The organism is Pseudomonas fluorescens (assembly GCF_900636825.1).
Taxonomy (GTDB): Bacteria; Pseudomonadota; Gammaproteobacteria; order Pseudomonadales; family Pseudomonadaceae; genus Aquipseudomonas; species Aquipseudomonas fluorescens_BG.
In genome coordinates, this window is record NZ_LR134318.1 from 1,233,853 (window position 1) to 1,291,523 (window position 57,671).

Sequence of the window (57,671 nt, forward strand, 5' to 3'; positions counted from 1 at the left end):
GCTGATAGGGCACAGGCGCCAGTTTCGGGAACACCGTCTGGTCATCGCCGAACACCAGTTTGTGCGCCGTAGCGCTGTGCTGGAAGTGGAAGTGAATGCCTTCCTCTTCGCATAGGCGCTGGATGAAATGCAGATCCGACTCGTCGTATTGCACGCAATAAATGCGCTCGGGATAGATCGAGCCGGTCTTGAATTCATAAGCGTTGCTTTGAATGCCGTGCTCTTCCAGCACCATGCCGATGATTTTCGGCACGCTGAGGTTCTGGAAGATGCGCTGGTTGATGCGGTGCGCGAGATAAGCCAGTTGCGGACGCAACGTCACCGAATAACGGGTCAGGCGTTTGCCCGAATCGCCTTGCGCGGCGCGGTAGATCTGGCCATGAATGCCGCTGCCGTCGGGCGACAGTTGCAGGAAGGCCGGTTTGTGCAGCAGGGTTTCGAGGTCCAGCGACGGCTGCTCACTGACCAGCTCCACCTCAAACACAAAAGGCTGGCTGATGGCTTCCCGACCGGTGAGGGTAAACACCTGGAAATCGGCGGAAAGACCTTCGATGGTCAGGGCAAAGTGGGTTTCATTGGCCGGCGCGAACATCCCTTGTTCCTCGTGCTGTCACAAAATCTGGAGTTGCGAAAACAACATCGACCAGCAGGGCTGGCCGATGCGTGTAACGATCAGCCGTAATTAAACGACTGGAGCACGCCAGTCATCGGAACCCGAAGTACCGGATACTTCGTGGGTCCAGGTGATTTTGCGGTAGGTGAACTGCACTTCTTCCAGATGGGTGAAGTGCGCGTTGCCTGGATCCTGGCAGTTGTGCATTTTGTTGTTGATGGCGACGATGATCGCGTCTTCCAGTTTGGTGGTGTAGTAGTGCTCTTGGGTGCCTTGGGCCGAAGTGCGGTACCACTGGATAACGATTTCGCTCATGCGCTCGCCGGAAGTCAGTGCTGCTTGCAGCAGTGGCGAAGCCTTGTCGTAGACCTTGGTGATCACAACTGGCTTGTGTACGCGCTGACCGGTTGGCTGACCGGATTGCGGGTCACGCGGGATGATCACGTCGTGGGTGAAAGCCTGAACCATGACCTGGTCTTCGTGGCCTTCCTGGTAGGTGTTGCCAACGGAGTCGGCGGTGAATGCGCCTGCAGTGATCAGGCCTTGTTTTTCGCCGGTAACCGACATGTACGCTGGTGTTGCCATGGGGTGCTCTCCTTGCGGATAAAGTTAGGGTGCCCGGGAGGCGATATCGCCCGGTGGGTGGCTGACTGTTATCAAGGAGCGTGCCAGGTTTTGTGAAGTGTCCGGTGGCTGGGGGCGAAAGGCTCGTTTGCGGCTATTGGCGGCGATTCTCAGCGCGCCGAACGGAAGAAAGTGCGCAAGAAGTTGCGCAGTGGTGCGCAACTTCTTGCGCACTTGGCTGTGGGCCTTGCACGGCGTGGTCTGCAGAGGATTTGCCCCGTGAAATATTACGGCCTACTGCGCAACTTCTTGCGCAGTTGGGTATTTTTCGCGACCACGGTATCTGCTTCGCGAGCAGGCTCACTCCCACAAGGGATTTGAGTATGGCCGCAGAACTCGCTCCCACGGTGACGCGGCGCGGACGGTTAGAAAGCGTCTTATAAATGAAACACCGCGCTCGGCTATACTCCCCGCATTTCGATCAGGCACCGAGGAATCACTGTGAAGAACTGGACGTTGCGCCAACGCATTTTGGCGAGCTTTGCGGTGATTATCGCCATCATGTTGTTGATGGTCGTCGTTTCGTATTCACGCCTGTTGAAAATTGAGACCAGCGAAAACAGCGTGCGCGACGATGCGATTCCCGGCGTCTATTACAGCTCGATGATTCGTAGCGCGTGGGTCGACAGCTATTTGCACACCCAGGAATTGCTCGGGCTGAAGGAAGGTCAGGGCTTTTCCAGTGAAGACGCGGCGAACTACAAGGCGTTCGAGGCGCGTCTGCAGGAGCAGATGGCCAATTATCGCAAGACCATGGCCACCGAAGAGGACCGCACCGAGTTTGCTGCGTTCGAGAAGTACCACGACGCGTACCTGCAGATTCAGAACGCGGTGCTGGATCTGCGCGCGCGCAACCTGGACGCTGACGCCGTGCAGATGTTCAACGACAAGCTCACCCCCGCCTGGTTTGCGGGGCGCATGAAGCTCAATGACATCATTGGCGAAAATAAAACAGTCGCTGATCAGGCGATGAGCAATATCGACGATGCCGTAGCGGCCGCGAAGGTCAGCATGTTCATATCCCTGGTGGTCGCCGTCTTCGCCGCCGGGCTGTGCGGTCTGTTGTTGATGCGCGCAATCATGGCACCGATGAATCGCATCGTGCAGATCCTCGACACCATGCGCACCGGCGACCTCAGTTCGCGCTTGAATCTGGAGCGCAAGGACGAATTCGGCGCCGTTGAAACCGGCTTCAACGACATGATGACCGAGCTGACCGCGCTGGTCTCTCAGGCCCAGCGCTCGTCGGTGCAGGTGACCACCTCGGTGACCGAAATCGCCGCCACCTCCAAGCAGCAACAAGCCACCGCCACCGAAACCGCAGCGACCACCACCGAGATCGGCGCGACGTCTCGTGAGATCGCCGCCACTTCGCGCGATCTGGTACGCACCATGACCGAAGTATCCACCGCCGCGGACCAGGCTTCGGTACTCGCCGGCTCCGGCCAGCAAGGCCTGGCGCGTATGGAAGACACCATGCATTCGGTAATGGGCGCGGCGGATCTGGTCAACGCCAAACTGGCAATCCTCAACGAGAAGGCCGGCAACATCAATCAGGTAGTGGTGACCATCGTCAAAGTCGCCGACCAGACCAATCTGCTGTCGCTCAACGCTGCGATCGAGGCCGAGAAGGCCGGTGAGTACGGTCGCGGTTTCGCCGTGGTCGCCACCGAAGTGCGACGTCTGGCGGACCAGACCGCCGTCGCCACCTATGACATTGAACAAATGGTTCGCGAGATCCAATCCGCCGTCTCGGCGGGGGTGATGGGCATGGACAAGTTCTCTGAGGAAGTGCGCCGTGGCATGTCCGAAGTGCAGCAAGTCGGCGAGCAGTTGTCGCAGATCATTCATCAGGTGCAGGCGCTGGCGCCGCGCGTGTTGATGGTCAACGAAGGCATGCAGGCCCAGGCCACTGGCGCCGAGCAGATCAACCACGCACTGGTGCAATTGGGCGATGCCAGCAGTCAGACTGTCGAGTCGTTGCGTCAGGCCAGTTTCGCCATCGACGAATTGAGCCAGGTGGCCGTCGGGCTGCGCAGTGGCGTGTCGCGATTCAAAGTCTGATGAGCGAACTCATCGCCAAACGTGGCGCTGCGCCAGTGGCAAAGCAGGCGTTGTTCCTGTTGTTTCGCATCGGCAGCGAGCGTTACGCCTTGCGCGCCACTGAAGTGGCGGAGGTACTGCCGCGCCTGCCATTGAAACCGGTGGCGCAGACGCCGCAATGGGTGGCCGGGGTGTTCGCCTATCGCGGCGCGGTAGTGCCGGTGATCGATCTCAGCGCGCTGACTTTTGCCCAGCCCGCCGAGGCGCGTACCAGCACGCGCCTGGTGCTGGTCAACTACCATCCCGATGAAACACGGCCGGCGCGATGGCTGGGACTGGTTCTGGAACAGGCCACCGATACGCTGCGCTGCCAACCGCAGGAGTTTCAGCCCTACGGCCTGGATAACCGCGAGGCGCCGTACCTGGGCCCGGTCCGCGAAGATGCCCAAGGCCTGGTGCAATGGGTGCGGGTCAATGACTTGCTCGATGATGCTGTGCGCGCGTTGCTGTTCCCCGATCCGCCGCTGGATCCGGCGCAGCTTGAGGCGCAGCCATGAACGAGCAGCGCTTCTTCGACTTCCTCAAAGAGCGTATCGGCCTCGACGTGACATCAGTCGGTCCGGCGATCATCGAACGCGCCGTGCGTCAGCGCACCACGCTTTCACAAGCGGCCAACGCCGACGAATACTGGCAATTGCTGCAAGGCTCGCGGGATGAACAACAAGCGCTGATCGAAGCGGTGATCGTTCCCGAGACATGGTTTTTTCGCTACCCGGAGTCGTTCGCCACGCTTGGCAAACTCGCCAAAAATCGCCTCACAGAATTGAACAACATGCGCGCACTGCGAATTCTCAGTCTGCCGTGTTCCACCGGAGAGGAACCCTATTCGATTGCGATGGCCTTGTTCGATGCCGGTCTCAAGCCGCATCAGTTCAAGGTTGATGGCATGGATGTCAGCCCGCTGTCGGTGGAGAAAGCGCGGCGTGCAGTCTATGGCAAGAATTCGTTTCGTGGCGCTGATCAGGCTTATCGCGAACGGCATTTCACGCCGGACGAGGACGGGCATCGGCTCAATGACGCGGTGCGTGAACAGGTGCGCTTGCAAGTGGGTAATGTCCTGGACCCGATGCTGCTGGCCAATGAGCCGGCGTTCGATTTTGTGTTCTGCCGCAATCTGCTGATTTACTTCGATCAGCCGACCCAGAAACTGGTCTTCGAAGTGCTCAAGCGTCTGACCCATTTTGACGGCGTGCTGTTTATCGGCCCCGCCGAGGGCAGTCTGCTCGGGCGTCTTGGCATGCGCTCGATCGGCATTGCGCAGTCGTTTGCATTCAGCCGACACAGCGCGCCGCATCCCGAACCGCTGCCGACCGCGCAACCTGTGTCCGTGGCAATCAGCCCAGCGCCACGCGGCCTTCCGCCAGCGCCGGTGCGCAATCGCCCGTTTGCCTCAGTGACGCCGCTGCGCGATGCCAGCGAAACCGCCAGCAGAGCCACGCCCGATCACGCCACGGCCAGCAAAACCGGGGACGCCGCGACACTGCTGGCGCACATCGCCACGCTGGCCAACGAAGGCAGAAGCACCGAGGCTCGCGCGGCATGTGAACAGTATTTGCGCAGCCACGAACCGGTGGCGCAGGTGTTCTATTGGCTCGGCCTGCTCAGCGATGTCGCTGGCTTGAGCCTCGAAGCCCAGGGGTTCTATCGCAAGGCGTTGTACCTCGAACCGCAACACCCCGAAGCGTTGATGCACCTCGCCGCATTGTTGCAGGCGCAGGGCGACAGCGCCGGCGCCAGACGATTGCAGGAGCGCGCCGCCCGCAGCGGCCGCACCGCCGACAGTGAGCGTAAGCGATGATCCCGTCCGACACGTTGAACGTCACCCACGAAGATGCGCGGGCCATCGATGATTGCTGGAACCGCATCGGCATTCACGGCGACAAGTCCTGTCCGTTACTGGAAGAGCACATCCACTGCCGCAATTGCTCGGTGTATTCCGCCGCAGCGACACGGCTGCTCGACCGCTATTCGTTGCAGCAGGACCAGCGCGATGCGCTGGCGGCAACGGTCGAAACGGATGTCAAAACCCGTTCGCTGTTGCTGTTCCGGCTCGGCGAGGAATGGCTGGGGCTGGCGACACGCAGTCTGGTAGAAGTAGCGCCGATGCAGACGATTCATTCGCTGCCGCACCAGCGCTCTCGCGCCTTGCTTGGCGTGGCCAACGTCCGCGGCGCACTGGTGGCGTGTCTGTCGCTGGTTGAGTTGCTTGATCTGGACGGCAGTGTTGCGCCAGTCGCCAGTGGCAGAATCATGCCGCGCATGTTGATCATCGCAGCCCAAGGCGGGCCGGTGGTGGTGCCGGTGGACGAGGTTCACGGCATCCATGCGATCGACGAACGAATTCTTGCTGCCGCCTCGCAATCCGGGGCGCAGGCCAGTGCCCGATACACCCGTGGCGTGCTGAAACTTCAGGGGCGCAGTTTGCGCTGGCTGGATGAGGAACAATTGCTGTCCGCCGTGACCCGGAGCCTGACATGACCCCCGAGCAAATGCGCGACGCCTCGCTGCTCGAGCTGTTCAGCCTCGAAGCCGAAGCCCAGACCCAGGTGCTCAGCGCCGGCCTGTTGGCGCTGGAGCGTAATCCGACCCAGGCCGATCAACTCGAGTCGTGCATGCGGGCGGCGCACTCGCTCAAAGGTGCGGCGCGGATCGTCGGCGTCGACAGCGGCGTCAGCGTGGCCCATGTGATGGAAGATTGCCTGGTCAGCGCGCAGGAAGGGCGCTTGCTGCTGCGGCCCGAACACATCGATGCGTTGTTGCAGGGCACCGATCTGCTGATGCGCATTGCAACGCCGGCGAATGCGCCGCAACCCACGGACATTGAAGCCTATGTGGAGTTGATGGGGCGCTTGCTCGATCCGTCGGCGCCAGCCGCTGTGGTTACCACGCCGCCGATGGCCGAGTTGCAGATGGAGCCCGCGCCAATAGCGTCAGCGCCCATGGTTGACGAGCCTGCCGAGGCTGCACCGCGTAAAAACAAACGCACCACCGAAGGCGGCGAGCGCGTTTTGCGGGTTACCGCTGAACGTTTGAATAGCTTGCTCGATTTGTCGAGCAAGTCGCTGGTCGAAACCCAGCGTCTCAAGCCGCATCTGGCGGCCATGCAGCGCCTCAAGCGCATGCAGAACAACGGTCTGCGTGCGCTGGAAAACCTCAACGTCCACCTCAAGGGGCACGCGCTGAGCCTTGAGGCTTTGGAAGCCCTGGAAGATGCTCGCCGCCTGCTCGCCGAATCACAGCAGTTGCTCAGTGAGAAAAACGCCGAACTCGACGAATTCGCCTGGCTGGCCAGCCAGCGTGCGCAAGTGCTTTACGACACCGCGCTCGCTTGCCGCATGCGACCGTTCGCCGATGTGCTGACCGGCCAGGTGCGCATGGTTCGGGATCTGGGCCGCAGCCTCGGTAAACAGGTGCGCCTGGAAATCGAAGGGGAAAAAACCCAGGTCGATCGCGATGTGCTGGAAAAGCTCGAGGCGCCGCTGACGCATTTGCTGCGCAATGCGGTCGATCACGGCATCGAAACGCCAGAACAACGTTTGCTCAAGGGTAAGCCCGAAGAAGGCCTGATCCGCCTGCGCGCCTCGCATCAGGCCGGTCTGCTGGTGCTGGAGTTGAGCGATGACGGCAATGGCGTCGATCTGGAAAAAGTCCGCCGCAGCATCGTTCAACGACAGTTATCCCCAGCCGAAACGGCGGCGCAATTGAGCGAAGAAGAACTGCTGACGTTTCTCTTTCTGCCGGGATTCAGCCTGCGCGACACGGTTACCGAAGTGTCCGGACGCGGTGTCGGCCTTGATGCCGTTCAGCACATGGTGCGGCAGTTGCACGGGGCCGTGGCACTGGAGCAGACGGCGGGCGAGGGCAGTCGTTTCCATCTTGAGGTGCCGCTGACGTTGTCGGTGGTGCGCAGTCTGGTCGTGGAAGTCGGTGAAGAAGCCTATGCCTTTCCGCTGGCGCACATCGAACGCATGTGCGATCTGTCGCGCGAGGACATTGTGCAGGTCGAGGGGCGCCAGCATTTCTGGCACGAAGGTCAGCATGTCGGGCTGGTTGCCGCGAGCCAGTTGCTAAACCGTCCGGCCAGCCAGAACAGCGGTAAAACCCTGAAAGTCGTGGTGGTCCGCGAACGTGATGCGATCTATGGCATCGCTGTGGAGCGCTTCATTGGTGAGCGGACGCTGGTGGTGTTGCCACTCGATGAGCGTCTGGGCAAAGTCCAGGATATTTCCGCCGGGGCTTTGCTCGACGATGGCTCGGTGGTGCTGATCGTTGACGTCGAAGACATGCTGCGCTCAGTGGACAAATTGCTCAATACCGGCCGCCTGGAGCGCATCGCCCGTCATGGCAATCAGCCCGCCGAGGTTGCGCGCAAGCGCGTGCTGGTGGTCGACGATTCGCTGACGGTACGCGAGTTGCAACGCAAACTGCTGCTCAATCGCGGCTATGACGTGGCGGTTGCAGTGGATGGCATGGATGGTTGGAACGCCCTGCGTTCGGAGAACTTCGATTTGCTGATTACCGATATCGATATGCCGCGCATGGACGGCATCGAACTGGTCACCCTGTTGCGTCGCGACAACCGTCTGCAATCGCTGCCGGTGATGGTCGTCTCGTACAAGGATCGCGAAGAAGACCGCCGCCGTGGACTGGACGCTGGCGCTGACTATTATCTAGCCAAAGCCAGTTTTCATGATGACGCCCTGCTTGACGCAGTGGTCGAGCTCATCGGAGGAGCGCGGGCATGAAGATCGCAATCGTCAACGACATGCCCATGGCGGTGGAGGCGCTGCGCCGCGCGTTGGCCTTTGAGCCGGCGCACCAGATTGTCTGGGTGGCCAATAACGGCGCCGAGGCGGTGCAACGCTGCGCCGAATACACGCCAGACCTGATTCTGATGGACCTGATCATGCCGATCATGGATGGCGTCGAAGCCACGCGCCGGATCATGGCCGCGACGCCGTGTGCCATCGTCATCGTCACGGTCGACCGCCAGCAGAACGTGCATCGCGTCTTCGAAGCGATGGGCCACGGCGCGCTCGACGTGGTCGACACGCCAGCGGTGGGAGCCGGCAATGCCCAGGAGGCGGCGGCGCCGTTGCTGCGCAAAATCCTCAATATCGGCTGGCTGATCGGCGAGAAGCCGCCACGATCGCGGCCGGTCCCGACCGCCCAGCGCAGTTCGGCTTCGCGCCAGCGGCTGGTCGCCATTGGTTCTTCAGCGGGCGGGCCGGCAGCGCTCGAAGTGCTGCTCAAAGGTCTGCCCAGAGACTTCTCTGCGGCGATTGTGCTGGTGCAACATGTCGATCAGGTATTTGCCGCCGGCATGGCCGAATGGCTGGCCAGCGCCAGCGGCCTCGATGTGCGTCTGGCCCGCGAAGGCGAGCCGCCGCAAAGTGGCGCGGTGCTGCTGGCCGGGACCAATCATCATATTCGCTTGCTCAAGAATGGCACGCTGGCTTACACCGCCGAACCGGTCAACGAGATCTACCGACCCTCCATCGATGTGTTTTTCGAGAGCGTGGCCAATTACTGGAATGGTGACGCCGTCGGGGTTTTATTGACCGGGATGGGACGCGACGGCGCGCAAGGGCTTAAGCTCATGCGCCAACAGGGTTATTTGACCATCGCGCAAGATCAGCACAGCAGTGCGGTGTACGGCATGCCCAAGGCTGCCGCGGCCATTGATGCCGCCGTGGAAATCCGTCCACTGGAAAGAATAGCGCCACGATTGCTGGAGATTTTCCCCAAATGAACAGATGCCTCCGCAATCCTGGCCCACGCAGCACTCAGGTGACCGCCCATGAATGATTTACAGATCGACGACATCAAAACCGACGAAAACGCCGCCATGGTGTTGTTGGTGGACGATCAGGCGATGATCGGCGAAGCGGTGCGCCGTGGGCTGTCGAACCAGGAAAACATCGACTTCCATTTCTGCTCCGATCCACAGCAGGCCATCGCCCAGGCGGTGCGCATCAAACCGACGGTGATCCTGCAGGATCTGGTGATGCCCGGGCTCGACGGCTTGAGCCTGGTGCGCGAATACCGCAATCACCCGGCAACCAGGGACATCCCGATCATTGTCCTGTCGACCAAAGAGGATCCGCTGATCAAGAGCGCGGCGTTCTCCGCCGGGGCCAACGATTATCTGGTGAAACTGCCGGACACCATCGAACTGGTGGCGCGCATCCGTTATCACTCGCGCTCCTACATGACCCTGTTGCAGCGTGACGCGGCTTATCGCGCCTTGCGCGTCAGCCAGCAGCAATTGCTCGACACCAATCTGGTGCTGCAACGGCTGATGAATTCCGACGGCCTGACCGGGTTGTCCAATCGGCGGCACTTCGACGAATACCTGGAACTGGAATGGCGCCGTTCGTTGCGCGAACAGACGCAGCTGTCGTTGCTGATGATCGATGTCGATTACTTCAAATCCTACAACGACAGTTTTGGCCACGTTGAAGGTGATGAAGCGCTGCGCAAGGTTGCCGCGGCCATCCGCGATGCCAGCTCGCGACCATCGGATCTTCCGGCGCGTTATGGCGGTGAAGAGTTTGTGCTGGTATTGCCGAACACCTCACCGGGCGGCGCGCGGCTGGTGGCGGAGAAGCTGCGCCAGACGGTCGCAGCGCTGAAGATTGCACATAACACACCGGCCGAAGGGTCGAGCCTGACCATCAGCATCGGCCTGGCGACCATGGTGCCGCAGCCTGGCACCGATTGCCGGTTGCTCATATCGGCGGCGGATCGTGGCCTGTACCTGGCCAAGAACAATGGCCGGAATCAGGTCGGCATCGAATAACCACCGCCGTCCCCTGTAGGAGCTGCAGAAGGCTGCGATCTTTTGATCTGTTTTTAAAATCAAAGTCAAAAGATCGCAGCCTTCGGCAGCTCCTACAGGGGAATGTGCATAGTATCCCCACACCCGCCAGACGGGCTGCCGCGACAGCCTGTTTACGTTATACTCGCCGGCTTTCAAAAGTTCGCCAACGAGTGCTGCCCGTCATGGAAATCAATCCGATCCTGAACACCATCAAGGACCTGTCCGAGCGCTCCGAAACTATTCGGGGGTATCTTTGACTACGATCAAAAGCATGAGCGTCTGACCGAAGTCAATCGCGAGCTTGAAGATCCGAGCGTCTGGAACAAACCTGAATACGCCCAGGAACTGGGCCGCGAGCGTGCCGCGCTGGCGCAGATCGTCGATACCCTCGACGAACTGAACGGCGGTCTGGCCGATTGCCGCGACCTGCTGGACATGGCCGTCGAAGAAAACGACGACGGCGCAGTGGGCGATGTCGTCGCCGAACTGGCCCGTCTCGAGGAAAATCTGGCCAAGCTGGAATTCCGCCGCATGTTCAGCCACGAAATGGACCCGAACAACGCCTACCTGGACATCCAGGCCGGTTCCGGCGGCACCGAAGCGCAGGACTGGGCCAACATCCTGTTGCGCATGTACCTGCGCTGGGCCGACAAACGCGGTTTCGACGCGACCATCATGGAACTGTCCGCCGGCGAAGTCGCCGGGATCAAGGGCGCGACCGTGCACATCAAGGGCGAATACGCTTTTGGCTGGCTGCGTACCGAGATCGGCGTGCACCGGCTGGTGCGCAAAAGCCCGTTCGACTCCGGCAACCGTCGTCACACCTCGTTCTCCGCGGTTTTCGTATCGCCCGAGATCGATGACAAGGTCGAAATCGAAATCAACCCGGCAGACCTGCGGATCGACACCTATCGTTCCTCCGGTGCCGGTGGTCAGCACGTAAACACCACCGACTCGGCCGTACGTATTACCCACGTACCGACCAACACCGTGGTCAGCTGCCAGAACGAACGTTCCCAGCACGCCAACAAGGACACCGCCATGAAAATGCTGCGGGCCAAGTTGTACGAGCAGGAAATGCAGAAACGCAACGCCGCGTCGCAAGCGCTGGAAGACACCAAGTCCGACATCGGCTGGGGTCACCAGATCCGCTCTTACGTGCTCGATGCGTCGCGGATCAAGGATCTGCGCACCAACATCGAACGTAGCGATTGCGACAAGGTACTCGACGGCGACATCGACGAATACCTCGAAGCCAGCCTGAAATCGGGCCTGTAACAGACGCCAACACAGGATCGACCGTTTCCGCTCGATCCCTGTAGGAGCCAGCCCTGCTGGCGATCCCCGGGCCGCAAGGTCCGGGGGCAACGAACCTGATGGAATATCTAAAGACATGAGCGACCAACAACTCGACCCGCAAGCCCTGCAACAGGAAGAAAACTCCCTGATCGCCTTGCGCAAGGAAAAGCTTGCTGCCGAGCGCGCCAAGGGCAACGCCTTCCCGAACGACTTCCGCCGCGACAACTACTGCGATGCCTTGCAGAAACAGTACGCGGACAAGACCAAGGAAGAGCTGGCCGAGGCTGCAATCCCGGTCAAGGTTGCCGGTCGCATCATGCTCAACCGTGGCTCGTTCATGGTGATCCAGGACATGACCGGGCGCATCCAGGTCTACGTCAACCGCAAGACCCTGTCGGAAGAAACCCTGGCCGCGGTGAAAACCTGGGACATGGGCGACATCATTGCCGCCGAAGGCACCCTGGCGCGTTCCGGCAAGGGCGACCTGTACGTTGAAATGACCAACGTGCGTCTGCTGACCAAATCGCTGCGTCCGCTGCCGGACAAGCACCACGGCCTGACCGACACCGAACAGCGCTACCGCCAGCGCTACGTCGACCTGATCGTCAACGAAGACGTGCGCCAGACCTTCCGCGTGCGTTCGCAAGTGATCGCGCACATCCGCAGCTTCCTGATGAAGCGCGACTTCCTTGAAGTCGAAACGCCGATGCTGCAGACCATTCCGGGCGGCGCTGCGGCCAAGCCGTTCGAAACCCACCACAACGCGCTGGACATGGAAATGTTCCTGCGTATCGCGCCTGAGCTGTACCTCAAGCGTCTCGTGGTTGGCGGTTTCGAGAAGGTGTTCGAAATCAACCGCAACTTCCGTAATGAAGGCGTCTCGACCCGTCACAACCCTGAATTCACCATGTTGGAGTTCTATCAGGCGTACGCCGATTACGAAGACAACATGGACCTGACCGAAGAACTGTTCCGCGAACTGGCGCAGCTGGTGCTGGGCAGCACCGACGTGCCGTATGGCGATAAGGTGTTCCACTTCGGCGAGCCGTTCGTGCGCCTGTCGGTGTTTGACTCGATCCTCAAGTACAACCCTGAGCTGACCGCCGATGATCTGAACGACATCGACAAGGCTCGCGCCATCGCCAAGAAGGCCGGCGCCAAGGTGCTGGGCTTTGAAGGTCTGGGCAAGCTGCAGGTGATGATTTTCGAAGAGCTGGTCGAGCACAAGCTGGAGCAGCCGCATTTCATCACTCAGTACCCGTTTGAAGTGTCGCCGCTGGCCCGTCGCAACGATGAGAACCCGAACGTCACCGACCGTTTCGAGCTGTTCATCGGTGGCCGTGAAATCGCCAACGCCTATTCCGAGTTGAACGACGCGGAAGATCAGGCCGAGCGCTTCATGGCCCAGGTGGCCGACAAGGACGCCGGCGATGACGAAGCCATGCACTACGACGCCGACTTCGTTCGCGCGCTGGAGTACGGCATGCCGCCAACGGCGGGTGAAGGTATCGGCATCGACCGTCTGGTGATGTTGCTGACCAACTCGCCGTCGATCCGCGATGTGATCCTGTTCCCGCACATGCGACCGCAAGCGTAAACGTTTCAGTTAAAAAGCCGCCTAAAACAGGCGGCTTTTTATTGCCTGTCTGGTACAAATGTATCAATCGGTTAATTTGCAAATAGCAGAGGAAGTGCTGTCGTGATGGGTGCAATAGCTCAAGAAGGTGCAGCGGGTATCGCCACTGCGGTCGCTGAAAGTGTTCAGTACCAGGGCCGCAAGGCCAGCCGACAGGGCAGTGAGCAGCGTCGACAGGACATTCTCGACGCGGCGATGCGCATTGTCGTGCGCGACGGCGTGCGTGCCGTGCGCCACCGCGCGGTGGCGGCCGAGGCCGGGGTGCCACTGTCGGCGACGACGTATTACTTCAAGGACATCGATGACCTGCTCACAGATACCTTTGCCCAATACGTTGAACGCAGCGCGGCCTACATGGCCAAGTTATGGATCAACAACGAAGGTCTGTTGCGCGAGATGGTTGTCAGCGCGGACGGTAGCCCCGAGTCGCGCTCGCAACTGGCCGACGACATTGCGCGGTTGATGGCCGACTATGTGCACCGGCAACTGGTGAACCGTCGCGAACATCTGATGGCCGAGCAGGCGTTCCGTCAGGAAGCGCTGCTCAACCCGCGCCTGGCGATTCTGGTGCGCTCGCATCAGCAGATTTTGTTGCAGGGCACCTGCCAGTTGTTTCAGGTCTTGGGCTCGCGCGAACCGCAGCAGGATGCCAAGGTGTTGACGGCGATTATCGGACGGATGGAATATCAGGGCCTGCTCAATGATGCCGAGCCGATGGCCGAAGAGGACATGCTCGGGATTCTGACGCGGTATATGCATCTGGTATTGGCGTCGGCGTAACGCAGAGTCGTCCGTCTGACGCCGATCCCCCTGTAGGAGCTGCCGAAGGCTGCGATCTTTTGATCTTGAAAAACAAAATCAAAAGATCGCAGCCTTCGGCAGCTCCTACAGGGAGCCCGCGGCCAATCATTCAAAGCGTCACGTTATCTACAGGAGTTTCGGGTGGACGATTACCAGCAGACGATACGCATGTTGTCCGATCGCATTGTGCTGGCGCAAACACCGATCCGCGTACTCGATGCGGTCAAGTGGGACGACAACGTGCGCAAGGGCTTCCTCAAGGCCAAAGGCAAGGAAATGCCGGCGGTGGATCGCGACTATTACCTCAATCGGCCACTGAGTTTCGATTCGAGCAAGGTCAAACTGGAATTCCAGAACATCGAACGCGACATCACCCGCCAGCTCGGCCAGTTCAACCCGGTCGGGCAGATCATGCGGCGCATGTGCAAGGAATACCGCATGGTCGTGCGCATGCTGGAAGCGCGCGGCACCGAGGATTTCGGCCTGATCTCCCAGGAACTGTACGGCGCCGCGTCCGATGCGTTCCACGCCGGTGACCCGACCCTGGCGGACCTTGGCGTGATGATGTCCGATTACCTGAACAACATCGATGGCCGCGGCGACCTCAAGGACGAACCGAAAACCCTCACCGCCAAAGATGCCGTGCACCTGCTGCAAACCCGTCTGAACAAGGTGTTCGGTGAGGCCGAGGAAACCATTCGCGTATTCGAGTCCGACGGCATCGTTGCCGACGCGGCGGCGGGCGCCGATTACATCAAGATCCGCACCGACGCGCTGTTCAACGAGCGCGACGTGCGTGCGCTGGAAGTCCACGAAGGTCTGGTGCACGTCGGCACCACGCTCAATGGTCTGAACCAGCCGATTTGTACCTTCCTGTCCAAAGGCCCGCCATCGTCGACGGTGACTCAGGAAGGCCTGGCGATCCTGATGGAAATCATCACCTTCGCCTCCTACCCGAGCCGTCTGCGCAAGCTGACCAACCGCACCCGCGCGATTCATATGGTCGAGGAGGGCGCGGACTTTCTGCAGATCTACGAATTCTTCCGCGAGCAAGGTTTCGAGATGGCGGAAAGTTACGGCAACGCCAGCCGCGTTTTTCGAGGCTCCACGCCGACCGGTCTGCCATTCACCAAAGACTTGTCCTACCTCAAGGGCTTTATCATGGTTTACAACTACATTCAGTTGGCCGTGCGCAAGGGCAAGCTTGAGCAGATTCCGCTGTTGTTCTGTGGCAAGACCACGCTGGAGGACATGCGTACGTTGCGCCAGTTGGTGGATGAAGGGCTTGTGGTGCCGCCGAAATACCTTCCGGACCAGTTTCGTGATCTGAATGCGTTGTCGGCGTGGATGTGCTTCTCCAACTTCCTCAACCATTTGAGCCTGGACCGGATCGAAGCGGATTACTCCAATATCCTCTAGACCACACACACAATCCCCTGTGGGAGCTGGCTTGCCAGCGATTGCATTCTGTCAGTCAATATTGATGTTGGCTGAGCCACCGCCATCGCTGGCAAGCCAGCTCCCACAGGGTTATTTGTTTTTCTCTGAATCGATTGTTTGCCAATTTCTTGCGAGGTTTCACCGGATGAGAATCCTCGGCATTCTTTGCCTGCTTCTGACCCTCGGCGGTTGCAGTTCGCTGCTGTTCTATCCCGAGCCGGGCCAGATCTTCACCCCGGACAAAGCCAAGCTCGAATACCGCACTGTCACCCTGACCACCGCCGACGGCCTCAAGCTCAATGCCTGGTGGCTGCCGGCCAAACCCGGCGTCGAGGTCAAAGGCACCGTTCTGCACTTGCACGGCAACGGCGGCAATTTGCCGATGCATTTGGGCGGCACGTGGTGGCTGCCGAAGAACGGCTATCAGGTGCTGCTGGTCGACTATCGCGGATATGGCCTGTCCGAGGGCAAGCCGAGTTTGCCAGCGATCTACCGGGACATTGACGCCGCGTTCGCCTGGCTCGACCAGGCGCCCGAGGTCAAAGGGAAACCGCTGATATTGCTTGGCCAGAGCCTCGGCGGTTCGATGGCCGTGCATTGGCTGGCGCAGCATCCAGAGCGGCAGAAACAACTCAAGGCTTTGATTCTGGATGGCGTGCCCGCCAGTTATCGCAGCGTTGGCCAATACGCGATGAGCACCTCGTGGCTGACCTGGCCGTTGCAGGTGCCGTTGTCGTGGCTGGTGCCCGACGGCGACAGTGCGATCAATTCGATGGCGCAGCTCAATGGCGTGCCGAAGCTGATTTTCCACAGCATCGACGATCCGCTGGTGCCGATGGCCAACGGCATCCGCCTCTATCAGGCGGCGCCGCCACCGCGCGTGTTGCAGCTGACCCGCGGCGGTCATGTGCAAACCTTTGGTGACCCGGTGTGGCGCCAGGTCATGCTGCGCTATCTCGACGATCCCGAGCATTTCAACGGCCTGCGCCGCCTTGGCGAAATCCCCAATTATCCGACACCCCCGAATGCTGAAGATGAGAGCCGCAATGACTGAAGAACGTAACGCCATCCCGGTGATCATCACCGGAATCTGCAGCATCCTCGGCACGGTCGCGGCGCTCTGGTACTACGGCTACCTGCACTTCGCCAAACCCGAGGATGCGTTGCTGCTCAACGAGTTCACCATGCTCAAAACGGTGCCGGGCGAAGACTATAAGATCTCGCTCCAGCCGGCGCCGCAGGTGGCGCAGTGCATCGATGGCGTGCTGGTGTTGTTCGATACCGAGCAGAAAGGCCTGACCGGCGTGTTAGTCGATGCGCAGAAGAAAGCCGTGCGCTGCATGGGCGAAGAAACCCCGCAGAAGCTGCAAGAGTGATCCTGCAGGCCCAGCCCTCACCCTAACCCTCTCCCAGAGGGAGAGGGGACTGACCGAGTTGTTTTTTCGCTATCGATCGACCTGAAAGACCGGGTCGATTATGGATTCACTACAAAATTTCCCGCCGGCCGATATCCACAGCATCCCCCAATCGGCTCCCTCTCCCTCGGGAGAGGGCTGGGGTGAGGGGCTACGATGTCTGCTCCCACAAAAAAGCCCCACCTGATCAACTCAGGCGGGGCTTTTGCGTTTCGCGATGAAGCTTAGTTCGAGCTCACCGAAGAACGCGGTGCTACTGGCTGGTTGTCGTTGGAAATGGTTACTTCCACACGACGGTTCATTGCGCGGCCGGAGACGCTGCCGTTATCGGCTACCGGGTATTCCTTGCCATAACCCTGAGCGACGATGCGCGAAGGATCGACGCCCATCTTGATCAGTGCCATCTGCACGGAGGTTGCGCGACGCTCGGACAGCGACTGGTTGTAGCTCGCTGCGCCGGTGCTGTCGGTGTAACCCTCGACGATCACTTTGCGGTCAGGGTTTTCCTGAAGGAACTGCGCCAGTTTGTTGATGTTGACCAGACCGCTGGATTTCAGATCGGCCTTGTTGGTGGCGAACAACACATCACCGAAAGTCACCAGCGTACCGCGATCGGTCTGCTTGGCGTTGAGGCTGTCCTGCAGCTGTTTGATCTGCTGGTCGCGAGCATCAAGACGCGCCTGAGCGCGCTGGGCGGCGGCGTTCTTCAGGTTGTTTTCAGCGGTGCGCAGGGCGATGGTCTGCTTGGCCACTTCTACGCGCTGGTTGGTCAGGTAGGCCAGTTGGTCAACCTTGGCCGCGTCTTCTTTATCCAGATAAGCCTTGTCGGCTTTGTCCAGATAGTCGCTGGCGTCTTTGGTTTCCAGTGCCGCAACTTTGCTCGCCTGCGGGTTGGCCTGCAGGCCGGAGTAGTTGGTGCGGGCTTGTTCCAGGTTCGGGTTTGGCGGGGTGGAGCATGCCGCCAGGGCAACGCTTGCGGCCAGAAGAGCTGGGATCATCAGTTGCTTACGCATAATTTTTCGTCCTTTCTATCGATAAAAGTTTCAGCGTTGCGATCGGGATGCGCGCTTACTGCACGGTGCGCTGACTTTCCTGACGCAGTTCCTGAACACCTTTCTGGGAATCCTTCACAGCCTGTTCGGCCTTGGCGGCCTGTGCCTTGCGCTCTGCAACGCGAGCGTCCCACTCAGCCTGTTCGGACAGGCGACGGGCTTCGTCATACTTCTTGTCGTGCATGGCGATTTCAGCTTGTTTCAGCTTGTCCTGCGCCTGCTTCATTTCCACTGCAGCGAATTCCGTACCGCCGGCGCTGACCGCGCTGTTGACGGCCGATTGGGTCACTGCGTATTGCTCGGTCGGCGGGTTACCCGCGCAGCCAGCGAGAACGAAGCTGGTGCCGATCGCCAGAGCAGCCAGTTTCAGACCGCGCAATTGGGAAAACGAGGTTTGGGTTTTCATGGTCTTCAACTCCATTAGGCATCTCCTGAAAGTACAACTGAATCCATCCTGGAAGAGGAGGCGAAAGCATCGCTTGTTCACGCGAATTGAAACGCTCGTTCCAGGCGGGTTACCAGTTCCGACCGAACGGATTTTTGAAAAGTTCAGAAAAGATGGCCTATCGCCAAAAATTAAATTGACCGTTTGGACAAGGCTCTAGAACGGGAACTTTGGCGGTTTGAAGCGGTACGCGCGGGTGAGTTTTAAGCTAACTTTCAGGGACGATCAGGACCCTGTGGGAGCTGGCTTGCCAGCGATGAGGCCATCATGCTCAGCACATTTTTGACTGAACTGACGCCATCGCGGGCAAGCCCGCTCCCACATGTTTCTCGGTGTCAGGAATCAGTGATTTTGCTTGGTTTCGGACGACGACAAGTCATGCAAATGCCGCCGCGACAACGCCAGAAAACGTGGTGTCGGCCCGACATCTTCGTACAGCGGATCACCTTCCTCATCCGTCGCCACCACGGTTGAACCCTTCACATACGGCAGGCTCGCTTCGAACTCCTCGAGCGCCGCGCCGATCAGTTCGCCGAGCAGTTCTTCGGGATGGCGCTTGGGGTACATCTCGGCAATTGCCGCCAGGCGCGCGGCGGACTCCACATCCAGGTGAATTGTGTAGCCAGTATCGGTCAGGCGACCCTTGGCGTTTTCTTCCCAATGCTGGGCGAGTTCACGAATTTTCATGATGACCTCATTTTGCGCCTGCTGATGGCAGGCCAGGGTGAGTGTCCGGCAGCGCCGGCGGCGAGCCGTTGTACGGCTTATTGTTGAGACTAGCTTTCGCCCACAAGGTTTAACGTCCCTTCGTCGCCTGCTTGTAAGAAGCGGCGCAGAGCGGCACTCTCTGGCAAAGCATTCGTTTCTGCGCCGTCGCGATTACCGTTGGAGAACTGCTGATGACCGATATTGATGCACGCTTGCGCGAAGATGTTCACCTGCTCGGAGAGCTGTTGGGCAACACCATTCGAGACCAGTACGGCGAAGCGTTCCTCGCCAAGATCGAGCAGATCCGCAAGGGCGCCAAAGCCGATCGACGCGGCTCGATGGACGCCGAACTGAGCGCCAGCCTCAATCAATTGAGCGAAGACGAATTGCTCCCGGTCGCGCGGGCCTTCAACCAGTTTCTCAACCTGGCGAACATCGCCGAGCAGTACCAACTGATCCATCGCCGCGAAGAGTCGCAGCCTGCGCCGTTCGAGTCGCGGGTATTGCCGGAACTGCTTGCGCGCCTGCGCAGCGAAGGCCACAGCGGCGAATCCCTCGCCCGGCAACTGGCGCGACTGGAAATCGAACTGGTGCTGACCGCGCACCCGACCGAAGTGGCGCGGCGCACCCTGATTCAAAAGTACGATGCGATCGCCGCGCAACTCGCCGCACAGGATCATCGCGACCTGACCAGCGCCGAACGCGAGCAGATCCACACCACGTTGCAACGGCTGATTGCCGAAGCGTGGCACACCGAAGAAATCCGCCGCACCCGACCGACGCCGGTCGACGAAGCCAAATGGGGCTTTGCAGTCATCGAGCATTCGTTGTGGCAAGCGATCCCCAATCACATGCGCAAGGCTGATCAGGCGCTGTTCGCCGCCACAGGCCTGCGCTTGCCACTGGAAGCGGCGCCGATCCGCTTTGCCTCGTGGATGGGCGGCGATCGCGACGGCAACCCCAACGTCACCGCCGCCGTAACCCGGGAAGTGTTGCTGCTGGCGCGCTGGATGGCTGCCGACTTGTATCTGCGCGATGTCGATCACCTCGCCGCCGAACTGTCGATGCAGCAGGCCAGCGACGCCCTGAAAGCCAAGGCCGGCGACAGTGCCGAGCCCTATCGCGCGGTGCTCAAGCAATTGCGCGAACGCCTGCGCGCCACACGCAACTGGGCGCATGCCGCATTGACGACGGCAACGCCGGCACCAGTCGATGTGCTGCGCGACAATCGCGATCTGCTCGATCCACTGGAGCTGTGTTTCAACTCATTGCACGACTGTGGCATGGGCGTGATCGCCGACGGCCCGCTGCTCGATTGTTTGCGTCGGGCGGTGACGTTCGGCCTGTTCCTGGTGCGTCTGGATGTACGTCAGGATTCGACGCGGCACAGTTCGGCAATGACCGAAATCACCGATTATCTGGGCCTCGGTCGCTACGAAGAATGGGATGAAGAACAGCGCATCGCCTTCCTCACCCGGGAACTGAACAACCGTCGGCCCTTGCTGCCGGCGCATTTCAAACCCTCGGCCGACACCGCCGAAGTACTCAATACCTGCAAGGAAATCGCCGCCGCCCCAGCTGCTTCGCTGGGCTCCTACGTGATTTCCATGGCTGGCGCTGCTTCCGATGTGCTCGCCGTGCAACTGCTGCTCAAAGAATCCGGCGTGCTGCGGCCGATGCGCGTAGTGCCATTGTTCGAAACCCTCGCCGATCTCGACAACGCTGGGCCGGTGATGGAGCGGCTGTTGCTGCTGCCGGGCTACCGCGCGCGGTTGCATGGTCCGCAGGAAGTGATGATCGGTTACTCCGACTCTGCCAAGGATGCCGGCACCACCGCAGCGGCGTGGGCGCAATATCGCGCGCAGGAACGCTTGGTGGAGATCTGCCGCGAGCAGCAAGTCGAACTGCTGTTGTTCCATGGTCGCGGCGGCACCGTGGGGCGTGGCGGCGGTCCGGCGCACGCGGCGATTCTGTCGCAGCCACCGGGCTCCGTGGCCGGGCGTTTCCGTACCACCGAGCAGGGCGAAATGATCCGTTTCAAATTCGGCCTGCCGGACATTGCCGAGCAGAATCTCAATCTTTATCTGGCCGCCGTGCTCGAAGCAACTTTGTTGCCGCCGCCACCGCCAACCCCTGAATGGCGCCATCTCATGGATGAATTGGCCGCTGACGGTGTAAGCGCTTACCGTCAGGTGGTGCGGGAAAATCCGCAATTCGTTGAGTACTTCCGCCAGTCCACCCCGGAGCAGGAGCTGGGACGTTTGCCCCTCGGCAGTCGTCCGGCGAAACGTCGTGCGGGCGGGATCGAGAGTCTGCGAGCAATTCCGTGGATCTTCGGCTGGACCCAGACGCGGCTGATGTTGCCGGCGTGGCTCGGCTGGGAATCGGCGCTGAGCAAGGCACTGGAACGCGGCGAGGGCGAGTTGCTCGGGCAGATGCGCGAGCAGTGGCCGTTCTTCCGCACGCGCATCGACATGCTGGAAATGGTGCTGGCCAAGGCTGATGCCGATATCGCGCAGTCCTACGACGAGCGTCTGGTCGAGCCGGAGCTGCTGCCGTTGGGCGCGCAGTTACGCGACCTATTGTCGCAGGCGTGCGCCGTGGTACTTGGCCTGACCGGGCAGTCGCAGCTGTTGGCGCACAGCCCGGACACCCTTGAATTCATTCGATTGCGCAACACCTACCTCGACCCGCTTCATCTATTGCAGGCGGAACTGCTGGCCCGTTCGCGGCAGCAGAATGTGGAGCAGGGCAGCCCGGTGGAACAGGCGTTGCTGGTGTCTGTGGCGGGGATCGCCGCCGGTTTGCGAAATACCGGGTAACGGTTTCGGCGGTGCACGCGGCATCGGCAACCCGCGCCGAATGCCGCGTTGCCTGACGGCAGAAAGTGCCGCCAGGCGACAGTTAATGATGGGGTTGCGACTTGGGTTACCGCGTCACAACGTCGCGCGACGCTTGGGTTTCTCCGACTTTTGGCGTCTTGTGTGGGCGCAGCCTGCTGTGTATCTTGATCAGCCTTTGGCCGTTTGTGCGGCCACGACCCGTATTTTTCAGGATTCGTCCCAAGAGGCGAATCCTTTGTTTGTAAAAGCTTTTTATAAAAAAATTGAGGAGCACATCTAATGCGCGTCATTCTGCTGGGAGCTCCCGGGGCCGGTAAAGGTACTCAGGCTAAGTTCATCACCGAAAAATTCGGCATTCCGCAAATTTCCACCGGCGATATGCTGCGTGCGGCGGTCAAGGCCGGCACTCCGCTGGGCGTTCAAGCCAAGAGCATCATGGATGCCGGCGGCCTGGTGTCGGATGACCTGATCATCGCCCTGGTCAAGGATCGCATCGCTCAGCCAGACTGCGCCAACGGCTTCCTGTTCGACGGCTTCCCGCGCACCATTCCGCAGGCTGAAGCGCTGGTCACTGCCGGCGTCGAGCTGGATGCAGTGGTTGAAATCGCTGTTGAAGACGAAGAGATCGTGCAACGCATCGCCGGTCGTCGTGTTCACGAAGCCAGCGGCCGTGTTTATCACCTCGTCTACAACCCGCCGAAACTGGCTGGTAAAGACGACATCACTGGCGACGAGCTGGTGCAGCGCAAGGACGACACCGAAGAAACCGTGCGTCATCGCCTGTCGGTCTACCATTCGCAGACCAAGCCGCTGGTGGAGTTCTATCAGAACCTGTCGGCCGGCAATGGTGGCAAGCCGAAGTACAGCCACATTCCGGGCGTCGGTTCGGTTGAGGCGATCACTGCCAAGGTCCTTGAAGCGCTGAGCTGAAAGTCTGACCCGCTGCATCATCCACGGCCCGCTTGCGGGCCGTAGTTGTTTATACTGACGCACCTTTTTCCCACCCCTGTTTTGGAAACATCGATGAGCACCTTGCTGGCCCTGGACACCGCGACTGAAGCTTGCTCCGTTGCCTTGCTGCATGACGGCAAGGTCACGAGCCATTACGAGGTGATCCCGCGCCTGCACGCGCAGAAGCTGCTGCCGATGATTCAGCAACTGCTGGCTGATGCCGGCACCACGTTGCAGGCGGTGGATGCGATTGCCTTCGGGCGCGGGCCAGGCGCATTTACCGGCGTGCGGATTGCCATCGGCGTGGTGCAGGGTCTTGCGTTCGCACTGGAGCGCCCGGTGTTGCCGGTGTCCAACCTTGCCGTGCTGGCGCAGCGTGCCTTTCGTGAGCATGGCGTGAATCAGGTGGCCGCCGCGATCGATGCACGGATGGATGAAGTGTATTGGGGTTGCTACCGCGAGACGGCAGGGGAGATGCGTCTGGTCGGCGCCGAAGCGGTGTTGCCGCCGGAAGTCGCCGCGCTGCCGGCCGATGCCAGTGGCGAATGGTTCGGTGCTGGCACTGGCTGGGGTTACGGCGAGCGCATCGCAGTCAATCTTAGTGGCGCCGATGCCGGCATGCTGCCCCACGCCGAAGATTTGCTGACCCTGGCGCGCTTCGCTTGGGAGCGCGGCGAATCGATCCCTGCGGACGACGCGCAACCGGTCTACCTGCGCGATAAAGTCGCCACCCCCAAGGCTCGTTGAGTCTTTAAAAGATCGCAGCCTTCGGCAGCTCCTACAGTTGGAATGTGATCCCTATAGGAGCTGCCGAAGGCTGCGATCTTTTGATCTTCCAATAGCCAATCGTCAGTTTATCTCGCCTGCCTTAAAACCTTTTGCGCTTTCTGTGTTCTAGTTATCACTCGGCAGTTTGCTAAGTCGGTCAAGTGCCGCTAAATTGCCATCATTGATACCGAGCATGAAATTATGCGTATAGACGGCGTTTCCACTCAGTCCTATCCCATCAAGCGCAAGCCGCGCAAAGGCAATGCGGCGCTGGATGAGTCCGTCGATATCATCGACGGCGAGCTGGAGTTGCCGACCGAAGCGCAATCGGCCGCGCGTGCCGCACAAGCCGCTGCGCAACGCCTGAGCAATCTGCCTGCCCGTCAGCAAGATATGATCTACCACCGCACGATGAAGAAAAGCGTAGCCATGGCCCTGGCCAGTTACCTTAGCACCGCCGGTTTCGTTGATTGGGATGCAGACGTGTTGGGCCTCGATCTGTATATCTGATGGCATTGCCTTACTACCTCGGATGCCCGTCCTGGAGCGAAAACGCCTGGCGCGAGTATTTATATCCGGTAGATGCGAAAACTTCCGACTTCCTCGGTCTCTATTCCCAAGTATTCAACGCCGTTGAAGGCAACACGACCTTCTACGCCAGCCCATCGCCGGCTACCGTTCAGCGTTGGGCCGATGTCATGCCGGCGCACTTTCGTTTCACCGCCAAATTTCCCGGCGACATCAGCCACAGTGGCGATTTGCGAGAGCAACTGACCGCCGCCGAAACCTTCCTGCAACTACTTGCGCCGCTCGGCGAGCGCGTTTCGCCGTTGTGGCTGCAATTGTCGAAAAGCTTCACGCCCCAGCGCCTGCCGGAGCTGGCGGGGTTTATCGATGCGCTGGATTGCCCGTTGGCCGTGGAAGTGCGCAATGAGCAGTTTTTCGTCAAAGGCGAGAGCGAACGCTTGCTCAACCGTCTGCTGCTTGATCGCGGCGTCGAACGTATTTGCCTCGATCCGCGCGCGCTGTTCAGTTGCCTGTCGACCGAGTCCTCGGTGATTCACGCCCAATCGAAAAAGCCGCGCGTGCCGACGCGTCCGGCAGCGTTCACACAATTTCCGCAGGTGCGTTTCATCGGGCATCCTGAGCTTGAAGCCAACGATCCGTTTCTTGTGCCGTGGGTGGCGAAGATCGCCGAGTGGATCGAAGAGGGGCGCACGCCGTACATCTTCCTGCATACCGCCGACAACTTGCTGGCCGCGAAACTGGCGCAACGTTTTCACGCACAATTGATGCAACGTTTGCCTGGCCTGCCATCGCTGCCTGAGCTATACAGAGAACCCGCCGCCGAGCAACTTGGTCTGCTCTGAGGCGGTTTTTTTTCGCCCGGGAGCCTGCCGATGGACGTCCAGACCAGTCAACAACACCTCCTCAAAGCCCAAGCTTTCAAAGCCCTGCATGAACGCCAGGGGATCTTCGTCATTCCCAATCCGTGGGATGCGGGATCGGCGAAAATGCTCGCCAGCCTCGGCTATCAGGCCCTGGCGACGACCAGCGCCGGCTATGCTTTTTCCCAAGGCAAGGCTGATGGCGCATTGAGCCTCGATGAAACCCTGGCCAATGTGCGCGCGATTGTCGCTGCGACCGATCTGCCGGTGAGTGTGGACCTGGAAAACGGCTTTGCCGATGATCCAGTGGAGTCCGCGCAGAGCCTGTTGCGTGCCGCCGAGGCGGGCGCCGTGGGCGGTTCGATCGAAGATGCCACGGGACGCCCGGAGGCGCCGATCTATTGCTTCGAACACGCCGTGGCGCGAATTGAAGCCGCCGTCGCGGCAGTGCGCACGCTGCCGTTTCCCTTCATCCTCACCGCTCGCGCGGAAAACTATCTGCACGGCAACCCCGACCTTGACGACACTATTCGCCGCTTGCAGGCATTTGCCGAGGCGGGGGCCGACGTGTTGTACGCGCCGGGTTTGCGCAGTGCCGAAGAAGTGCTGGCGGTGGTGCGCGCGGTCGCGCCGAAACCGGTCAATGTGTTGATGTCCGGCGGTTTGAACCTGACCGTGCAGCAACTTGCGCAGATGGGCGTGCGGCGCATCAGCACCGGTTCGGCGCTGGCACTGGCGGCGCTTGGTGAATTCTTCCGCGCTGCTGAAGAAATCCGGCAATCCGGCACCTTCGGTTTTACGTCGCAGTCGATGCCGTACGCCAAGGCCAATCAGTTATTCAAAGGCTGAACATGGCGCGCTGGATATTCTGGCTGGTACTGCTCGCCCTCGGCGCCACGGCGGTGAGTGTCTGGCGCGGTTGGCTGGAGGTTCCGCCGCAGTGGAATCCCTGGGCCGCGCTGGACGTCAAGGCCCCGCGCAATTGGCTGACCGCATACAAACTCATGCGCTTGCGCAGCGATCCGCAACTCTGTGCCCAGGCACTGAGCAGCTCGGAACTGCGCATCAGCCGTCAGTCGGACAGCCCCGGCGCCAAGTGTCCGCTGATTGGCGCCGTGCGCGTGCAGGGCGGTGAGGTGGCGCTCAGCAGCAGTTTCCTCGCCAGTTGCCCGCTGGCAGTGGCCTACGCGATGTTCGAACATCACACCCTGCAACCCGCCGCGCAAGGCGTTTACGGTGAGAAAGTCACGCGTGTCGATCATCTCGGCAGTTTCGCCTGCCGCAATGTCTACAACCGCGACAGCGGCGCGCTGAGTCGGCATGCCACTGCCGATGCGCTGGACATCGCCGGATTTCGGCTGGCGGACGGACGCACCATCAGCGTGCTCAAGGACTGGCAGAAGCAAAACCAGGACGCGGAGTTTCTGCGTCAGCTGCGCGATGGCGCGTGTGAGTCGTTCAGTGTGGTGTTGAGCCCGGATTACAACGCCGCTCATCGCAATCACTTTCATGTCGATATCGGACGATGGAGCGTCTGTCGCTGATGATCAGGCGGCGAGGCGCAGGTTCTGCAGAACGATCGGGCGCGCCCAGCCGTTATCGAAGTCCAGTGCCTTTTGTTGCTCGACGATTTCTTCCGGCGGGAACGGCGGGTATGGCTTCTGCAGCAGATCCAGATCGAATTCGGCAATAGGCAGATAAAGTGGACGCTTCTGCGGGGCAGGGCCCGGCTCCGGCAGCGGCTGACCGTTGTTGATCACGACCGGGCGAACCCAGCTGCTTTCGAAGTCCTGTTGCTCTTGCTGAGCCTTGAGTTCCTCAGGCGGGAACGGCGGGAACGGCTTGTCCAGCAGATCCATTTCGAATTCGGCGATCGGCAGGAACAGTGGCTCTGGCGGGCGTACGACGGTTTCGACCACATCGCATTCGCGCTGGCTGACAATATGCGCGTGCAACTCGCTGCCAATGGTCGGTTCTTCGGGGCTGTTCAGGTCAACCGGGGGAAATGTGCCACAGGCAGGCACCACTGCACTCGTCTGCTCGGCCAGAGCCTGGGCAAAAAAATCCTGCCACAGGTGACTGACGCCGCTCAGTGCTTGAGTGTTTTGACGGCTGAAGTCGCCATGGGGCGAGATGTAGCCAATCGATGTGGGAAGAATGGCTGACATTTTTTTCGGTTGACGCTCAGCTCTGGCAAAATGCGCGTTGAATGGTTTATCGGCGGTTTTTGTCGATCCTTAACTTTTTTTGAGCGTTTTTTCATGATTGATTCACCCGCGGCCTGCCGCATCCATGTCGAGGCCCTTGGCCCGACGTTCCAAGCGCAAGCCGAGCAATGGGCCGAGCGTCTCGGGCTGCCGCTTGAGGTGGCTGACGGCGAGTTCGCTGTGCAGGTCGGCGAGCAGGGTTTGCAGCTGCAACAGCTTGGGCCGGATGCTCCGGGGCCGGTGCGGGTCGACTTCGTTGAAGGCGGCGCGGCGCATCGGCGTCTGTATGGCGGCGGCAGTGGCCAGATGATCGCCAAGGCAGTTGGTGTCGCTCAAGGCGTACGGCCGCGCGTGCTGGATGCGACGGCGGGCTTGGGCAAGGATGCGTTTGTGTTGGCCAGCCTCGGCTGTGAAATGAGCCTGATCGAGCGTCAGCCATTGATCGGCGCATTGCTGGAAGACGGTCTGGCGCGGGCGGCGGAAGATTTCGAGGTGGCGCCGATTGTCGCGCGAATGACATTGCTCAAGGGCAACTCCATCGAAGTCATGCAGAACTGGGAAGGAGAGCCGCCGCAGGTGATCTATCTCGACCCGATGTTTCCCCATCGTGAGAAGACGGCGCTGGTGAAAAAGGAAATGCGTCTGTTCCGGCCGCTGGTGGGCGATGATCCCGACGCGCCTGCACTGTTGCAGGCGGCGCTGGCCTTGGCGACGCACCGGGTGGTGGTCAAGCGGCCGCGCAAAGCGCCGTGCATCGAAGGGCCGAAGCCGAGTCATGCGCTGGATGGCAAATCGAGTCGGTACGACATCTACCCGAAGAAAGCTCTCAAGCTTTAAGACCGAGTCGCCCGAATCGCTGGCAAGCCAGCTCCCACAGGTTTTTGCGGCGTGCACATGAGTTGTGACCACCCAGATCCATGTGGGAGCTGGCTTGCCAGCGATGGCATCAGTGCTGTCAACTTTGAAGTCAGGGTTTGTAAGCCCGCATAAACAACCCCACCACCTCACGCACATGCCGCTCCGCTGCATCACCGGTCAGCGGCTCGCCACAGCCATACAGCAGCCGAAAATTCCCCGCACCCTTGATCAGGCAGAAGAAGTGTTCGGCGGCATTTCGTGGCTGATCGATGCTGAGCTCGCCAGTGGCATGAATTTGCGTCAGTAAACCCTCCATTCCATTAACCACGCGCTCGGGCCCGGCTTCGAAGAAAATCAGCGACAGCTTCGGATCCTGGCTACCCAGCGCCATGATGAGACGATGCAGGTTGACCGATTCATCGCTGTTGATCAGTTGATGGAAGCCTCGGGCAATGTTCAGCAACACATTTTCCACGGGTGCGCCTTCCGGCAATTCGAAGAACAGCGGCGGCAATTGCTCTTCGCATTTCGCCACCACGGCGGCGGAGAACAGCGTTTCCTTGTCATTGAAATGGCTGTAGACCGTCAGCTTCGATACGCCGGCTTCGCTGGCAACCGCGTCCATGCTGGTGTTCGCGTAGCCATGACAGAGAAACAGGGTTTTCGCCGCGTCGAGGATCGCTTGGCGTTTCGCCAGATCCTTGGGGCGGCCCGGGCCGTTTGAAGCGGAGAGATTGTTCGACATTTTTCGCTTTTAATACTGGACTGGTGAGTTTGCTATTAATACCATACCCGCCAGTATAAATATTCCAAGCCTCATTAGCGAAAGGTCCTTCACCATGTTCCGCCATGCGTTGTCCTTTGCCGTGCCAGTCAGTCTGGCGTTCCTTTTATCGGCATGCGGTCAGGAAGAGGTGACCAAAGTCACCGTGCGACCGGCCATGGTGGTGCAACCCGAGCCCTCGACGCAGGCAATGGAAAGTTACCCGGGCGAGGTTCGCGCCCGTTATGAGCCTGATCTGGCCTTCCGCATCGGTGGCAAAGTCAGTCGACGACTGGTCGACGAGGGGCAGCGGGTCAAGGCCGATCAGCCACTGGCCGAACTCGATCCGCAGGACGTGCGCCTGCAACTGGAAGCCACCCGCGCGCAGGTCGCCGCCGCCGAGGCCAATCTGAACCTGGTGCGTGCCGAGCGTGATCGCTATAAGACCCTGATGGAGCGGCAGATGGTCAGCCGCTCGGCCTACGATAACGCCGAAAATCTATACCGCTCCGGCGAAGCTCGCGTTAAACAAATCAAAGCCGAATTCAACGTATCGACCAATCAGGCCAGTTACGCGGTGTTGCGTGCGCCGCAGGATGGCGTTGTGGCCAAACGTTCGGTGGAAGTGGGTCAGGTGGTCGCTGCCGGGCAAACCGTGTTCACCCTTGCCACCGACGGCGAGCGTGAAGTGCTGATCAGCCTGCCGGAGCAAAGCTTTGGCCGCTTCAAGGTGGGCCAGCCGGTTTCCGTGGAATTATGGGCTCAGCAGAACCAGCGCTTCGCCGGGCAGATCCGCGAACTGTCGCCGTCCGCCGATCCGCGCTCACGCACCTTCGCCGCAAGGATCTCCTTCACCAGCGGCAAAGTCCCCGCCGAGCTGGGGCAAAGCGCGCGCGTCTTCGTGCAATCCGCCGACAATGTTTCGCTGTCGATACCGCTTTCCGCGCTGACCGCTGAAAACGGAGCGACCTACGTCTGGGTGGTTGATGGCAACAATACGTTGAAGAAAACCCCGGTGCGCGTCGGTCCGTTCGGCGAGAAAAGCGTGTCGGTACTCGAAGGGCTGAACGCCAGCGACTGGGTGGTGGCTGCCGGTGTTCACGTGTTGCTCGATGGTCAGCAGGTGCGACCTGTGGATCGCAGCAATCGTGTGGTCAATCTGGCGAACAAGGAGTAAGCCCCGATGCGCTTCAACCTCTCCGAATGGGCGTTGCGTAATCGCCAGATCGTACTGTTCCTGATGCTTTTGCTGGCCATCGTTGGCGCCTTGTCCTACACCAAACTTGGCCAGAGTGAAGATCCGCCGTTTACCTTCAAAGCCATGGTCATCCAGACCCGCTGGCCCGGTGCGACGGCGCAGGAAGTTTCGCGCCAGGTGACTGAGCGCATCGAAAAGAAGCTGATGGAAACCGGTGTGTACGAACGCATCATGTCGTTCTCCCGCCCCGGTGAGTCTCAGGTGACTTTCATCGCTCGCGATTCGATGCACTCCAAGGAAATTCCTGACCTCTGGTACCAGTTGCGCAAGAAGGTCGGCGATATTCGCCAGACTTTGCCGCCGGATATCCAGGGGCCGTTCTTCAACGATGAATTCGGCACCACGTTCGGCAACATCTATGCACTGACCGGCGACGGTTTCGACTATGCGGTGCTCAAGGATTATGCCGACCGCATTCAGATCCAGCTGCAACGGGTCAAGGATGTCGGCAAGGTCGAGCTGCTCGGGTTACAGGACGAGAAGATCTGGGTCGAGTTGTCCAACGTCAAACTCGCCACGCTCGGTTTGCCACTGGCTGCGGTGCAACAAGCGCTGCAAGAGCAAAATACGGTATCAACCGCCGGGTTTTTCGAGACCGGCAGCGAGCGTTTGCAGCTACGCGTCTCGGGAAATTTTCAGACGGTCGACGAGATAAAAAACTTCCCGATCCGGGTCGCTGATCGTACGTTCCGTATCTCCGATATCGCAGACGTGCGTCGCGGTTTCAGCGATCCGCCGTCGCCGCGCATGCGTTTCATGGCTGAAGATGCGATCGGTCTGGCCGTGGCGATGAAGGATGGCGGTGACATCCTGGTACTGGGCAAGGCTCTGGAAGTCGAGTTCACGCGGATCCAGAAAAACCTCCCGGCCGGCATGCAACTGCGCAAAGTCTCCGACCAACCGGCCGCGGTGAAAACCGGCGTCGGTGAGTTTGTCCAGGTATTGGTCGAAGCGCTGGCGATTGTCTTGCTGGTGAGCTTTTTCTCTCTTGGCGTGCGCACCGGCATGGTCGTCGCGTTGACCATTCCGCTGGTGCTGGCGATGACCTTCGCCTGCATGTATTACCTCAACATCGGCCTGCACAAAATCTCTCTCGGTGCGTTGGTGCTGGCGCTGGGGCTGCTGGTGGACGACGCGATCATCGCCGTGGAAATGATGGCGATCAAAATGGAACAGGGCTTCGACCGAGTCCGCGCGGCGAGCTATGCCTGGACCAGCACGGCGTTTCCGATGCTGACCGGGACGCTGATCACCGCCGCCGGCTTCCTGCCGATTGCTACCGCGCAGTCCGGCACAGGCGAATACACCCGATCGATTTTCCAGGTGGTGACCATTGCCTTGCTCGCGTCGTGGGTCGCGGCGGTGGTGTTCGTGCCGTATCTGGGAGAGAGGCTGCTGCCTGATCTGGCGAAAATCCATGCGGCCAGACATGGCACCGGTGATGGTCAGCCGGATCCGTACGGGACGCCGTTTTACCAGCGCGTCCGGCGGTTGGTGGAGTGGTGCGTGGCGCACCGCAAAACGGTGATCGTGCTCACTGTCGGCTTGTTCATAGCCTCGGTGATGTTGTTCCGCTTCGTCCCGCAGCAGTTCTTCCCGGCCTCCAACCGACTGGAGTTGATGGTCGATCTGAAACTCGCCGAAGGTGTTTCGCTGGCAAATACCACGGCGGAGGTCAAACGCCTCGAAGCGCTGCTCAAGGAACACGCGGGTATCGATAACTACGTGGCGTATGTCGGCACCGGCTCGCCGCGTTTTTACCTGCCGCTGGATCAACAACTCCCGGCGGCAAGTTTCGCCCAGTTCGTGGTGTTGGCCAAAACCATTGAGGAGCGGGAGGCGCTGCGCAGTTGGTTGATCGATACCCTCAACGAGCAATTCCCGGCCATGCGCTCGCGGGTGACGCGCCTGGAAAACGGTCCGCCGGTTGGCTATCCGGTGCAGTTCCGGATTACCGGTGAACATATCGAAGAGGTCCGCGCGCTGGCGCGCAAGGTGGCGGCCAAGGTTCGTGAAAATCCGCATGTGGTCAATGTGCATCTGGATTGGGAAGAACCGAGCAAGGTCGTGTACCTGAACATCGATCAGGATCGTGCGCGGGCGCTCGGCGTGAGCACGGCCAATCTGGCGAAGTTTCTGCAGAGTTCGTTGACCGGCTCCAGCGTCAGCCAGTATCGCGAAGACAACGAATTGATCGAGATTCTGCTGCGCGGCACCGTGCACGAGCGCACCGAATTGTCGTTGTTGCCGAGCCTCGCTGTGCCGACGGATAACGGCCGCAGCGTGTCGTTGTCGCAGATCGCAACGCTGGAATATGGTTTCGAGGAAGGCATCATCTGGCACCGCAATCGGCTGCCGAACGTGACGGTCCGCGCGGACATTTATGGCAAGGAGCAACCGGCAACACTGGTGAAGCAGATCATGCCGACGCTGGACCCGATTCGCGCCGAATTGCCTGACGGGTATCTGCTGGATGTCGGCGGCACGGTGGAGGATTCCGAGCGTGGACAGAAGTCGGTGAATGCCGGGGTGCCGATGTTCATCGTGGTGGTGCTGACCTTGCTGATGGTGCAATTGCGCAGTTTTTCGCGCACGGCGATGGTGTTCCTGACGGCGCCGTTGGGCCTGATCGGGGTGACATTGTTTCTGATGGTGTTCCGCCAGCCGTTCGGGTTCGTGGCGATGCTGGGCACGATCGCGTTGTCCGGGATGATCATGCGCAATTCGGTGATTCTGGTCGATCAGATCGAGCAGGATATCGCTTCCGGGCTCAGGCCTTGGCAGGCGATTATCGAGGCGACCGTGCGGCGGTTTCGACCGATTGTGTTGACGGCGTTGGCGGCGGTGTTGGCGATGATTCCTCTGTCGCGCAGTGTGTTTTTTGGGCCGATGGCGGTGGCGATCATGGGTGGATTGATTGTGGCTACGGCGTTGACGTTGTTGTTTTTGCCGGCGCTGTATGCGGCTTGGTTCCGGGTGCGTAAGGAGGCTTGAGGTTTTTGTGTCGTGGCGGCCTTCGGGCCGACCATGACTTGGGGGGGTTGGGTGTATATCCGTTGCTGTGGGTGTTGCTGATTACGGTTCCGCCCTTACGGCGGGTCACCTTTTTCAAACGCCAAAAAGGTAACCCAAAACGCTTGCTCCTGCGTTCGGCCCTCGCAGGCTCGGGTTCCTTCGCTGCGGGATCGATCCGGACGCAGCGGCTCCGGTTTGCTTCGCTGCACCTCCTTCCGCTGTGTACGACTGCGTCGTACGGTCGCTGCGCTCCCACGCCCGGATCAATCCCTCCACTCAGCCTTCCGACGTCGCCGGTGGATCAAGATCAAGATCAAGAGCAGGCGAGCTGACACTCGGCCTATTGAGTGGTGAAAAGCGTGGGTGTTCGGCTTTGATTTGTGTTGTTGCTGCCCCTCACCCCAGCCATCTTCCGAGGGAGAGGGAGAGGGAGAGGGAGAGGGAGAGGGAGCCGATTTTTGGGCGTTCCAAAATCTGCATTCAACTCGGTATCGCAAGTCGGCGTATTTCGCCTGAACACCTAGGTCAGTCCCCTCTCCCTCCGGGAGAGGGCTAGGGTGAGGGGCTTTTGATCTGTTTCTTTTGCGGATATTGACTCGGTATCCCATCCCCGACGTTGCTCTGGTAATCAGCCCGACTTCCCGCTATGCCTGCGTATCGGCAGAGGATTTTCCTTGCTGAACTGCGGTGAATCTTGCCCTCGGTCAGGTCGATTCACAAAGCGGATGCGCAAAAAAAGCCCGCTGAACCTATGACGGTCGGCGGGCTTTTTTGTGGCTTGGGAATTACAACGTACCAAACACCTTCTTCGCCAGACTCGTCGCCGCGGCGGCCGGGTTCTGGCGAATTGTTACTTCCTGCTTGCCGATCATCTCGAACAAACCATTGAGTGCCTGTTCAGTAACGTAGCTCTCAACGTTCGCGCTCTTCGCATCGACTACGCCGAAGGCCGCAGCTTGACCTGCAAAGGAATTGTATTTCTGTGCGACGCCGACCTTGTCGGTGGCTTGTTTGACTATGGGCAGGAATTTCGCGCGGATCTGTTCGCGGCTGGATTTGTTCAGGTATTGGGTGGCGGAGTCGTTGCCACCGCTGAGGATGCCCTTGGCGTCGGCGACGCTCATTTTCTTAACGGCGTCGACCAGAATCGGCTGGGCCTGGGTCACGGCGGATTCGGCGGCTTTGTTCATCGCGGTTTCCAGCTCTTCGACCTGGGCGCCCATGCCGAAAGCTTTCATCTTGCTCGCGGCTTTGCCGAGTTTGCCCGGTAGTTCAATCTTCACCTCGGGGTTGTTGCTGAAACCGCCCGGGGTGCCGAGTTGTTTGACGGCGATTTGCGCACCCTGAGTCAGGGCATCCTTGAGGCCACCGGTGGCGTCTTTTTGTGACAGATCGCCAAGTGAAAGGGCCAGCGCGCTGGCAGAGATCATCAGGCCTGCACACAAGCCGGCGAAGTGAAGAGTAGGGCGGAGCATGGCGGCTTCCTTGTGGCGAAAATGGATTAACGGACGGTGTCGACGCGAATTTTCAGCGGCTGCGAGGGTCAGCATTTTTCATGGGTATAGCTCCTCTCAATGTGGGAGCGAGCCTGCTCGCGAAAGCGCTGGTTCAGTCAAAATAAATGTCGACTGACACTCCGTCTTCGCGAGCAGGCTCGCTCCCACAGGGGTAAGGCTTCAAACCTCAGGCTGTGGCGTGACCTGATCCGCCGCATCTTCACTGCGATGCAGCGCGACCTGGCGGATCGACAGGCGAATATCTGCGGGCAATACGCGCTTGGCCGCGCCTTCGGCAAGTTCACCGAGCAGTTCGTGATAACTGAGCTTGCCTGCTTCGTCGCGGCGCAGCACGTCGAGGTCGAGCAGGGTCTGGATGAAGTGCCGGAACAGGCTTTTGTCGAAAAACTCCGGAGCGTTGAGGCCATGCAGAATCGACAGACGCTGAGCCATCACCGTGCACAGGTCTTCGAGCTCTTCGGCGCTGATGCTGTTCTGGCCGCTGTTGAGCAGCAAGGACACGGTCATGTAGAAACGCTGCAACGTCTGGGCGATGCTCTTTGACAACAGCGTCAGCAATACGAAATGTCGCGAGCTTGGCGCCGGACGCAGGTAGACGTCTTTCTCGAACCGCAGCAGGCCTTGTTCCACCAGTGCTTCCAGCCACTGATCGACCACGGCGTCCAATTCGTCCAGGGTCCAGCGAATGAACAATTCCGACTGCAAGTACGGATACAGCGCGCGGGTGTAGCGCAGGATCTGTTCGCGGCTCATGCGCGAGGCGCTTTGAAAAAAGCTCGCCAGCAACGCCGGCAGGGCGAATATGTGCAAAACATTGTTGCGGTAGTAGGTCATCAGGACGGCGTTTTGCTCGTCCAGATAGAGAATCTTGCCCAGTGCATCGTTCTGCTCGGACAGCAAGTCCATGTCTTTGACATGCTCGATCAGTGTGCGGCCGTCGCCTTCCGGCAAGGTGGTGTGTGGCGAGTACGGGACTTTGCGCAGCAGCGCCAGACACAGATCCAGCACCCGCGCCATGGCGCGATCGTCCAGCGCCAGGCGCGTGGTCGACAGCAATGCCAGCGCCACCAGATTGACCGGGTTGATCGCCGCCGCTTCGTTCAGATGCTGCGCGACTTTTTCGCCGAGGCGGTTGGTGGTTTCGTTGAGCCATGCCGGTTTGTACTGCGGGCCGAGTTCCTGCTGGCGCCAGTCCGGTTGCTCGGCGTCGAGGAATTCCGCCAGCTTGATCGGCTCACCGAAGTTCACCGCGACCTGACCGAAGCGCTGTTTGAGTGCGCCGATGACTTTGAAAATATCGAAGATCGACTCTTTCTTCTTGCTCGCGCCGCGCAGCTCGCCGAGGTAGGTACGGCCTTCCAGCACACGCTCATAACCGATGTACACCGGAACAAACACGATCGGCATGCGCGACGAGCGCAGGAAGCTGCGCATCGTAATGGCGAGCATCCCGGTTTTCGGTTGCAGCATGCGCCCCGTGCGGGAGCGACCGCCCTCAACGAAATATTCGACCGGAAAACCCTTGGTAAACAGTGTGTGCAGATATTCATTGAACACCGAGGTGTACAGCGGATTGCCCTTGAATGTGCGACGCATGAAAAACGCGCCGCCACGGCGCAGCAGGCTGCCGATCACCGGCATGTTCAGGTTGATCCCGGCGGCGATGTGCGGCGGGGTCAGGCCGTTGCGAAACAGCAAGTACGACAGCAGCAAATAGTCGATGTGGCTGCGATGGCAAGGCACGTAGATCACTTCGTGACCCTGGGCGACCTTTTGCACCCCTTCGATGTGGTTGACCTTGATCCCGTCGTAAATCTTGTTCCAGAACCAGCTCAGCACCACTTCGAGAAAGCGGATCGCGGTGTAGGTGTAGTCCGAGGCGATTTCGTTGCCGTAGCGCAAAGCCTGCGCCTTGGCTTTTTCCGGGGAGATGTTTTCGCGTTCGGCTTCGTCGAGGATCGCCTGCTTGACCAATGGCTGATTGAGCAGGCCTTTGACCAGGTTGCGGCGGTGGGAAATGTCGGGGCCGATCACCGCTGCCTTGAGGTTGCGGAAGTGCACGCGCAGGATCCGCTGGGCCATGCGCACGGTGCGTTCGTGACCTTTGTTGTGCTCGATCAGCTCACGCAGCTGAATCGGTGCGGAGAATTGCACGCGAGTCTTGCGACCAAGGACGATGATGCTCAGCAGCCGGCGCAAACGCCCGGTGACCGCCCAGCTGTCGGCGAACAACAGTTTCCATGGGCTGTTTTCGCTATCCGGCGACTGACCCCAGAACACACTGACCGGAATGATCTGCGCGTCTTCAGCGGCGTTTTGCGACAGCGCGCTGACCAAGCGGGTCAAGGTCGGCGGCGCGCCGCGTTTGTCTTGGCGGCCGAGCCAGTCCGGGTCCGGCGTCAGATAGAAAAACGCTGCCGGCTCGAGCAGAGAACCCACCGACACCGGCAGCACCGGACGCGGCAGACCGGCCTTGGTGCACTCGGTATCGAGCACGGCCAGATCGGTCAGCGAGGGGTTTTGCAGGACGTAGAACACCGGACGACTGCGGTCGAGGTTGAGGGTGAACGACGACTGATTGATGGTCTCGGAGCGAACCCAGAGATACAGCAGGCGGCGCAGGGTGCCAAACACAAGACGGCGGAACGGGGAACGGGTCATACGGCTTCTGCGTGAGTGGATTAAACCGAGCAGGCGCTCGGGGCGGACAGTTTGCCGTATTGGGCGAAAATCGGCAAAAAAGCGGCGAAGTAATCTCCTGTTGAGACTTTTTGCACCTGTCATATACTCGGCGATCAGTCGCCGGGGCCCTTTATGGACGTCGGAGGCAGGCTGACGTTCCTCGAAGGCTTTCCTGCGAAAAGCCTGTTCAATAATAAGAAAGGAGTATGAACAGATGGCAACACGTGAAACCGGCAACGTTAAGTGGTTCAACGACGCCAAAGGCTACGGTTTTATTCAGCGCGAAGACGGGGTGGACGTGTTCGTGCACTACCGCGCGATTCGCGGCGAAGGGCATCGCTCGCTGACTGAAGGTCAGCAGGTGGAGTACGCGGTGATTACTGGCGACAAAGGCTTGCAGGCGGAAGATGTTGTAGGCCTGTAACAGCAGCTTCAAGTTTCAAGCTGCAAGCCACAAGCTACAAGCAGTTTCGCTTGAGGCTTGCAGCTTGCAGCTCACAACTTGCAGCTGCTGTTAGGCGGTTTTCCAGGTGATCTCTTCTTCACCGTCGGCGCTGATGCGCATCCAGCGATCCGCTGTTTCTTCACCTTCTTCCTCGACCCACGTGCCCGGCGCGCAACGTACTTCGACGTTCAGCGCGGCGAATGCGGCGCGGGCGCAGGCGATGTCGTCGTCCCATGGGGTCTGGTCGCTTTCCAGGTACAGGCTGTTCCATTTGCCCACGGCTTTCGGCAGCCAGGTCACCGGCACGTTGCCGGCCTTGCACTTGTAGGTCTGGCCTTTCTGTACCCAGTCGCTGCACGGGCCCAGCGCTTCGCCGAGCCAGGCCGAAATGGCCTTGTGGTCAACGTCGGCGTCTTTCAGGTAAATCTCGATATCCGGTTGGCGCATGGATGTCCTCACTGCGGGTCTGAAAAATCCATTCGCGGATTTAGCCGGCCCCGGGCCTGTGCCCGAGACCAAAGTTATTGAAGAACGAAATAATCGTAGCGCATCGACACGGTGGTCACGAACGGCTCGGCCTGATCGATCACCGCCGCGCGACGCTCGGCACTGGCGCGCCAGCCGTGCGGTGTCATCGCCAACAGGTTGGCGCGATCCTCGGGCTTGTCCAGGGTCAGTTTGAATTCCAGAGTTTCGCTGTGTGCCAGCGCCATGCCTTCTGGCACCAGGGCCAGATGCTTGTCGTCGGTGTACTCGCGCACTTCGTCGTACAGGCGTTCGCGCAATTCCATCAGATGACCGCTGGTGGGCCCGACTTTCATCAGCCCGCCACCAACACTGAGCAGACGCTTGGCTTCTTCCCAATCCAGCGGGCTGAAGACGCTGGCGAGAAACTGGCAACTGCCCGACGTCAACGGCACGCGCGCCATGCTGGCGATCAACCAGCTAATCGCCGGATTGCGTTTGCACGCGCGTTTGACCGCTTCGCGGGAAATATCCAGCGCGTAGCCATCAGCGTTGGGCAGCGCCTCGGCGATTTGCGCAGTGTAGTAACCCTCGCCGCAGCCGATGTCGACCCAACGATCCGGCGCGTAACTCGCGGCCAGCTCGGCCAGACGCTTGGCAACCGGCGCGTAATGCCCGGCATTGAGGAAATCACGGCGCGCCTCGACCATCGCCTGATTGTCGCCAGGGTCGCGGCTGTTCTTGTGCTGCACCGGCAACAGGTTCAGATAACCCTGGCGCGCACGGTCGAAGCGATGCCCGGCGGGGCAGGCCACGCCGTTGTCCACCGCATTCAGCGGTTCACTGCAGATCGGACATGCGAGCATCAGGCGAGCAACTTGATCAGGGTCTGGTAGTAGATTTCGGTCAGCACATCGAGATCCGCCGCCAGCACGCGCTCGTTGACCTGGTGAATGGTCGCGTTGACCGGGCCCAGTTCAACTACTTGCGTGCCCATGGTGGCGATGAAGCGGCCATCGGAAGTACCGCCGCTGGTGGACGCTTTGGTTTCGCGACCGGTGATGTCCTTGATGCTCGACGACACCGCGTCGAGCAGTGCGCCCGGCTCGGTGAGGAACGGCAGGCCGGACAGCGCCCAGTCGATGTGCCAGTCCAGATCGTGCTTGTCGAGGATGTCGGCGACGCGCTTTTGCAAGCCTTCGACGGTCGATTCGGTGGAGAAACGGAAGTTGAATATCGCCACCAGATCGCCCGGAATCACATTGGTCGCGCCAGTGCCGGAATTGACGTTGGAAATCTGAAAACTGGTTGGCGGGAAGAAATCGTTGCCGTTGTCCCAGTGCTCGGCGGCCAGTTCGGCCAGCGCCGGTGCAGCGAGGTGGATCGGATTCTTCGCCAGATGCGGGTAGGCCACGTGGCCTTGCACGCCCTTGATCGTGAGCTTGGCACCGAGGGAGCCGCGACGACCATTTTTGACCACGTCGCCGACCAGCGTGGTGCTCGACGGTTCGCCGACGATGCACCAGTCCAAACGCTCGTTGCGGGCGACCAGACGCTCGACTACCGCTTTGGTGCCGTGGTGCGCCGGGCCTTCTTCGTCACTGGTGATCAGGAAGGCAACCTTGCCTTTATGGTTGGGGTAATCGGCGACGAAGCGCTCGGCGGCGACGGTCATCGATGCCAGGCTGCCTTTCATGTCTGCCGCGCCACGCCCGCAGAGCATGCCGTGTTCATCAATCAGCGCGTTGAACGGGTCGATCTGCCAAGCGGTGACCGGACCGGTCGGCACCACATCGGTGTGGCCAGCGAAGCACAGCACCGGGCCGTCGGTGTTGCCGTGGGTGGCCCAGAAGTTATCGACATCTTCGATGCGCATCGGCTCAAGCGTGAAACCGGCATCGCCCAGGCGCTGCATCATCTGCTTCTGGCAATCGGCGTCGACCGGCGTCACGGACGGCCGGCGGATCAGGTCGATGGCGAGTTGAAGTGTCGGCGATAGGTCGGCGTGGGCCGTCATGTAAATAACTCCGGGGTGCGCACAGTAAGCCTGCAAAAGCTGCCGAAGGCTGCGGTCTTTGCTGTTGCTTTTGATTGCGAAAAACAAAATCAAAAGATCGCAGCCTTCGGCAGCTCCTACAGGAAGTGTTGGCGTTGAAAAAGGCGACCATTCTAAAGCAAAACGGCGGCCCGAAGGCCGCCGTTTGACGTTAACCGTTAGCGATCATGCGGCTGCCGGCTCAGGTGCCGCCACCGGTTTTGGCAGCGACGACAGGAACGCCATGATCAGCGCCGCCAGATATGGCAACGACTGTACCAGCAACATGACCACCCAGAACCGCATGTCGTTGCTCGGCATGCCGTTGACCAGAAAGATCCCCAGCGCCGCGCCCCACAACAGCAACATGATGAAAACTTCTTCCCGCGCTTCGGAAATCGCCACCCAGAAGCCATGGTTGTCAGCGTTTTTCGGCGTGCGGAAGAACGGAATGCTGCTGGTGAAGAAACCGTACAGCACCGCTTTCGCAATGGTATGCGACAAGGCCAGCCCGGCCAGTGCCGCGCAGAACGCATCCTTCAGGTTGACGCCGACGGCGCGACGATAAAGAAAGATGATCTTGCCGACCTTGAACACGAACAGCGCCAGCGGCGGGATCGCGAAAATCAGCAGCGGCGGATCGACCCGTTGCGGCACGATGATCATCGCCGCCGACCACAACAGCGCGCCGACGGTGAAGAAAATGTTCATGCCGTCCGCGACCCACGGCAGCCAGCCGGCGAGAAAGTGGTAACGCTGACCGCGCGTCAGTTCGCTGTCCTTGCCGCGCAGCAGGCTGCGGGTGTGGCGCTTGATGATCTGGATCGCGCCATAGGCCCAGCGGAAGCGCTGCTTCTTGAAGTCAATGAACGTATCCGGCATCAGGCCCTTGCCGTAGCTGTCGTGGTAGTACGCCGCCGACAGACCTTTTTCGAACACGCGCAGACCCAGTTCGGCGTCTTCACAGATGCACCAGTCGGCCCAGCCCAATTCTTCCAGCACGGAGCGGCGGGTCATGGTCATGGTGCCGTGCTGAATGATCGCGTCACGGTCGTTGCGGGTGACCATGCCTATGTGGAAGAAGCCTTTGTATTCGGCGTAGCAGAGCTTTTTGAAGGTGCTTTCGTTCTGGTCGCGATAATCCTGTGGCGACTGCACCACAGCGATTTTCGGGTCGGCGAAGTGCGGCACCATGTGCTTGAGCCAGTTCGGATGCACGCAGTAATCGGAGTCGATCACGGCGATCACTTCGGCATCCTTGGCGGTATGCGGAATCAGGTAGTTCAGCGCGCCGCCCTTGAAACCGGCCAGTGGCGAGACGTGGAAGAACTTGAAGCGCGGGCCGAGGGTTGCGCAGTAATCGCGCACCGGTTCCCACACCGCCGGATCCTTGGTGTTGTTGTCGATGATCAGGACTTCGAAATCCGGATAGTCGAGGTTGGCCAAGGCGTCGAGGGTCTGTTTGACCATCTCCGGCGGCTCGTTGTAGCAGGGCACGTGGATCGAGACTTTCGGGCGATAGGTGGAATCGCCTTCCACCGGCAGGAATTCGCGGCGGCGCTTGGGAATCCACACCGCTTCGGCGAGCTCATGCGCTTCGGTCAACAGTACGATGAACACCCCGAGCGCGCCGAGCGCCAGGAGAACGCCGACCGTCAGGCTGAACCAGGTGCTGTATTGCAAGCTGTAGTCGTAACCGATCCACACCAGCACCGAACCGCAGAGGAAGGCGATAAAGGTCAGGAAGATCCGCCCGCGTTGACGCAGAGCCGAGCCGTCGATCATCAGCAACGTCAGCGACAGCAGCGCCAGCACTACGGACGCGATGGCCAATACGCGCCATTGCGGGATCGCCACCACGGGGCCTTCGAAATTGAATTTCTGCTGACGCGCCGCGTTGAATACGCCCCAGTACGCCCCGACCGAACCTTCGTCGCTGGCCTTCCACGGCTGGTCGAACGCTTCGATCACGAAATAGTTGAAGCCCTGGCGGTTGAGCTTGTTGACCAATGTGCGCAGGTAGATCGCCTGATCCGCCGGCGATGCATCGGCGCCCCCGCGCATACGCCCGTTGCTCGGCCAGCCGACTTCGGAGAGCAGCAGTGGCTTTTTCGGGAACAGCTTCTTCAAGTCGCGGGCACGATCGAAGACGAACTGGCCAGCCTTGTCGACGGGAATGAATTCCCAGTACGGCAAGACGTGGGCGGCGATCAGGTCAACGTGCTTGGCCAGTTGCGGGTATTTCTCCCAGATGTGCCACTGCTCGGAAGTGGTCACCGGTACTTTGACCGCGCCGCGCACGCGATCCAGCAGAACGATCAGCGCCTCCGGAGTGATTTCCTCGCGAAACAACGCCTCGTTGCCGACCACCACGCGCACTACGCTCCGCGAAGTGTTGGCCAGTTCGATGGCTTTGGTGATTTCCCGTTCGTTGCGTTCCAGATCCGGACTGATCCAGATGCCCAGGGTCACGCGCAGACCGAATTCTTCGGCCAGCTTCGGGATGTTTCCCAGCGAGCCGTCGACCGAGTAGATGCGGATGTTGTCCGTCAGCTTGCTCATGATCTCCAGATCGCGGCGCATCTCTTCGTCAGTCGGGTACTGATCTTTCTGCGGATACTGTCCTTGCTGGAACGGCGAATAGGAGAAGCCGGAGATCTGTTCCGGCCAGTTGGGCGCGGAGACCGGGCGATTGATCAGCGCCCAGAAACCGGTGAACAGGGCGGCGATGGCCAGCACCACCACCAGGTTGAGTCCAAATTTACGCGATGACATAGCTATTTCGGGTTCCAAAGGCTGTGGAACGAAGGAACGGTTGGCAAACGCCAAAAGGGCGCGAATCCTACACCGGCAGTCTACAAGTCGTACAAAAGACGCAGAAATGCCCGACTTTGGGCAAGCGGCCAGCACATAAGTTCTTACACTTGATCGCGAAGCTTAAAACTTGTCGCTGCGTAGCCCTATAATGCGCGCCGGTTTTTGGGGTAATGGTCATGAGTACAGAAGATCCGCGGTTTGCAGGCATCGCCCGTTTGTATGGCATCGAAGGCCTGGCGCGTTTGCGCGCCGCTCATGTGGCGATCGTCGGCGTCGGCGGCGTCGGTTCCTGGGCGGCGGAAGCCATGGCCCGCTGTGGCGTCGGCGAGATCTCGCTGTTCGACCTCGATGACGTCTGCGTCAGTAACGCCAACCGCCAGTTGCATGCGCTGGACAGCACCGTCGGCAAACCCAAGGTCGAGGTCATGGCCGAGCGTCTGCGCGGGATCAACCCCGATTGCACGGTGCACGCCGTCGCCGACTTCGTCACCCGTGACACCATGGCCGAATACATCACGCCGAACATCGACTGCGTGATCGACTGCATCGATGCGGTCAATGCCAAAGCGGCGCTGATCGCCTGGTGCAAGCGACGCAAGATCCAGATCATCACGACCGGTGGTGCGGGCGGGCAGATTGATCCGACGCTGATTCAGGTTTGCGATCTCAACCGCACATTCAATGACCCGCTGGCGTCGAAGGTGCGTTCGACGCTTCGCCGCGACTACGGTTTCTCTCGCACCGTGACCCGCCATTACAGCGTGCCGTGTGTGTTTTCTACCGAACAACTGCGCTACCCGAAACCGGACGGCAGCATTTGTTTGCAGAAGAGTTTTGTTGGCGATGGCGTGAAGCTCGACTGCGCCGGCGGGTTTGGTGCAGTGATGATGGTCACGGCGACGTTCGGCATGGTCGCGGCGACCAAGGCTGTGGACAAGATTGTTGCGGGTGTGCGGCGCCCTTCGGACCGAGTAAAAGCTCAGGCTTGATGTTGGGGCTGCTGGCCTCTTAGTGCGCAGGTAAACGCAATCCCGTGTAGGAGCTGCCGCAGGCTGCGATCTTTTGATCTTAAAACAAGATCAAAGGATCGCAGCCTGCGGCAGCTCCTACAGGGCAGTGGCCAGGTCGTTCATTCTCTGGAGCACGGCATTCAAGCCATTGCTGCGCGAAGGCGACAACTGCCGCGACAAGCCCAACTGATTGAACCACTCCGGCAGATCCACTTGCTGCAATTCAACCGCCGACAAACCGTTAACCCGCAACAGCAACAACGCCACCAACCCGCGAATCATCCGCGCATCGCTGCTTGCCTTGAACTGCCAGTGACCGTCGCGCAACTCCCCGACCAGCCACACTTGGCTCTCACAGCCATGCACGCGGTTGGACTCGCACTTTTCAGTGTCATCCAACGCCGGCAGACGATCGCCAAACTGCATCAGCAACCGCGCCCGCTGTTCCCAGCCGGGGGCATTCTGAAAAATCTGCAGCGCTTCGGCCGCTTCCACCGGCAAGGTCATCGCAACAACTCCAGTGCCTGATCCAGCGCTTCAAAGAAACGCTCCAGATCCTCAGAATCGTTGTACAGCGCCAGCGATACGCGAATTGCGCCGGCCAGTTCAAAACTTTTCAGCAGCGGCATCGCGCAGTGATGACCGGCCCGCACAGCGATGCCCTGTTCGGTCAGCAAATGCGCCAGATCGGCGTTATGCACACCTTCAACGACAAAACTGGCCAGCGCCAATTGCGGCTTGCCCAGCAGACGAATGCCATTGCGCGCCGCGAGGCCATGCAGCAGATAATCATGCAACGCCGCTTCGTGGGCCGACACCGCGTCCTGATCGAGCGCGGCCAGATAATCCAGCGTGGCACCAAGACCGATCACACTGGCGATCGGTGGCGTACCCGCCTCGAAACCGAGCGGAGCAGGGCGAAAGCGCGAATCCTGATAATTGGCGTCCAGCACCATCTCACCGCCGAATTGCCATGGCTGCAACTGCTCAAGGGCAGCGTTGCGCCCGAACAGTACGCCGAGGCCATCGGGGCCATAGAGCTTATGGCTGGAAAACACATAGAAGTCGCAACCCAGCGCCTGCACGTCATGTCGTCCATGCACCACGCCTTGTGCGCCATCGACCACGGTCAGCGCGTTCTGCGCCTTGGCCATGCCGAGCAAAGCGGTCAGCGGCTGCCAGGCGCCAAGTACGTTGGACAACTGACTCACCGCCAGCAAACGCGTACGCGGACCAATCAGTTGCACAGCAGCGGCGAGGTCGATCAAGCCGTCAGCGTCCAGCGGCAGGATCACCAGTTTCAACTGGCGCCGCAGCGCCAGTTGCTGCCACGGCAGCAGGTTGGCGTGATGTTCCAGGGCGCTGATGACAATCTCATCGCCCGGATTGAAAAGATGTTCCAGGCCATAGGCGAGGAGATTCAGCGCACTGGTGGCGCCGTGGGTAAAGATGATCTGTCCGCAGTCGCCGCCATTCAGCCACTGCGCGACTTTGCGCCGACTGTCTTCGAAAGCCTGTGTGGCATGGGCGCCAGGCAAATGCTGAGCACGATGCACGTTGGCCGCGCCATTGGCGTAGTAATGCGTCAGCGCATCGAGCAGGGCCTGAGGTTTTTGTGTGGTGGCGGCGCTGTCCAGATAGGTCTGGTCTTGCCGCTGCAGGGCGGCGATGGCCGGAAAATCGGCGCGCCAGGGGGAGGGAATCATCATGTTAGCGGCCCCAGAGGGTGTGCGCCTGACCCTGTGGGAGCGAGCTTGCTCGCGAAGGGGACCTGTCAGTCAACATGTTTGCCGAATGACCCATCGCTTTCGCGAGCAAGCTCACTCCCACAGGTATTTGTATGGCTGCTTAGTTGTGAGCGTGCAGCGCTTCGTTCAGTTCGATTGCCGATTTGTGGGTCTTGCACTCCACCGCACCGGTTTCCGAATTGCGACGGAACAACAGGTCAGTCTGACCGGCCAATTCACGCGCCTTCACAACCTTGACCAGATTGTTGTGCTCATCGAGCAGTGCGACTTTGGTGCCGGCGGTCACGTACAGGCCCGATTCCACTGTGTTGCGGTCACCCAATGGAATACCGATACCAGCGTTGGCGCCGATCAGGCAGCCTTCGCCAACCTTGATCACGATGTTGCCGCCGCCCGACAGGGTGCCCATGGTCGAGCAACCGCCGCCTAGATCCGAACCCTTACCGACGAAAACGCCAGCCGAGACACGGCCTTCGATCATGCCCGGGCCTTCGGTGCCAGCATTGAAGTTGATGAAGCCTTCGTGCATTACCGTGGTGCCTTCGCCGACGTAAGCGCCCAGACGCAGACGCGCGGCATCGGCAATACGCACACCGGCCGGCACCACGTAGTCGGTCATTTTCGGGAATTTGTCCACCGAGAACACTTCGAGCAGATCGCCGCGCAGACGGGCTTCGAGTTGCATTTCCGCCAGCTCGCTCAGATCGATTGCGCCTTGGCTGGTCCACGCCACGTTCGGCAGCAGCGGGAAAATACCGGCCAGGCTGACGCCGTGCGGCTTGACCAGACGGTGCGAGAGCAGGTGCAGCTTGAGGTAGGCCTCAGGCGTCGAAGTCAGTTGCGTGTCTTCGGCCAGCAAAGTGGCGACCAGCGGCTTGTGGCTCTCGGCCAGACGGGTCAGCAACTTGCCTTGTACGGCGTCGATGCCTTTCACGGCTTCAGCCAGTTGCGCAGCCTGTGCGGTGGTGAAGGTGATGGCCTGGTTGCCTTCGCTGTAACCAAGAATCGGCGCAACGGCAGCGACCAGCTCGGCCGAAGGGTTGAGCAGCGGCTGCGCATAGAAAACTTCCAGCCACGCGCCTTGACGGTTCTGGGTGCCGACACCGAAGGCGATGCTGAACAGAGAATTGGACATGTGAATACCTCTACAAAAAGTGACGGGCTGCTTACTTCAGAGCGGCCGCGTAGATGTCTGGCTTGAAGCCAATCAGGGTTCGGTCACCGAGATCGAGCACCGGGCGCTTGATCATCGAGGGTTGGGCAAGCATCAGTTCGATGGCTTTCGATTGGTCGAGATCGGCTTTGCGTTCGTCATCGAGTTTGCGAAAGGTCGTGCCTGCGCGGTTCAACACCGTTTGCCAGCCGTGCTCGTCGCACCATTGGGTCAGGTGTTCACGGTCGATACCGGCGGTTTTGTAATCGTGAAAGTCATAGCTGACAGCGTGTTCATCGAGCCAGGTGCGCGCCTTTTTCATGGTGTCGCAGGCTTTGATGCCGAAAAGGTGCAACGTTTTACTTGAAACGGTCAAGGAATCGCCCCCTTTACAGGTGCTGGAAAAAAATGGTGACGGATTATGCCATGACCGAACGGTTTCGCGGCGCCCGGCTTCATTTACCCACCACAAATCCATGTAGGAGCTGCCGAGTGAAACGAGGCTGCGATCTGTTGATTTTGCTTTCAAAAATCGCAGCGTGCCGCAGCTCCTACGAGGAGGTTTGTGCAGGCGTCAGGCGACGCGTGCGACATAGGTGCAACGGTCATTCGCATCCTAAGGCGCTAATATGGCAGTTCAACGCTGTCGATCGCCTGAGATTTTGGTTTTATGCAAACTGCTTACACCGTCCTGATTCTGCTGATGCTGGTCAGCGTTTCGCGTCTGGTTGGCCGGATCATTCCGCTGCCTCTGCCGCTGGTGCAAATCGCTGCCGGTGCCTTGCTCGCCTGGCCGACCCTCGGCCTGCACGTCGCCCTCGATCCCGAATTGTTCCTGTTTCTGTTTCTCCCGCCTCTGTTGTTTTCCGACGGCTGGCGCATGCCGAAACGCGAGTTCTGGCATTTGCGCGGGCCGATCCTGACGCTCGCGGTGGGACTGGTGTTGTTCACAGTCGTCGGTGCCGGCTATTTCATTCACTGGCTCATGCCGACCATTCCGCTGCCCGTCGCGTTTGCGCTGGCGGCCGTGTTGTCGCCCACTGACGCGGTGGCCGTGTCGGCCATTTCGCAGAATCGTCTGCCGACGCCGCTGATGCACATGCTGCAAGGCGAGGCGCTGATGAATGATGCTTCGGGTCTGGTGACGTTCAAGTTTGCCCTGGCCGCGGCGGTGACCGGTGTGTTTTCGCTGACCAACGCGAGCCTGACCTTTGTGGCGGTCGCGCTCGGTGGCCTGGCGGTCGGGGTGGCGCTGAGCTGGCTGGTCGGGCGCCTGCGCGCGTGGATGATCGCGCGGGGCTGGGATGATCCGGCTACGCATGTGGTGTTCATGTTGCTGCTGCCGTTCGCTGCTTATGTATTGGCCGAACGGCTGGGCGCGTCGGGCATTCTGTCGGCCGTGGCGGCGGGAATGATGCAGAGCTGGCTCGATCTGCTGCCGCGCCAGACCAGCACCCGGCTGCTCAACCGCAGCGTCTGGTCGCTGCTTGAATTTGCTTTCAACGGCTTGATCTTCCTGCTGCTCGGTCTGCAATTGCCGGACATCATCAAGGCAGTGGTCAGTCACGAGCCGACGCTCTGGCCCACTTTGTTTTATCGCTGCCTCGATGTTCTGGCGATTTTTCTCGCCTTGGTGCTGCTGCGCTTTGTCTGGGTGCAGAGCATCTGGCGTTTGTCCGTGTTACTGCGGCGTTTGCGCGGCAAGGATGAGTTGACGCAGGTGCCGACCGCGCGGTCCTGCTGGCTGCTGACGGTGGGCGGCGTGCGCGGGGCGGTGACGCTGGCGGGCGTGATGTCGGTGCCGATGTTGATCGGCGCGCAGGCTTTTCCAGAGCGTGATCTGCTGATCTTCATCGCTGCGGGAGTGATTCTGCTGTCGCTGATTTCAGCGTGCATCGCCTTGCCCTTGTTGTTGCGTGGCATCGAGAAGAGCCCTGACGACAAGCGCCGCCAGGAAGTGCGCGACGCGTGGCGCAAGACCGCCGAAGCCGCCATTCATGCGCTGGAAACCGAGGAAGTCGCCCCGCAGGATGCGGCGCAGGCGGCGTTAGCGGCCGAGTTGAAGGCGCGGATCATGTCCGAGTATCGCCATCAACTCGATGTCTTCAACGATTCCGCCGAAGCCCAGGCCCTGGCATTCCAGATGGATCTGCTGGAGCGGCGATTACGCCTCAAAGCCTTGCGAGCGCAGCGCCTGGAGCTTTACAGCCTCAGCCGTCACCACGCGATTGGCGACGACGTGCTCCGAGAGGTGCTGGCCGACCTTGATTTAAGCGAAGCCAATCTGGGCCCGATCAAATAACCGGCACTTCGCCTTATGAGAACGGATAGAGGCTTGCCATGAATGCCTTGTCCTGTTCGCTGAGATCCAGATTGAGCAGGACCTGGAAATCGCCCTTCGTCCAGGACTGACGGACGACGTAATGCATGATCGACTTGCGGTCGTACGCTGAATAGACGCAGTTGTCAGGGTCGGCACGGTCCAGATACCAGGCGTGCAGTCTTGTTCGCGTCACGCTGGCTGCGTAGTCGTCCTGTTCCGGATCGTCGTCCAGTCCATGTTCTGCATAGATCGCGGATATATCCCAAGGGATGTTGCAGGTCGGATTTGTCTGTTCATGTTCCGCGCCGAGCATATGTCCGAACTCATGCATGACGTTGGCGGCGAAATAACGTGCGTGAGCGCTCGAATGTGGCCACAGGCGCATGCTTGGTTCATCCGGATCGAGCAGGGCATCAGTGCCTGTCCGCGAGGAGAACTCGCCTTCCTGGCTCAGTATGCGGATGTCACCTGCCTGACCGTCGACGAAGTCGAACTTCAAATTAACGTGCGGTAACCAGTTTTCGGCCGCGGCAATAGTCGCTTGTTTGAATTCAGGGGTGCCATTGAGAAACGCGATTCGCAACGTCTGGCCCGGCGTCCATAACTTGTTGGGGGCCTTCTTTATCCACATTGTTTTTCATCCTTGAATGATTTGATTTTGGTAAATGTTAATTGGATGCCAGACGCACAGCAGAAGCGCGCAAGTGTCGGTCTCCCATTCAAGTTCACGCCTTCATGGGTGAACTTGAATGGGAGACTAACTTTGGATGGCTAAATTAATGAAGTAGGGAAATAACTGGATATGTAACCTGGCAATTAAGCCAGCGCGCCAGATTGCCTGGCGCGGGAGGTTTTAGTTACTTGTGACGGACGATGAAATCACGAATCCGTTCGGCGGCTTCAACACACTCGGCCAGCGGCGCAACCAATGCCATGCGCACACGGCCAGCGCCCGGATTGACGCCGTCGACATCGCGGGACAGGTACGAGCCCGGGACGACGGTCACATGCTCTTCGGCAAACAGGTCGCGGCAGAAGGCAGCGTCATCACCCTGCACGTTCGGCCACAGATAAAAGCTGCCGTCAGGGCGCTGCACATCCATCACCGGGCTGAGAATTGCCAGCACCGCATCGAATTTCTCGCGATACAGCGCACGGTTGGCGCGTACGTGTGCCTCATCGTTCCACGCGGCGACGCTGGCCAGTTGTGTCTGCACCGGCATTGCACAGCCATGGTAGGTGCGATAGAGCAGGAAACCTTTGAGAATGTCGGCATCGCCGGCGACAAACCCGGAACGCAAGCCCGGCAGGTTGGAGCGCTTGGACAGACTGTGGAACACCACGCAGCGTTTGAAGTCGTTGCGGCCCAGTTCGACGCAGGCCGTAAGCAGGCCTGGCGGCGGAGTTTGCTCGTCGAAATATAGTTCGCTGTAGCACTCGTCGGCGGCAATTACGAAGTCATATTCATCAGCCAGGGCGATCAGCTTTTTCAGGGTCTCGACCGGAATCAGCGCGCCGGTCGGATTGCCCGGCGAGCACAGGAACAAAATCTGGCAGCGCTTCCAGATGTCTGGCGAAACAGCTTCGAAATCCGGGTTGAAGCCGTTCTCGTCGAGGCACGGCAGATAGTGTGGCTTGGCCCCGGCCAGGAACGCGGCACCTTCATAGATCTGATAGAACGGGTTCGGGCTGACGATCAATGCATCGTCGCTGCGGTTGACCACGGTCTGGGTGAAGGCGAACAACGCTTCGCGGGTGCCATTGACCGGCAGCACATTGCGCGCCGGATCCAGCCAGCCGCTCGGCACGCCGAAACGCCGTTCACACCAACCGGCAATCGCTTCACGCAGAGCAGGAATGCCGAGGGTGGTCGGGTACACCGCCATCTGATCGAGATTGTTCGCCAGCGCTTCGGCGACGAAACCTGGCGAGCGGTGCTTCGGCTCGCCGATCGACAGGGCGATCGGGCGTTTATCCGGGTTCGGGGTGACAGTGCCGAGCAGGGCGCGGAGCTTTTCGAACGGGTACGGCTGGAGCTGATTCAGAGCGTTGTTCATGGGGGGCCTCTTTTATTGTGCAAGAGAACTCATGTGGCGAGGGGATTTATCCCCGATGGGCTGCGAAGCAGCCCCAAATCAGGCATCGCGCTGAATCAGGGAAATCGCATGCACCTGTTCCACGACTGCTGCGCAGCCGATCGGGGATAAATCCCCTCGCTACAGAGGATCAGCTTTCACCGGGTTATGGTTTATTCAGATACTGATACGCGAAAGTTTGATATCCGGTTCCTGATTGACGCTCAGTTGTTCGACGATTGCGTCCTGCAAGCGGCTGCACAGCAACGGGTCGGACAGCGGTTGATTGTGCGCGTCGGTGATAAAGAAAACGTCTTCCACGCGCTCGCCCAGTGTCGCAATCTTGGCGTTCTGCAGCGACAGGTCGAACTCGAGGAAAATCCCGCCGATCCGCGCCAACAGTCCCGGGCGATCGGGAGCGGTCAATTCCAGCACCGTCACCGGACGCTGGGCATCGTTGTGGATTGTCACTTGCGGCGCAAAAGCGAAATGCTTGAGCTGGCGCGGCACTCGACGCTGGATGATCGTCGGGTAATCGTCCGGGTTGCGCAGGGCTTCGGTCAGGCCTTCGCGGATCTGTTTGACCCGCGTCGGGTTGTCGCCGATGGACTCACCTTCGTTATCCAGCACGATGTAGGTGTCGAGGGTGAACTGGCTACTCGACGTGATGACCCGGGCGTCATGAATGTTCAGGTTGAGCTGGTCCATCGCCGCCACGGTCACCGCGAAGAAATCATGCTGGTCCGGGGCATAAATGAAGATCTGCGTGCCGCCCTCGAACTCGCGCTGGGTGGTTTCCTTGATCAGCACCAAAGGCCCGCCGTCGGCAGGTTGCTGCAGAATCGCGTCGCTGTGCCAGGCCACGTCGCCGGCGGTGTGACGCAGAAAGTAGTCATCGCCCAACTGCGCCCACAACTGTTCGACGTCGTCCGGGTCGGTGCCGCCGCGCACCAGAATATCCAGTGCCGCGCTCTGGGTCTGGCGAATCTGTTCTTCGCGATCCACCGGGTTTTCCAGACCGCGACGCAAGGCGCGTTTGGTTTCGGTGTAGAGCTGGCGCAGCAGGCTGGCGCGCCATGAGTTCCATAGCGTCGGGTTGGTCGCGTTGATGTCCGCGACGGTCAGCACATACAGGTAGTCGAGGCGTGTTTCGTCGCCGACCGCCTGAGCGAAGTCATGGATGACCTGTGGGTCGGACAAATCCTTGCGCTGCGCCGTCGTGGACATCACCAGATGGTTTTGCACCAGCCAGACGATCAGGCGGCTGTCCCAAACCGGCAATTGATGGCGCTGGCAGAACGCCTCGGCATCGACCGCGCCGATTTCTGAATGATCGCCATGCCGACCCTTGCCGATATCGTGATAAAGGCCCGCCATGTAGATGAGTTCAGGCTTGGGCAGTTTGGCCATCAGCTTGGCGGCCAGCGGGAATTTCTCCGAGACCTGGGTGTATTGCAATTTGCGCAGATGCTTGATCAGGTTCAGCGTGTGCGCGTCTACGGTATAAATGTGGAACAGGTCGTGCTGCATCTGCCCGACGATAAAGCCGAACTCCGGTAGATAACGGCCGAGAATGCCGTAACGGTTCATCCGGCGCAGATTGCGGTGAATGCCGATCTTGCACTTGAACAGTTCGATGAACAGGCTGGTGTTGCGGATATCGTTGCGGAACGTGTCGTCGATCAAGTGACGGTGTTCGCGCAGCAATCGGATGGTGTCGGCGCGCACGCCTTTGATCTCGGGTTGCTGGGCCATCAGCACGAAGATTTCGAGCATGGCGAACGGCGTGCGGCGGAATACGTTGTCGTTGCGTGCTTCTATATAGCCGTCGTGCAGCTGGAACCGCGCGTTGATGGGCTGCGGTGGCGCCTCGTCTTCTGGCGCGAGGATGACTTCCTCGAAATGCTGGATGATCAAATCGCTGAGCTGGGCGATGCTCATCACAGTGCGGAAATACTGTTGCATGAAGTTTTCGACAGCCTGTTTGGCGTCGTCGCCTTCAAAACCGAGCAGGCCGGCAATGGTGCGCTGATGATCGAACAGCAAACGGTCTTCGGAACGGCCGGCGAGCATGTGCAGGGCGTAGCGCACTTTCCAGAGGAATTCCTGGGAGGAGGCGAGCAGCGCGTTTTCGCTCTCGACCAAGAACCCTTCGCCAGCGAGGGCGCGCAGGTTGAGCGTGCCGTATTGGCGACGGGCAACCCACAGAATGGTCTGAATATCGCGCAGGCCGCCAGGCGAGCCTTTGACGTTGGGTTCCAGGTTGTATTCGGTGTCGTTGTACTTGTGGTGACGCGCCTTCTGCTCCGCGCGTTTGGCCAGGAAAAACTCTTTGGCCGGCCACATGTGCGCTGTGCTGGTGACATCGAGCATCCGTTGGCGCAGACGCTCGGGGCCGCAAATGGTGCGGCTTTCCATCAGGTTGGTGACCACTGTCAGGTCGGCGCGCGCTTCTACCGCGCATTCATCGACCGAGCGCACGCTCTGCCCGACTTCGAGGCCGATGTCCCACAGCAGGGTCAGAAAACGCTCAATGGAGTCGCGGAAGATTTCATGATCGGCGCTGTCCAGCAGGATCAGCAGATCGATATCCGAATAAGGATGCAGCTCGCCGCGGCCGTAGCCGCCGACCGCGACCAGGGCGATGTCGGCGTCTTCGCTCCAGTCGAACTGGTCCCAGGCCTTTTGCAGGATGTTGTCGACGAACCAGGCGCGGTCTTCGATCAGGCGGCGGATCTCGCGGCCGTTGCGAAAACGCGCGTCCAGCACCTCGCGGGCCTGGCGGATCGCCTTCTTGAACGCCGCGATAGGACTCGCTTTGAGGGCCAGTTCAGCCTGGAACTGGCCGCGGTCGAAGAGTTCGGGATCCACCTGCGGCATCGATTGGCTTTCCTTCTATAAGGCTGGGAGCGTTTTTTGGATCAGGCCGAGATGCGCGGGATGGTGTCATCGCTGCGCAGGGTGAAGATCTCGTAACCGGTGTCGGTCACCAGCAGGGTGTGTTCCCACTGCGCCGAGAGCTTGCGGTCCTTGGTGATCGCGGTCCAGCCGTCGCCCAGCACTTTGGTGTCGGCCTTGCCCTGATTGATCATCGGCTCGATGGTGAAGGTCATGCCGGCCTTCAGTTCCATGCCGGTGCCTGCGCGGCCGTAGTGAAGAATCTGCGGCTCTTCATGGAAGACTTTGCCAATACCGTGACCACAGAATTCGCGCACCACCGAGAAGCCGTTCTTTTCCGCGTGCTTCTGGATCACTTCGCCGATGTCGCCGAGGCGGCAGCCGGGTTTGACGATCTCGATCGCCTTGTACATGCATTCCTGAGTGATCTGCGACAGGCGCTCGGCCCAGACCGGGACTTCGCCAACATGAAACATGCGGCTGGTGTCACCGTGGTAGCCGTCCTTGATCACCGTTACGTCGATGTTCAGGGTGTCGCCGTTTTTCAGCGGTTTGTCATTCGGGATGCCGTGGCAGACCACGTGGTTGATCGAGGTGCAAATCGACTTCGGGTAGCCCTTGTAGTTGAGCGGGGCAGGGATCGCCTGCTGCACATTGACGATGTAATCGTGGCAGAGCTGGTTCAACTGATCGGTGGTTACGCCCGGTTTGACATGTTCGGCAATCATTTCCAGCACATCGGCGGCCAGTTTGCCGGCGACACGCATGCCAGCGATGTCCTCGGGAGTTTTGAGGTTGACGGTCATACAGGCTCTCTCTGCGCTCGGCGGCGCTTACGGATACGAATAGGGCGGCAGGTGTTCGATTGGCGACCCTGAAAAACGCGATTCTAACAGACGCACGGCGCAAATCCGCGCCCGGGTGCATCGCTTCTCTCTATACAATGGTGCTTGCGAAGCCGATTCCAAGGGGGCGGCGCTCATGTCCCTGGTGCGAATACAGATTCCGGGTTCCGTTTCTGCGCACCCTGTGGTATAAAATGCGCCGCTTTCCGGGGATACCCCGAAAGGCTTAAATCCACACACGTGTCGACACGATGACCTGGGTGCCCTTGGCTTTATGCCATTGGTTGGTCATTGGGATACGTGGAGGCCAAACCCGACTTATTAAGGAACTATCATGTCCCAAGTCAACATGCGCGATATGCTGAAGGCCGGTGTGCACTTCGGTCACCAAACCCGTTACTGGAACCCGAAAATGGGTAAGTACATTTTCGGCGCGCGTAACAAGATTCACATCATCAACCTTGAAAAAACCCTGCCAATGTTCAACGAAGCTCTGACTTTCGTAGAGCGTCTGGCCCAGGGCAAAAACAAGATTCTGTTCGTCGGCACCAAGCGTTCCGCTGGCAAGATCGTTGCTGAAGAAGCAGCACGTTGCGGTTCGCCGTACGTCGATCACCGCTGGTTGGGCGGCATGCTGACCAACTTCAAAACCATTCGTGCTTCCATCAAGCGTCTGCGTGACCTTGAAGTTCAAGCCGAAGACGGTACTTTCGCCAAGCTGACCAAGAAAGAAGCGCTGATGCGCTCCCGTGACCTGGAAAAGCTGGATCGTTCGCTGGGCGGCATCAAGGACATGGGCGGTCTGCCAGACGCACTGTTCGTGATCGACGTTGACCACGAGCGCATCGCGATCACCGAAGCCAACAAGCTGGGCATCCCGGTAATCGGCGTTGTCGACACCAACAGCAGCCCGGAAGGCGTTGACTACATCATCCCAGGCAACGATGACGCAATCCGCGCTATCCAGCTGTACATGGGTTCGATGGCTGACGCAGTTATCCGCGGTCGCAACAATGTTGCTGGCGGTACTGTTGAATTCGCAGCTGAAGAAACTCAGGCTGCAGCTGAGTAATTGACGCCCTGGCGTTGACTCAGTAAGCAAAAAGGGGGCTTGGCCCCCTTTTTGCCACCTCGAAAACCATTTGTCGGCGGCGCAGCTACAGCTCTTGTAACGTGCAGCAGCTACAAGGTGGGGCTCGGGAAGAATTGAACGCCCGTTCGATCGGGTGGAATGGTTGAAAACCTATCCAAGAGGAATTTGAAAATGGCAGCAATTACTGCAGCGTTGGTCAAAGAACTGCGCGAGCGTACCGGCGAAGGCATGATGGATTGCAAGAAAGCCCTGGAAAAGGCTGACGGCGACATCGAAAAAGCCATTGATGACATGCGTGCTTCGGGCGCGATCAAGGCTGCGAAAAAGGCGGGCAACGTTGCCGCTGAAGGCGCAATCGCTATCAAGGACGACGGTAAAGCTGCCGTTATCCTGGAAGTGAACTCGCAGACCGACTTCCTCGCTCTGCAAGACGACTTCAAGAACTTCGTAGCTGCCAGCGTAGAAAAAGCATTTGCTGACAAGCTGACCGACGCAGCTCCGCTGATCGCTTCGCAAGAAGCCGCTCGTGAAGCGCTGGTTGCCAAAGTAGGCGAAAACGTCAACATCCGTCGTCTGACCCGCATCGAAGGTGACGTTGTAGGTTCGTACTTGCACGGCAACAAGATCGGTGTTGTTGTGGCTCTGAAAGGCGGCGACGTCGAGCTGGCCAAAGACATCGCGATGCACGTTGCGGCAAGCAACCCTGAGTTCCTGCTGCCTTCGCAAGTTTCGGCTGAAGCGATCGAGCGTGAAAAGGCTGTGTTCCTGCAGCTGAACGAAGAAAAGATCAAAGGCAAGCCAGAAAACATTGTTGAGAACATGGTCAAAGGCCGTATCAGCAAGTTCCTGGCAGAAGCAAGCCTGGTTGAGCAGGCGTTCGTCAAGAACCCTGAAATCAAGGTTGGCGAGCTGGCCAAGAAAGGCGGCGCAGAAATCGTTTCCTTCACCTACTACAAAGTAGGCGAAGGCATCGAGAAGCCGGTCGACAACTTCGCTGAAGAAGTTGCTGCCCAGCTGGCTGCCGCCAAGCAATAAGACAGCTTCTCAACTGTCGCCCGAAAGAGGCTGCCCGCTCACGCGCGCAGCCTCTTTTCAGATGGGGTAACCAATTTTTAGTTGGTTTACGCCTGGAACTGACTTACAAAGCCATGTTCCGATGGCGCTGAAGCAGCGCCAAGCTAGAGTGAACGCCAGCTGTAAACAGCTCGCAAAGAATTTTTAAATACGCCGCAGGAGAGATTCGCAATGGCTCAGCAGGGCAGTGGTTATCAGGCTCGCTATAAACGCATTCTACTCAAGCTTAGCGGCGAGGCCCTGATGGGCTCGGAAGAGTTCGGGATCGATCCAAAAGTGCTGGATCGCATGGCGCTGGAAGTCGGCCAACTGGTCGGCATCGGCGTTCAGGTTGGTCTGGTGATCGGCGGCGGCAACCTGTTCCGTGGCGAAGCCCTGAGCAAAGCCGGTATGGATCGGGTCACAGGCGACCACATGGGCATGCTGGCCACTGTGATGAACGCCCTGGCCATGCGCGACGCGCTGGAACGTGCCAATATTT

50 protein-coding genes (2 of these 50 only partly in view) are annotated in these 57,671 nt (G+C 59.8%); 29 read left to right on the forward strand and 21 right to left on the reverse strand.

What is annotated here, in order from left to right:
* On the reverse strand, positions 1-592 hold the beginning of the coding sequence (gene tssI / locus EL257_RS05565; protein ID WP_126360548.1) for a type VI secretion system tip protein TssI/VgrG. 1,484 nt of this gene lie to the left of the window's left edge; the window shows 592 of its 2,076 coding nt (coding positions 1-592); it begins with the start codon at positions 590-592; its stop codon lies beyond the left edge, outside the window.
* A 90-nt stretch (positions 593-682) separates the two neighbouring features.
* Positions 683-1,198, reverse strand: coding sequence for an Hcp family type VI secretion system effector (locus EL257_RS05570; protein ID WP_007949952.1), 516 nt, complete (start codon positions 1,196-1,198; stop codon positions 683-685).
* A 480-nt stretch (positions 1,199-1,678) separates the two neighbouring features.
* On the opposite strand from EL257_RS05570, the gene EL257_RS05575 reads away from it, so the two are divergent.
* The 13 genes from EL257_RS05575 (at position 1,679) to EL257_RS05640 (ending at position 16,715) form a co-directional block, all read left to right on the forward strand.
* A complete protein-coding gene (locus EL257_RS05575) occupies positions 1,679-3,301 on the forward strand; it encodes a methyl-accepting chemotaxis protein (protein WP_126360550.1) in 1,623 nt (540 codons plus the stop codon).
* Complete coding sequence (locus EL257_RS05580; RefSeq protein ID WP_126360552.1) at positions 3,301-3,837, forward strand: chemotaxis protein CheW; 537 nt, start codon at positions 3,301-3,303, stop codon at positions 3,835-3,837. Before EL257_RS05575 ends, EL257_RS05580 begins: the two co-directional genes overlap by 1 nt.
* Positions 3,834-5,138 carry a CheR family methyltransferase gene (locus tag EL257_RS05585; RefSeq protein ID WP_126360554.1) on the forward strand — a complete coding sequence of 435 codons (1,305 nt, stop codon included), beginning with the start codon at positions 3,834-3,836 and terminating at the stop codon, positions 5,136-5,138. Before EL257_RS05580 ends, EL257_RS05585 begins: the two co-directional genes overlap by 4 nt.
* Complete coding sequence (locus tag EL257_RS05590; RefSeq protein ID WP_126360556.1) at positions 5,135-5,818, forward strand: chemotaxis protein CheW; 684 nt, start codon at positions 5,135-5,137, stop codon at positions 5,816-5,818. The genes EL257_RS05585 and EL257_RS05590 overlap by 4 nt, the downstream gene beginning before the upstream one ends.
* Positions 5,815-8,085 (forward strand): hybrid sensor histidine kinase/response regulator, encoded by a 2,271-nt coding sequence (locus EL257_RS05595; protein WP_126360558.1) that lies wholly within the window; start codon positions 5,815-5,817, stop codon positions 8,083-8,085. The genes EL257_RS05590 and EL257_RS05595 overlap by 4 nt, the downstream gene beginning before the upstream one ends.
* On the forward strand, positions 8,082-9,092 hold the full coding sequence (locus tag EL257_RS05600; protein ID WP_126360560.1) for a chemotaxis response regulator protein-glutamate methylesterase: 1,011 nt from the start codon (positions 8,082-8,084) through the stop codon (positions 9,090-9,092). The genes EL257_RS05595 and EL257_RS05600 overlap by 4 nt, the downstream gene beginning before the upstream one ends.
* Before the next feature lie 48 nt (positions 9,093-9,140).
* Complete coding sequence (locus EL257_RS05605; protein ID WP_126360561.1) at positions 9,141-10,142, forward strand: response regulator; 1,002 nt, start codon at positions 9,141-9,143, stop codon at positions 10,140-10,142.
* Positions 10,143-10,345: 203 nt separating this feature from the next.
* Positions 10,346-11,441, forward strand: a protein-coding gene (gene prfB, locus EL257_RS05610) for a peptide chain release factor 2 (RefSeq protein WP_126360563.1) whose coding sequence is annotated in 2 segments (ribosomal slippage) — positions 10,346-10,417 and positions 10,419-11,441 — 1,095 coding nt in all. Because the reading frame shifts where the segments join, the coding sequence is not laid out codon by codon here.
* 115 nt (positions 11,442-11,556) lie between these two features.
* Positions 11,557-13,059 carry a lysine--tRNA ligase gene (lysS, locus tag EL257_RS05615; RefSeq protein ID WP_126360565.1) on the forward strand — a complete coding sequence of 501 codons (1,503 nt, stop codon included), beginning with the start codon at positions 11,557-11,559 and terminating at the stop codon, positions 13,057-13,059.
* Positions 13,060-13,164: 105 nt separating this feature from the next.
* Positions 13,165-13,878: a TetR/AcrR family transcriptional regulator gene (locus tag EL257_RS05620; RefSeq protein ID WP_126360567.1), complete on the forward strand. Its 714-nt coding sequence runs from the start codon at positions 13,165-13,167 to the stop codon at positions 13,876-13,878.
* Positions 13,879-14,067: 189 nt separating this feature from the next.
* On the forward strand, positions 14,068-15,318 hold the full coding sequence (locus EL257_RS05630) for a flavohemoglobin expression-modulating QEGLA motif protein (RefSeq protein ID WP_172604537.1): 1,251 nt from the start codon (positions 14,068-14,070) through the stop codon (positions 15,316-15,318).
* A gap of 166 nt (positions 15,319-15,484) precedes the next feature.
* The gene (locus EL257_RS05635; protein WP_126360571.1) at positions 15,485-16,393 is read left to right on the forward strand and encodes an alpha/beta hydrolase; all 909 of its coding nucleotides are present in this window, start codon (positions 15,485-15,487) and stop codon (positions 16,391-16,393) included.
* Positions 16,386-16,715 carry a hypothetical protein gene (locus EL257_RS05640; RefSeq protein WP_126360573.1) on the forward strand — a complete coding sequence of 110 codons (330 nt, stop codon included), beginning with the start codon at positions 16,386-16,388 and terminating at the stop codon, positions 16,713-16,715. Before EL257_RS05635 ends, EL257_RS05640 begins: the two co-directional genes overlap by 8 nt.
* Before the next feature lie 263 nt (positions 16,716-16,978).
* Here EL257_RS05640 and EL257_RS05645 read toward each other — a convergent pair whose 3' ends face one another.
* From EL257_RS05645 to EL257_RS05655, 3 genes are all read right to left on the reverse strand, one after another.
* Positions 16,979-17,767, reverse strand: coding sequence for an OmpA family protein (locus EL257_RS05645; RefSeq protein ID WP_126360575.1), 789 nt, complete (start codon positions 17,765-17,767; stop codon positions 16,979-16,981).
* 55 nt (positions 17,768-17,822) lie between these two features.
* Entirely contained in the window at positions 17,823-18,227 is a 405-nt protein-coding gene (locus tag EL257_RS05650) for a DUF4398 domain-containing protein (protein WP_126360577.1), read from the reverse strand.
* A gap of 366 nt (positions 18,228-18,593) precedes the next feature.
* Complete coding sequence (locus tag EL257_RS05655; protein WP_126360579.1) at positions 18,594-18,938, reverse strand: pilin assembly protein; 345 nt, start codon at positions 18,936-18,938, stop codon at positions 18,594-18,596.
* 212 nt (positions 18,939-19,150) lie between these two features.
* On the opposite strand from EL257_RS05655, the gene ppc reads away from it, so the two are divergent.
* The 7 genes from ppc to EL257_RS05690 all read left to right on the forward strand — a co-directional run bounded on the left by ppc (position 19,151) and on the right by EL257_RS05690 (position 26,453).
* Positions 19,151-21,781 carry a phosphoenolpyruvate carboxylase gene (gene ppc, locus EL257_RS05660; protein ID WP_126360581.1) on the forward strand — a complete coding sequence of 877 codons (2,631 nt, stop codon included), beginning with the start codon at positions 19,151-19,153 and terminating at the stop codon, positions 21,779-21,781.
* A 300-nt stretch (positions 21,782-22,081) separates the two neighbouring features.
* Positions 22,082-22,732 carry an adenylate kinase gene (gene adk / locus EL257_RS05665; RefSeq protein ID WP_126360584.1) on the forward strand — a complete coding sequence of 217 codons (651 nt, stop codon included), beginning with the start codon at positions 22,082-22,084 and terminating at the stop codon, positions 22,730-22,732.
* Between the two features lie 93 nt (positions 22,733-22,825).
* Complete coding sequence (gene tsaB / locus EL257_RS05670; RefSeq protein WP_126360586.1) at positions 22,826-23,500, forward strand: tRNA (adenosine(37)-N6)-threonylcarbamoyltransferase complex dimerization subunit type 1 TsaB; 675 nt, start codon at positions 22,826-22,828, stop codon at positions 23,498-23,500.
* 222 nt (positions 23,501-23,722) lie between these two features.
* The gene (locus EL257_RS05675; protein WP_126360588.1) at positions 23,723-24,031 is read left to right on the forward strand and encodes a hypothetical protein; all 309 of its coding nucleotides are present in this window, start codon (positions 23,723-23,725) and stop codon (positions 24,029-24,031) included.
* A complete protein-coding gene (locus EL257_RS05680; protein WP_126360590.1) occupies positions 24,031-24,891 on the forward strand; it encodes a DUF72 domain-containing protein in 861 nt (286 codons plus the stop codon). The genes EL257_RS05675 and EL257_RS05680 overlap by 1 nt, the downstream gene beginning before the upstream one ends.
* 30 nt (positions 24,892-24,921) lie before the next feature.
* The gene (locus EL257_RS05685) at positions 24,922-25,758 is read left to right on the forward strand and encodes an isocitrate lyase/PEP mutase family protein (RefSeq protein ID WP_126360592.1); all 837 of its coding nucleotides are present in this window, start codon (positions 24,922-24,924) and stop codon (positions 25,756-25,758) included.
* A 2-nt stretch (positions 25,759-25,760) separates the two neighbouring features.
* Entirely contained in the window at positions 25,761-26,453 is a 693-nt protein-coding gene (locus EL257_RS05690) for an extensin family protein (protein WP_126360594.1), read from the forward strand.
* Between the two features lie 3 nt (positions 26,454-26,456).
* On the opposite strand, the gene EL257_RS05695 is transcribed toward EL257_RS05690, so the two are convergent.
* Complete coding sequence (locus EL257_RS05695; protein ID WP_126360596.1) at positions 26,457-27,077, reverse strand: energy transducer TonB; 621 nt, start codon at positions 27,075-27,077, stop codon at positions 26,457-26,459.
* Between the two features lie 93 nt (positions 27,078-27,170).
* On the opposite strand from EL257_RS05695, the gene EL257_RS05700 reads away from it, so the two are divergent.
* Positions 27,171-27,953: a class I SAM-dependent methyltransferase gene (locus EL257_RS05700; RefSeq protein WP_126360598.1), complete on the forward strand. Its 783-nt coding sequence runs from the start codon at positions 27,171-27,173 to the stop codon at positions 27,951-27,953.
* A gap of 130 nt (positions 27,954-28,083) precedes the next feature.
* On the opposite strand, the gene EL257_RS05705 is transcribed toward EL257_RS05700, so the two are convergent.
* Positions 28,084-28,719: a TetR/AcrR family transcriptional regulator gene (locus EL257_RS05705; RefSeq protein ID WP_126360600.1), complete on the reverse strand. Its 636-nt coding sequence runs from the start codon at positions 28,717-28,719 to the stop codon at positions 28,084-28,086.
* Between the two features lie 94 nt (positions 28,720-28,813).
* Between EL257_RS05705 and EL257_RS05710 the strand changes: the two genes are divergently transcribed.
* Together EL257_RS05710 and EL257_RS05715 are read left to right on the forward strand one after the other, a co-directional pair.
* A complete protein-coding gene (locus EL257_RS05710) occupies positions 28,814-29,914 on the forward strand; it encodes an efflux RND transporter periplasmic adaptor subunit (protein WP_126360602.1) in 1,101 nt (366 codons plus the stop codon).
* A 6-nt stretch (positions 29,915-29,920) separates the two neighbouring features.
* Positions 29,921-32,989, forward strand: coding sequence for an efflux RND transporter permease subunit (locus EL257_RS05715; RefSeq protein WP_126360604.1), 3,069 nt, complete (start codon positions 29,921-29,923; stop codon positions 32,987-32,989).
* A gap of 806 nt (positions 32,990-33,795) precedes the next feature.
* On the opposite strand, the gene EL257_RS05720 is transcribed toward EL257_RS05715, so the two are convergent.
* Together EL257_RS05720 and plsB are read right to left on the reverse strand one after the other, a co-directional pair.
* Positions 33,796-34,485 (reverse strand): DUF4197 domain-containing protein, encoded by a 690-nt coding sequence (locus EL257_RS05720; protein WP_126360605.1) that lies wholly within the window; start codon positions 34,483-34,485, stop codon positions 33,796-33,798.
* Between the two features lie 201 nt (positions 34,486-34,686).
* Entirely contained in the window at positions 34,687-37,188 is a 2,502-nt protein-coding gene (plsB, locus tag EL257_RS05725) for a glycerol-3-phosphate 1-O-acyltransferase PlsB (RefSeq protein ID WP_126360607.1), read from the reverse strand.
* 235 nt (positions 37,189-37,423) lie between these two features.
* On the opposite strand from plsB, the gene EL257_RS05730 reads away from it, so the two are divergent.
* A complete protein-coding gene (locus EL257_RS05730) occupies positions 37,424-37,633 on the forward strand; it encodes a cold shock domain-containing protein (RefSeq protein ID WP_126360609.1) in 210 nt (69 codons plus the stop codon).
* Between the two features lie 90 nt (positions 37,634-37,723).
* On the opposite strand, the gene EL257_RS05735 is transcribed toward EL257_RS05730, so the two are convergent.
* The 4 genes from EL257_RS05735 to EL257_RS05750 all read right to left on the reverse strand — a co-directional run bounded on the left by EL257_RS05735 (position 37,724) and on the right by EL257_RS05750 (position 42,929).
* Positions 37,724-38,101 (reverse strand): hypothetical protein, encoded by a 378-nt coding sequence (locus EL257_RS05735; RefSeq protein ID WP_064120729.1) that lies wholly within the window; start codon positions 38,099-38,101, stop codon positions 37,724-37,726.
* Between the two features lie 74 nt (positions 38,102-38,175).
* Positions 38,176-38,985: a putative RNA methyltransferase gene (locus EL257_RS05740; protein ID WP_126360611.1), complete on the reverse strand. Its 810-nt coding sequence runs from the start codon at positions 38,983-38,985 to the stop codon at positions 38,176-38,178.
* Positions 38,985-40,136, reverse strand: coding sequence for a succinyl-diaminopimelate desuccinylase (gene dapE, locus EL257_RS05745; protein ID WP_126360613.1), 1,152 nt, complete (start codon positions 40,134-40,136; stop codon positions 38,985-38,987). The genes EL257_RS05740 and dapE overlap by 1 nt, the downstream gene beginning before the upstream one ends.
* 204 nt (positions 40,137-40,340) lie before the next feature.
* Positions 40,341-42,929 carry a glycosyltransferase gene (locus EL257_RS05750; protein WP_126360615.1) on the reverse strand — a complete coding sequence of 863 codons (2,589 nt, stop codon included), beginning with the start codon at positions 42,927-42,929 and terminating at the stop codon, positions 40,341-40,343.
* Between the two features lie 212 nt (positions 42,930-43,141).
* Between EL257_RS05750 and tcdA the strand changes: the two genes are divergently transcribed.
* On the forward strand, positions 43,142-43,960 hold the full coding sequence (tcdA, locus tag EL257_RS05755; RefSeq protein WP_126360617.1) for a tRNA cyclic N6-threonylcarbamoyladenosine(37) synthase TcdA: 819 nt from the start codon (positions 43,142-43,144) through the stop codon (positions 43,958-43,960).
* A gap of 117 nt (positions 43,961-44,077) precedes the next feature.
* Here the strand turns inward: tcdA and EL257_RS05760 are convergent, their stop codons facing one another.
* The 4 genes from EL257_RS05760 to EL257_RS05775 form a co-directional block, all read right to left on the reverse strand.
* A complete protein-coding gene (locus EL257_RS05760; RefSeq protein WP_126360619.1) occupies positions 44,078-44,488 on the reverse strand; it encodes a SufE family protein in 411 nt (136 codons plus the stop codon).
* The gene (locus EL257_RS05765) at positions 44,485-45,690 is read right to left on the reverse strand and encodes an aminotransferase class V-fold PLP-dependent enzyme (protein WP_126360621.1); all 1,206 of its coding nucleotides are present in this window, start codon (positions 45,688-45,690) and stop codon (positions 44,485-44,487) included. The genes EL257_RS05760 and EL257_RS05765 overlap by 4 nt, the downstream gene beginning before the upstream one ends.
* Positions 45,691-45,829: 139 nt before the next feature.
* A complete protein-coding gene (gene dapD, locus EL257_RS05770; RefSeq protein WP_126360623.1) occupies positions 45,830-46,864 on the reverse strand; it encodes a 2,3,4,5-tetrahydropyridine-2,6-dicarboxylate N-succinyltransferase in 1,035 nt (344 codons plus the stop codon).
* Between the two features lie 31 nt (positions 46,865-46,895).
* On the reverse strand, positions 46,896-47,204 hold the full coding sequence (locus tag EL257_RS05775; RefSeq protein WP_042607053.1) for an arsenate reductase: 309 nt from the start codon (positions 47,202-47,204) through the stop codon (positions 46,896-46,898).
* A 348-nt stretch (positions 47,205-47,552) separates the two neighbouring features.
* Here EL257_RS05775 and EL257_RS05780 point away from each other — a divergent pair, with 348 nt between their 5' ends.
* Positions 47,553-49,184 carry a Na+/H+ antiporter gene (locus EL257_RS05780; protein WP_126360625.1) on the forward strand — a complete coding sequence of 544 codons (1,632 nt, stop codon included), beginning with the start codon at positions 47,553-47,555 and terminating at the stop codon, positions 49,182-49,184.
* A 13-nt stretch (positions 49,185-49,197) separates the two neighbouring features.
* On the opposite strand, the gene EL257_RS05785 is transcribed toward EL257_RS05780, so the two are convergent.
* From EL257_RS05785 to map, 4 genes are all read right to left on the reverse strand, one after another.
* Positions 49,198-49,836, reverse strand: coding sequence for a hypothetical protein (locus tag EL257_RS05785; protein WP_126360627.1), 639 nt, complete (start codon positions 49,834-49,836; stop codon positions 49,198-49,200).
* Positions 49,837-50,062: 226 nt separating this feature from the next.
* On the reverse strand, positions 50,063-51,262 hold the full coding sequence (gene dapC / locus EL257_RS05790) for a succinyldiaminopimelate transaminase (protein ID WP_126360629.1): 1,200 nt from the start codon (positions 51,260-51,262) through the stop codon (positions 50,063-50,065).
* A gap of 195 nt (positions 51,263-51,457) precedes the next feature.
* The gene (locus EL257_RS05795; RefSeq protein ID WP_126360631.1) at positions 51,458-54,160 is read right to left on the reverse strand and encodes a [protein-PII] uridylyltransferase; all 2,703 of its coding nucleotides are present in this window, start codon (positions 54,158-54,160) and stop codon (positions 51,458-51,460) included.
* Positions 54,161-54,201: 41 nt separating this feature from the next.
* Entirely contained in the window at positions 54,202-54,984 is a 783-nt protein-coding gene (gene map / locus EL257_RS05800; protein ID WP_126360633.1) for a type I methionyl aminopeptidase, read from the reverse strand.
* 373 nt (positions 54,985-55,357) lie between these two features.
* On the opposite strand from map, the gene rpsB reads away from it, so the two are divergent.
* The 3 genes from rpsB to pyrH form a co-directional block, all read left to right on the forward strand.
* Positions 55,358-56,095, forward strand: coding sequence for a 30S ribosomal protein S2 (rpsB, locus tag EL257_RS05805; protein ID WP_003222119.1), 738 nt, complete (start codon positions 55,358-55,360; stop codon positions 56,093-56,095).
* A 192-nt stretch (positions 56,096-56,287) separates the two neighbouring features.
* Positions 56,288-57,151: a translation elongation factor Ts gene (tsf, locus tag EL257_RS05810; protein ID WP_093436595.1), complete on the forward strand. Its 864-nt coding sequence runs from the start codon at positions 56,288-56,290 to the stop codon at positions 57,149-57,151.
* Between the two features lie 210 nt (positions 57,152-57,361).
* Positions 57,362-57,671, forward strand: partial view of a UMP kinase gene (pyrH, locus tag EL257_RS05815; RefSeq protein ID WP_003222124.1) — the beginning only. The gene runs 434 nt beyond the window's last position; only the first 310 of its 744 coding nucleotides appear in the window; the start codon lies at positions 57,362-57,364; the stop codon falls past the right edge of the window.

Coding starts and splice junctions, on each gene's coding strand:
- EL257_RS05605 (WP_126360561.1), top strand. CDS start 9,141: ATGAATGATTTACAGATCGACGACATCAAAACCGACGAAAACGCCGCC.
- EL257_RS05715 (WP_126360604.1), top strand. CDS start 29,921: ATGCGCTTCAACCTCTCCGAATGGGCGTTGCGTAATCGCCAGATCGTA.
- EL257_RS05740 (WP_126360611.1), bottom strand. CDS start 38,985: ATGCTCGCATGTCCGATCTGCAGTGAACCGCTGAATGCGGTGGACAAC.
- dapD (WP_126360623.1), bottom strand. CDS start 46,864: ATGTCCAATTCTCTGTTCAGCATCGCCTTCGGTGTCGGCACCCAGAAC.
- plsB (WP_126360607.1), bottom strand. CDS start 37,188: ATGACCCGTTCCCCGTTCCGCCGTCTTGTGTTTGGCACCCTGCGCCGC.
- EL257_RS05780 (WP_126360625.1), top strand. CDS start 47,553: ATGCAAACTGCTTACACCGTCCTGATTCTGCTGATGCTGGTCAGCGTT.
- EL257_RS05585 (WP_126360554.1), top strand. CDS start 3,834: ATGAACGAGCAGCGCTTCTTCGACTTCCTCAAAGAGCGTATCGGCCTC.
- tsf (WP_093436595.1), top strand. CDS start 56,288: ATGGCAGCAATTACTGCAGCGTTGGTCAAAGAACTGCGCGAGCGTACC.
- EL257_RS05595 (WP_126360558.1), top strand. CDS start 5,815: ATGACCCCCGAGCAAATGCGCGACGCCTCGCTGCTCGAGCTGTTCAGC.
- EL257_RS05750 (WP_126360615.1), bottom strand. CDS start 42,929: ATGTCATCGCGTAAATTTGGACTCAACCTGGTGGTGGTGCTGGCCATC.
- EL257_RS05705 (WP_126360600.1), bottom strand. CDS start 28,719: ATGTCGAACAATCTCTCCGCTTCAAACGGCCCGGGCCGCCCCAAGGAT.
- EL257_RS05675 (WP_126360588.1), top strand. CDS start 23,723: ATGCGTATAGACGGCGTTTCCACTCAGTCCTATCCCATCAAGCGCAAG.
- EL257_RS05630 (WP_172604537.1), top strand. CDS start 14,068: ATGTTGTCCGATCGCATTGTGCTGGCGCAAACACCGATCCGCGTACTC.
- EL257_RS05700 (WP_126360598.1), top strand. CDS start 27,171: ATGATTGATTCACCCGCGGCCTGCCGCATCCATGTCGAGGCCCTTGGC.
- EL257_RS05635 (WP_126360571.1), top strand. CDS start 15,485: ATGAGAATCCTCGGCATTCTTTGCCTGCTTCTGACCCTCGGCGGTTGC.
- EL257_RS05650 (WP_126360577.1), bottom strand. CDS start 18,227: ATGGAGTTGAAGACCATGAAAACCCAAACCTCGTTTTCCCAATTGCGC.
- EL257_RS05710 (WP_126360602.1), top strand. CDS start 28,814: ATGTTCCGCCATGCGTTGTCCTTTGCCGTGCCAGTCAGTCTGGCGTTC.
- map (WP_126360633.1), bottom strand. CDS start 54,984: ATGACCGTCAACCTCAAAACTCCCGAGGACATCGCTGGCATGCGTGTC.
- EL257_RS05645 (WP_126360575.1), bottom strand. CDS start 17,767: ATGCGTAAGCAACTGATGATCCCAGCTCTTCTGGCCGCAAGCGTTGCC.
- EL257_RS05730 (WP_126360609.1), top strand. CDS start 37,424: ATGGCAACACGTGAAACCGGCAACGTTAAGTGGTTCAACGACGCCAAA.
- EL257_RS05655 (WP_126360579.1), bottom strand. CDS start 18,938: ATGAAAATTCGTGAACTCGCCCAGCATTGGGAAGAAAACGCCAAGGGT.
- EL257_RS05680 (WP_126360590.1), top strand. CDS start 24,031: ATGGCATTGCCTTACTACCTCGGATGCCCGTCCTGGAGCGAAAACGCC.
- EL257_RS05795 (WP_126360631.1), bottom strand. CDS start 54,160: ATGCCGCAGGTGGATCCCGAACTCTTCGACCGCGGCCAGTTCCAGGCT.
- tcdA (WP_126360617.1), top strand. CDS start 43,142: ATGGTCATGAGTACAGAAGATCCGCGGTTTGCAGGCATCGCCCGTTTG.
- EL257_RS05580 (WP_126360552.1), top strand. CDS start 3,301: ATGAGCGAACTCATCGCCAAACGTGGCGCTGCGCCAGTGGCAAAGCAG.
- EL257_RS05735 (WP_064120729.1), bottom strand. CDS start 38,101: ATGCGCCAACCGGATATCGAGATTTACCTGAAAGACGCCGACGTTGAC.
- EL257_RS05640 (WP_126360573.1), top strand. CDS start 16,386: ATGACTGAAGAACGTAACGCCATCCCGGTGATCATCACCGGAATCTGC.
- EL257_RS05685 (WP_126360592.1), top strand. CDS start 24,922: ATGGACGTCCAGACCAGTCAACAACACCTCCTCAAAGCCCAAGCTTTC.
- rpsB (WP_003222119.1), top strand. CDS start 55,358: ATGTCCCAAGTCAACATGCGCGATATGCTGAAGGCCGGTGTGCACTTC.
- EL257_RS05775 (WP_042607053.1), bottom strand. CDS start 47,204: ATGAAAAAGGCGCGCACCTGGCTCGATGAACACGCTGTCAGCTATGAC.
- EL257_RS05570 (WP_007949952.1), bottom strand. CDS start 1,198: ATGGCAACACCAGCGTACATGTCGGTTACCGGCGAAAAACAAGGCCTG.
- EL257_RS05590 (WP_126360556.1), top strand. CDS start 5,135: ATGATCCCGTCCGACACGTTGAACGTCACCCACGAAGATGCGCGGGCC.
- ppc (WP_126360581.1), top strand. CDS start 19,151: ATGACCGATATTGATGCACGCTTGCGCGAAGATGTTCACCTGCTCGGA.
- EL257_RS05620 (WP_126360567.1), top strand. CDS start 13,165: ATGGGTGCAATAGCTCAAGAAGGTGCAGCGGGTATCGCCACTGCGGTC.
- EL257_RS05720 (WP_126360605.1), bottom strand. CDS start 34,485: ATGCTCCGCCCTACTCTTCACTTCGCCGGCTTGTGTGCAGGCCTGATG.
- EL257_RS05695 (WP_126360596.1), bottom strand. CDS start 27,077: ATGTCAGCCATTCTTCCCACATCGATTGGCTACATCTCGCCCCATGGC.
- EL257_RS05760 (WP_126360619.1), bottom strand. CDS start 44,488: ATGACCTTGCCGGTGGAAGCGGCCGAAGCGCTGCAGATTTTTCAGAAT.
- EL257_RS05600 (WP_126360560.1), top strand. CDS start 8,082: ATGAAGATCGCAATCGTCAACGACATGCCCATGGCGGTGGAGGCGCTG.
- dapE (WP_126360613.1), bottom strand. CDS start 40,136: ATGACGGCCCACGCCGACCTATCGCCGACACTTCAACTCGCCATCGAC.
- EL257_RS05785 (WP_126360627.1), bottom strand. CDS start 49,836: ATGTGGATAAAGAAGGCCCCCAACAAGTTATGGACGCCGGGCCAGACG.
- lysS (WP_126360565.1), top strand. CDS start 11,557: ATGAGCGACCAACAACTCGACCCGCAAGCCCTGCAACAGGAAGAAAAC.
- EL257_RS05690 (WP_126360594.1), top strand. CDS start 25,761: ATGGCGCGCTGGATATTCTGGCTGGTACTGCTCGCCCTCGGCGCCACG.
- tsaB (WP_126360586.1), top strand. CDS start 22,826: ATGAGCACCTTGCTGGCCCTGGACACCGCGACTGAAGCTTGCTCCGTT.
- adk (WP_126360584.1), top strand. CDS start 22,082: ATGCGCGTCATTCTGCTGGGAGCTCCCGGGGCCGGTAAAGGTACTCAG.
- EL257_RS05765 (WP_126360621.1), bottom strand. CDS start 45,690: ATGATGATTCCCTCCCCCTGGCGCGCCGATTTTCCGGCCATCGCCGCC.
- dapC (WP_126360629.1), bottom strand. CDS start 51,262: ATGAACAACGCTCTGAATCAGCTCCAGCCGTACCCGTTCGAAAAGCTC.